This is a genomic window from Bacteroides xylanisolvens XB1A, assembly GCF_000210075.1.
Lineage (GTDB): Bacteria > Bacteroidota > Bacteroidia > Bacteroidales > Bacteroidaceae > Bacteroides > Bacteroides xylanisolvens.
Genome location: NC_021017.1, coordinates 3,058,806 through 3,106,866, shown reverse-complemented (window position 1 = coordinate 3,106,866; position 48,061 = coordinate 3,058,806). Strand labels below are relative to the sequence as shown.

Here is a 48,061-nt window from a genome sequence, read left to right as displayed (position 1 = left end):
TAGTTTATGCACTCGGGTAGTTGTCCAGTTGTAACGGGACAATAGTCACCTTATAGAAAAACAAATATCACCTTATAAAGTGATATTTATCACTGCATAAGATGACCACTTGTCTTTGCAAGGGTAAAAAACAGTAAAGATACAAAATTAATTAGCGGAAAGCAAGAGACGGTACAATAAAGCTCAATATATGATTGTAATATGATTGCAAAATAAAATTCATCTGCCAACTACCGGACATCGGTTTCTCTTTATTTATTCACATAGATTTGTTTATTTCTAAATTATTTCAGTACATTTGCCTGACCTACTTCTATTACAGAAAGGATGAAAATAGACGAAATACAGTGCATAAAAGAACTACGCAACGGCTCTTACCAGGCTTTTACCCAGATTTATGAAGCCTACGCCGACCGACTTTACAGCTTTGTTCTTAAACAACTAAAAAATCGTTCCCTGGCACAAGATATTGTTCAGGATACCTTTTTACGCCTATGGGACAACCGTAGCCAACTGAATAGCTTTGGCAACCTGCAAGCCTTTATTTTCACTATTGCCAAACATCAGGTAATCGATTATTTCCGCAAACAAGTCAACGAACTACAATTCGAAGACTTTATGGAGTATTGCGAGAACCAAGAGAGCGATGTATCTCCAGAAGACCTATTATTGTATGATGAATTCCTGCAACAACTGAAGAAATCAAAGAATATTCTGTCACAACGGGAACGAGAGATTTATGAACTAAGCAGAGAAAAACATATTCCAGTCAAACAGATTGCCGAGCAACTGGAGCTTTCCGAGCAAACAGTAAAGAACTATCTGACTTCCGCTCTGAAGATCCTTCGCAGCGAAATAATGAAATATAATATTCTCTTTATTTTCTTCTTATAATATCGTCACTGCAACACATCACAAGGGGAAGGCAATAATATCTTCTCCCACAAAAAAGATCTCTATCTGATTTTTATGTTATAAAACACAAAGAAATCATAGTACTCTCTTATTCCATTCACGTATAACCAATAGAAACACCTATAATATGGCTACACATTTTAAAGATTTATACCGCCGATATATGGAGAAGGGACTACCTTCTTCTGACTTGAGAGAGTTCAAAAAAGAACTTGACCACATACCGGATGAAGAACTTTGGAATACCATGATAAACATGGAAAAAGATTCTGCACCGGAAATCGGGATGCCCCCCATGATGAAAAAGCAGATACGTAAGGAACTTCATCAAATCATCTGGAGAAGACGCTGGTATCAATTTGCGAAATATGCCGCTGTCATCGCTCTACTCGTCACCTCTTCCTTCGGCATATATTCCTTATTCGATACTCCAAGTTCGCAACAAATGATAACTGCCAATGTAAAACCCGGCAGCAAATCAGAGATCATATTGCCGGACGGAACAAAAGTGCAACTGAATGGTGCCACTACCATCAGATATGACGTCAATGATACAGAACAACGACTCGTACATCTATCAGGAGAAGCTTTCTTCGATGTAGCCAAAAGCCCGGACTGTCCTTTCAGAGTCATGGTAAATGACTTCCAGATCGAAGTATTGGGAACTTCTTTCAATGTGAATACATATAAGAAAGATGTTATCGAAACCTCTCTGCTTACCGGAAAAATTAAAATATCCGGCGGCTCTCTCCCGCACGAATATACGCTTACTCCCGGTGAAAAAGCAACCTACTCCAGTGTAGACAAAGCCCTCAAAATTACAAAAGCTGATGTGCATGTAGAAACAGGCTGGTGTAATGATTATCTAATTTTCGACTCCGAGCCTTTAATTGATGTTATAGAGCAAATAGAACGGTGGTATGGAGTAGAAATAGAACTAAAATATCCACAGATTGCACAAGATTTACTGTCCGGTTCTTTCCGCCATGAAAATATACAGAATGTTATCCATTCATTGAGCCTTCAGTATAAATTCAAATATGAGATACATAAAGATAAAATCATTATTTATTAACCTCAAAAGAAAGGAGCCTATGAAAGATATAATATAAGCTATTTAAAGAAAAACAACCAAAGAATCGCCCAATCCTTTGGTTGTATGAAAGTCGATAAAATTAATCCATTAAAACATGAAAAAATAGTATCAACTATGAATTACACAAAGTTAATTTTTTCCTTTAAAAAGAGGAGACATAATCTCCTTATTTTTAGAAACTTTACCATTTTGCTCACTGGAATGATTTTACTATCCACAACAGGAGCATTGGCACAAAAAGGAAATGTGTCGGTAAACATCAATAATGGTACGGTGAAAACATTCATAAAGGAGATCGAGAAACAAACCCGGTATACATTCGTTTATCGGAACAATGTCCTCAACGACCAATCGAAAGTGACCGTCAACTGTAAAAATAAGCCTCTTGATCAAGTACTGTCACAAGTATTCACTCCATTAAATGTTTCTTATTCGCTTAATAACAATACCATAGTATTAGTGAAGCAAGAAGTGCAACAACAGAAAAAAAACGAAAAGAAAACCATCAAAGGTACTGTGACAGATGGAAAAGGCGAACCGATTATCGGAGCCAATGTAATACAGGAAGGTGGCATCGGGACAATTACAGATGTTGAAGGAAATTTCACCGTCACAGCAGACCTATCCAAGCCGTTGGAAATATCCTACATCGGATACAAAAAGAAATCTATCCGCATCGGTGCTTCACCAACAATCAACATAGCGCTGGAAGAAGATGCACACGTCATGGATGAAGTTATCGTCATCGGATATGGCTCCAAAACCAAGCGGGATGTTACCTCTTCCATTGGAACTTATAAACCGGGAGAAGTCAATGTCCGCCAGGTATTAGGTGTTGACGAACTGTTGCAGGGACGCGTATCCGGAGTGAATATAACGTCAGCATCCGGTGTACCGGGAAGTAAAAATCGGGTCAGTATCCGTGGAATCGGTTCAATTACCGCAGGTAACGAACCACTATATGTAATTGACGGAGTACCTATCAACAATACGTCAGGAGATACTGGTGCTTGGGGAGCACAATCAATGAACGGTCTGAATGATTTCAATCCCTCCGACGTAGAATCTATACAGATTTTGAAGGATGCAGCTTCCGCTGCTATTTATGGCTCACGTGCAACAAATGGTGTTATCCTGATAACAACTAAAAAAGGAAGCAAGGGACAGGCCAAAGTAAACATTGACACGAATGTTAGTTTCTCCAACCTGACCAGAACAGACAAACTGGATATGACCGACACTGATCTGTTTCTGGAAGTTCTGAACGAAGCTATCGACAACTATAATCTGCAAACCAACAGTACGCAGGCACGTATTGATAACCCTGCACCGGGAAAAGCACAGACAAACTGGCTCGATCTGGTACTTCGTACGGCTGTTACCTACACGACTACCGCGTCTGTGTCAGGCGGAACAGATAAAACGAATTATTACTTGTCCGCCAATTACAAACACAACGAAGGTGTAATTATCAACAATCAGCTCAAACGTTACAATTTGAAGGTTAATCTGGACACGGAAATCAAAAAGTGGCTCAAGGTAGGAACCGCCCTGAATTTAAGCTACTCGCGTAATAACCGCGTTCCCACCGGCTATAATATAGGAACCAGTGTCATTACCCGCGCCATCGAACAACGTCCATGGGATTCTCCTTATCGTCCCGACGGAGAATATGCTGTCGGAGGACAGGAGTTGGCCAACCATAACCCGATACAGGCTCTTAACGAAGAAGATGTATATATCGATAATTACCGTGCCCTCGGTTCACTCTATATGCTGTTTAACATAACGAAAGACTTGAACTTCAAAACCACACTCGGAGAGGATTTCAACTATACGGAAGAACACATTTATTACACAGCCGATCACCCCTATGGCAATAAAGTAGGAAAGCTTATTGACGGACGAAAATCTTATGCGAGTACTTTATGGGAAAACGTGCTCACTTATAAACACTCCTTTGAAGAAGATTTCTCTCTGGACGTCATGCTGGGGCATTCTATACAAAAGGATGTAACTTCCTCGGCCGCACAAACGGGTATCGGATTCCCCTCTCCATCTTTTGACGTCAACTCTGTTGCTGCCGAATACTCGGATATAAGTACAGGACTTTCTTCATTCCTGCTCCAATCATTCTTCGGCCGTTTAAGTCTGAACTACAAGAACCGCTATTTACTAACGGGAACCATGCGTGCTGACGGTTCTTCCAAATTCATATCCAGCAATCGCTACGGATATTTCCCGTCTGTCAGCGCCGGTTGGAATTTGGGAGAAGAATCTTGGTGGAAATATCCACAAACCGATGTAAAGTTCCGCGCAAGCTGGGGTTGCACCGGTAATCAGGGAGGTATCGGCTCTTATGCTTATCAAGCATTAGCCGGTGGAGGATACAACTATAACGGTGAGAACGGTTTAGGACTGACTACTGCAGGCAACCGCGATCTTAAATGGGAAAAAGCCCAACAAGCTGACATCGGAGTAGACCTTTCTTTTTTCAGAGGTGCGATCACATTCACAGCAGATGCATTTATCAAAGATACCAAGGATTTGCTTTACCAAAAGCCAACTCCTGCTACATCGGGTTATACCAGCCAGGTATGTAATATCGGATCAATGCGTAATAAAGGACTCGAATTTACCTTAGGAGCCAACCTTAGCAAAGGTTCATTCTCATGGCATTCAGATTTCAATATCTCCTTTATCAGAAATAAACTGACTGCGCTTCTCGACAATAATGAGATATTGACAACCAGCTCGATGCACGCCCTTAAAGTCGGCGAACCGATAGGGTCCTTCTATATGATTAAGTGGAAAGGTATTTACCAGTCGGATGATGAAATTCCTGCCAAGATTTACGATCAGGGCGTAAGAGCAGGAGACTGTATTTACGAAGATGTGGATGGCAACGATGTCATAGACGAAAACGACAAACAGTTTGTCGGCTCGGCTAATCCAAAGTTCACCGGTGGTTTCAATAACACATTCAAGTACAAAGGCGTTGACTTGAGCCTGTTCTTTACATTTTCGTCAGGCAACAAGCTCTATGAACTGTGGACCGGAGGTTTACGAATGGGTAACGGTACATGGCCGATACTGAAATCATCTGCAGAATCCCGTTGGACGGGACCGGGCAGTACTAACGAAAATCCGCGTGCCATTTATGGTTATACGTGGAACTCAACCAAGTTTGTCAATACCCGAATGTTACACGATGCATCTTATATCCGTTGCCGTACAGCTTCTATTGGATATACTCTCCCAAAAAGTTGGATTAACCGGATACATATCGATAATCTACGCATATATTTCCAGGCAGATAATCTCTTCATATTAACGAAGTGGCCGTATCTGGATCCGGAAGTAAATGTAAGCCTCTCTGCAACCAATATGGGATATGATTATCTCTACCCATCCCAACCGCGTACGTTTACAATAGGTGTCAATCTTAAATTCTAACAGATATGAAGAATTTTATTATATCATTATTAACAGTATTATTGGTGTTTGCCACTAGTTGCAACGAAATGGACCAATATCCGCATAATGCCGTATCCAGTGATAACCTCACCGAGGAGGATGCTCAATTACTGCTTACCGGACTCTACTTTTATATACAAAACAAACCAACAGTCAATGGTTATCTTACACAAGACATTGTCGGCGGAGATCTTGTCCGCGGCGGAGCGACAGGACTGAAAGATCCGGTATTATTGGTAAAAGACCTGGTTACCCCTGAAAGCGGTTTCGTCAGCGGACCGTGGGATGGATTTTATACTGCTCTCTACCAAGTAAATTCACTGATTGTCGCAGTTGACAAATTAGCAGCCAGCCAGTCACGAAACGAGATACTGGGAGTAGCCAGTTTCTTCCGTGGTCTGATTTATTATCACCTGGTTACCCGCTATGGAGAAGTTCCCATTCTCGAAGCTCCTTTCTCGGGAGACATCGCAGCATCTACCGAAACAGAAGGATGGAGTTTTGTAGAAAAGAATTTTCAGGTAGCAATAGATTATGCTCCTACTTTTTCCGACAAGTATTACGTCTCAAAACAAGCGGCAAAGGCTTTAATGGCAAGAACCAAACTTGCACAAGGCAAAATGACTGAAGCTGCCAAACTTGCTGAAGAAGTGATAGGTGATGCCAATTTCTCACTTGCCGACTTCGACCAGATCTTCCGTGGAAAAGCAAACCGAGAAGAAATATTCTCATTTGTCAATCTGCTCAATGAATCAAGCGTAAACTTGAGTGCTTCCCTCTATTCACGTGCTTCTGCCAATGGAGGTAGCTATACATATGCGCCGACGACAAAAGTGATGAATATGTTCGAACCGGATGATAAACGAACCGCCATATCAATTGATATGCAGGAAACAAATGAAGTCATTAATAAATATCCCGGTGGAGAGGTGACTACCGATCCGATCATTATTACCCGTTTGGGGGAAATGTACCTGATCAGTGCTGAAGCACAAGGACTTTCCAAAGGGCTTACCCGTTTGAATGAGCTTCGGAACTTTCGTGGTCTTCCTTCTGTACACCCTGCCACTGAAGAAGACTTCATAGATGCAATTCTCAATGAGAGACATACGGAACTACTGGCAGAAGGTTTCCGTTGGTTCGACCTTGTCCGCCTCAACCGCCTGGAAAGTGATCTCGGCTTTGAGCGCAAGTATAACAAATTACCTATTCCTGCCAAAGAAAGGTCTCTCAATAAACTTTTAAATCAAAATTCATATTGGGCTAACTAAAACAATGAAAATGATGAACTTATTAAAATACATGCAGATTCTGTCATTTGTATTACCAGTGGCTTTCTTAAGTTGCTCAAACGATACAATTGAAGACGTACATTATACCCCGCAAACAAAAATCGGTCAAAAACTATTAGCGGGTAGTGAAACAGTGGCACGTGTATATACCGATACCAGCTTTGTTGTTGCATTGGGAGTTACGGAAACAGATGTCCATTTTCAAAAGGCAGACAGCCGCTCTACTCATATATTTATAATCGACATTGATTTGAATGAACCAGGGGTTTCATTAGAAGTAGGTATGCCGTATGATGCGGATGTACGCAACAACTTCCAGCGGCAGACACTAACAGAAATGGCAGATTACGCCGACCGTCCGTGGCACCGGGTAGCTGCCATGATTAATGCTGATTTTTGGGATGTCAGTACAATGGATATCAGGGGGCCCATTCATCGCAATGGAGTGATCTTAAAAAACTCATTCATCTTTAAAGAAACACTTCCCCAACAAGCTTTGAGTTTTATCGCGCTGACGAAAGACAACAAAATGGTAATTGCCGACTCTGTGGAGTATCGTGGTATGCAGTACAACCTCAAAGAAGTGACCGGGAGCGGAGTTATCGTGCTACGGGATGGAGAAATATCCGGCGCGACTTATCCAGGTATCGATCCGCGTACTTGTCTTGGATATTCAGATGATGGTCATGTCTACTTCATGGTGGCTGACGGACGTGTAGAGTTCTACTCATACGGACTTACTTATCCGGAAATGGGTTCAATAATGAAAGCATTAGGATGCTCATGGGCTGTGAACCTGGATGGTGGCGGTTCTACCCAAATGCTTATACGACATCCGATAGCGGATATATTCCAAATACGGAACCGGCCTTCTGATGGACAGGAGCGACCTGTCGTAAATACGTGGATGGTAACAGTCAATGAACCTTAAAAAGCAGAAAGTATGAAGAACTCAATATTTATTTTATCTATCCTATTTTGTTGCAACTTGTTCTGTGGATGTTCGGAATCGGACGAATCCGATTCCCGACAATTTCCTCCGAAACTCATTTCCATTATTCCGAAAGCTGGATCGACAGGAGGTACCGCAATTATTTCAGGAGTTCATTTTTCTGAAACAGCAATTGATAATGAGGTATTTATTAACGGAGTACAAGCGGAAATTATCGATGCAACCCAGAATCGTTTAGTGATTGCTCTTCCCAATAATCCGGAAGGTACTTATTCAATCAAAGTTAGTGTGAAAGGGGAAGTTGTAGAAGGACTCAAATTTACTTATGCAACACCTCAAGCTCCACCTGAACTTGCTGTATTACAGGTTATGCCCTCCTCTGCCTATGCAGGAGATTTAGTGACACTGATCGGTCAGTGTTTCAGCACAGTGGTATCAGAAAATCAGGTGACAATCAACGGAGTGACTGCTGAAGTTAAAGAGGCGACTTCCAGCCAACTCAAAATTATCATTCCCGACACCGAGGAAGGCAGTTACCCTATCCGTGTGAGAATTGGTACTAAAGAAGCTGAAAGCCCCCTGTTTACTTACCTTCACACAGTGACATTAACGACCTCTTCTCTAACCCCCGCACGTGGAAAAGCCGGAGAGGAAGTGGTGATTTCAGGAGAAGGATTTGGAACAACGGTCGAAGAGAACATGGTTTCCATAAACGGAAAGCAGGCAACCGTAAAAGTTGTAACCGCAACAACGCTAACCATTATTGCTCCGGAGAATCCTTCCGGTACCTATCCAGTCAAAGTTACTGTCGCAGATAAAACGGTAGAGAATCTAAGTTTCACCTACGAAGATTTATCTTACACAGTTGCAACAGTAGCAGGTAACTCCGCAACTACCTCTACTGACGGTAAGGGAACGGCTGCCTCTTTCAAATTCCCGCAGGGACTAGCTCTCGCACCCAATGGTGACATATGGATTGCCGAAAGAGGAAATAACGTCATCAGAAAAATGGATCAGGAATATAATGTTTCAACTGTTGCCAAAAGTGGCACCGTTACATTTAATGCTCCCTGGCAAGGTGGTTTCGATCTCTCGGGCATATATTATGTAGCCAATAAAGCTTTAAATAATATTATTAAGATTACACAGGAAGGCACTTGCTCTGTGTTCTCCACCGAAACAACCTTTAAAAGTCCGATGAGCGTCACTTTTGATAGTAATGGTAATATGTATATCGCGGACCGCGATAATAAGGCAGTAAAGAAAATAACATCCGGCGGTACTGTAACTAACTACGATATGTCTTCACTCAAAGCCGGTCCCAATTGTATGGCGGTAGATAAGAAGGGAAGAATTTTTGTAGGTACCGGCGGTACTTATCAGCTGCATATGTTCGATACGGACGGTACACTAAAAACTGTATTCGGAACTGGCGTAGTACCCACTGCCGCGACTTATTCTAATGGTGAACAGAACGACCTGTCAAAAGCAACCATGGGGGCAACATTCGGCATTGCATTCGGCCCGGATGAGGTACTTTATATCACCGATTATACAATGCATACCATACGTACGCTAACACCGGATGCAGAAGGCGACTATACGAAAGGAACATTAAAAACAATAGCCGGTATTCCGGGAACGAAAGGTAAAATTGATGGTTCTGCCCTGACAGCTACATTCAATTGCCCTGCAAGCGTACTGGTTTCGGATAAAGTATATATCGCTGATGAGCAAAACCATTTGATTCGTACCATAACAGTAAATAAATAAAAGACTATGAGAAAGATATACATACTACTGCTCGCCTGCCCACTCTTATCATTGTTTGTAGCCTGCAATGATAATGACTACAAAGCGTCAGTGACAGAGCTTAGGCTGGTCCTCGTGAAACCCACCAATGTTTATTCCGGTGAAATAGCTACAATACTGGGACGTAATTTCAGCACGGTGCCGGAAGAAAATGCTGTTTTCATCAACGACCAACAAGCAACCGTTATAGAAGCATTCAAGGACGAACTGAAAATAATATTACCTGAAATGGCTCCGGGAAAATATTCCATCCGCGTCAAATCCCCCTCGGGTGAATTGACAGGCCTCGAGCTCAATTATCTGAAAACACCCGATCAGGAATATATCGTTCAAACAATCGTTGGACAGAAGGGAGTATTCGAAATGACAGACGGAGTCGGTACGGAAGCCACAACCAAGCTTCCCACTGGTATCGCTTTTGCTCCGGATGGCAGTTTATGGTTTACAGAACGAGGATACAACTATATACGACGTATCTCTCCGGACTTCCTGGTCACTTCACTCCTCGATGTGGCAGTAGACGGTAGCAGTGCTATCTGGCAAGGTGGATTCGATTCGAAAGGAAACTATTATTTCATCGACAAAGGAAAAGGAATGTTACGGAAAATAGAAACCGGCAGTATGTCTGTTTCAACCTTAGCATCCGAAATGAAGAGTCCAATGAATGTTACATTCGATGATGAAGATAACATATATGTATCGGCACGCGACAATAAGGCGATTTATAAATTCACACCTTCAGGTACAAAAACAACTTTCGCCACTCTTAACGTATCTCCCAACTATATTGTGTTCGACAAAAACAAGAATATGATTGTTGGTACTTCTAATGGGTATGTGTTGATTCAAATCAGTCCGGATGGCACGCAAAAGACAATTGCAGGAGACGGAGTAAAAGGACAAGAGTATTATGACGGAGAACCCGGTAATCCGCTTAGTGCAAAAGTGGGTGCTACTTTCGGGGTAGCTGCCGGTTCAGATGGATGCCTGTATCTTTCGGATAACACGTACAACTGCATCCGCAAACTAACTCCTGACGCAAATGGAGACTACTCGAAAGGAACGCTAGAAACCATCGCTGGTTCTGGGAAAGCAGGTTTCTCCGACGGAAAAGGACTGAAGGCTACCTTCAACCAACCGTATGAAATCATAATTACGGAGGACTGCAAAACAATGTATGTGGCAGGCGCCGTCAATTACCTGATTCGCCGCATTACTGTCAAATAATAGCGAGCACCCGGGGCGATGCCCCGGGTGACTTTTATCATCATTAATGAATTCTATTAAGTTATGACGAAAAAACTTTTTTTCTTACTACCTATTCTGCTAACCGCATTTTCCATCAGCGCACAAACAAGGACTGATAAACTTTTGAAAAATCTACATGATAATGAATCGAAGTATATCTTTGTTATCGCTCATAGAGGAGACTGGCGCAATGCGCCGGAAAACTCCCTGCAAAGTATCGAAAAAGCAATTGCAATGAAAGTTGATATGATAGAACTTGACATACAACCGACTAAAGATGGCAACTTTATTTGTATGCACGACGAAACTCTCGACCGTACTTCTACGGGAAAGGGACCGATAAAAGATTATACGACCGAGGAACTGAAAAAGTTCGTCCTACGCAGCGGCAACGGAATCAAAACCCGCCAACCAATCCCCACACTGAAAGAAGCATTAAATGTCTGTAAAGGCCGTATTCTTGTCAATATAGACAAAGGAGGTACTTACATAAAAGAAATTATGCCTATCATCCAGGAATGTGGAATGGAGAAACAGGTCATCATCAAAGGATACTATCCTGTAGAGAAAGTGAAAAAAGAGTATGGCTCCAATGAAAGCATGCTTTATATGCCTATCGTTAATTTATGGGATAAAGAAGCAGTTGCCACTATACAAACTTTTATCAAAAACTTTACCCCAATTGCTTACGAACTATGCTTCAAAGATGATGCAAATCCGAATCTAAAAATAATAGATGAAATCGCTAAATCAGGTAGTCGGGTATGGATGAATACTTTATGGGATAGTCTATGTGGCGGACATGATGATGAGAATGCTCTATTGGAAAGTAAAGATAAACATTGGGGTTGGATGTTAAAGCATAAAGCAACAATGATACAAACAGACCGTCCACAAGAACTTATTCATTATTTGGAGGAAAAAGGATTGAGAGATTTGGAATGATCTTCTCTATAAGTCATTCGAAACATCTTATTAAAGAAGTAGTGGGCTTCTTGTTTTCAGGAACAACTTAACACATTTGCAAAAGAAAAAAGGTCAGTTCACCCCCATGAATTGACCTTTATTTCTTCTTATTTCTTTCCGTTATTCGTCTCTAAACTTAATTTTCAGAATCTTGCTGATAGCAGGTTTATACTTCTTTAGCATCCGGTCGAATCCCAAATCGTTCGGATGAGTTCCGTCGATGGTTCCCTCGTGATCTGTTCCCAAGAAACGGTCTTCTTTAATGAAATACAGGTTCTTTACGCCTTTTTTACGCAGTACTTCTACTTGCTCGGCGATAGCCTCATTCTGTTGCTTTACATTCTCACGGGCTTTCTGATTAAAGTTTCCCGTTTCGCGTATCAATGTCTGTATGATAATAATAGGTGTATCCGGATGTTTCTCCCGCAAGGTCATTACAAAGCCTACAGCCCGTTCGGTAATCTCTTTTGGAGAAGGATTGGGAATACAATCCAAGATAAAAGCGTCTGCATCAATATTCGCTAACATCCCGGCAACTTCTTTCTCCATTTTTCCATTACCACTCAATCCCAAATTAATGAAATTATATCCACTGCTACGGGATAAGCGGGCCGGATAGGCCATGCCCGGACGGCTGGCAGAAGCTCCCTGCAAAATACTGGATCCGTAGACTACTATTTTCTCTTTGAACGGATTTTCTCCTTTATGTATGTGAGCATCAGAAGAAACGCCTATCTCCAGACTCTTCAACTCATCGTATAAGGGCAGATATAACAAACATTCTTTCTCTTCGGTTCCCATATTATCGACAATCACTCTTTCTGTAGTCACGCCACCCGGCATCCCTACTCCGGCAAATTGCCATTTCCCATCCCGTTTGATATACAAATCCAAGCCTTTCTGGGCTAGTCTGGTCAAGTTTGGCAATTGGTAATTGTCAGGAACAGTCCATTTAGCTTTTATCACCGGGCTGTTCGTTGTGAAGGAAATAGCCAAACCCGCAGAGTTGGTGAATAGCTTCTTTACTGCAGGAGGCATCGTACAATACTTTGCTGTATCTACCCGATGGAAATATTCACCTTCGGTAGTCGCTTTTCCTACCAATAAAAGCTCCTGGGCCGGCACATAGGTAAAATTGCTCTTCTGCTGTCCGAATGTTGTAAGGGGAAACATTATCAGCCCCAGGCAAATCCAAACATTTCGTGTTAAGTTTCTCATGGTTAGTTTAATATTAACAGTTTATTAATTGTCAGTATATCGTAGCAGTATCAAAAAGCTACTTATAAATCAGCGTTGATAAATACTCTTCTGCAAACATTTCATTGGCAACCTCCAGTAGTTGCTCTGCTGTTAACTCTTCAATACGCTTAAAAACAAGCTCGGATGATTCATATTTATGATAATGAAGGTATGTTTTCGCCATTCCCAGTGCATTATTCTCAAAGTTATCAGATGCCACTCCGATTTGTCCGATCAACTGCTTTTTCGCTGCTGCCAATTGGGAGGAAGTCATTTTTACATCACGCATCCGCTTCAGTTCCTTATAGGTCAGTTTCAAACAGGTGTCCATATCATCTACATCCGTCCCGAAATAAATACAGAAAGCCCCTGTATCCGTGTAAGAGGTCAGATTGGATTCGACGTTATAAACCAGCCCTCTACGCTCACGAAGGGACACATTGAGTTTGCTATTCATCCCGGGACCTCCGAGGACATTGTTCAATAAATAGAGAGCCGTACGTTTGTCGTCATACGCATTATAGCCACGGCTACCAATCATTACATGTGCCTGATGTGTGTCTCTGGGAACCGTCAAATGTTCCGGCACATAAAGAGGCGGAGGTGTACGACGATTCTCTACTCTTACATCAGGAATATCCAGGAGGTATTTCTCTACCAGGCGGATGATTCTTCTGAAATCATATTGTCCCTGAACAAAAAACACCATATTTCCCGGTTGGTAAAACCGGCGGGTAAACGATAGAACATCCTCCGTGCGAAAACTCCGCAGAAGTTCCGGTTTACCAAGAATGTTTCTTCCCAATGGATGATTGCGGAAGATCATATCTTCAAAATCATCGAAGATCAGTTCCGACGGAGTATCCTCATACGACTGGATTTCATCAATAATGACCTCCGTTTCTTTTTCTATCTCATGCTGCGGAAAGGTTGAATGAAATACAATATCCCCCAACAGTTCAAGCGCCCGTTCCAGATGTTCTTTCAGGAAAGCGGCATAGACCACCGTTTCTTCCTTATTAGTGTAAGCATTCAGGTCGCCCCCCACATTCTCCATCCGGTTGAGGATATGCCAGGCTTTACGCTTCTCCGTTCCTTTAAAAATCAGGTGTTCTACAAAATGGGCCATTCCCTGCTCATTCTCTGCCTCATCGCGCGTTCCGGCATCGATCGCAAAACCACAATAAGCTACTTTTGAGAGGGTCGGTTCATGGATAATACGTAAGCCATTTGGCAATGTATATTCGTTACCTTGCATTGTTTTATACTTCCTTATTGAATTAATGCCACAAAAATACAATAAAACTTATTGCTGTTTATAGAAAATTGCAGATATTTGTGGACTATAACAGCAACAACGTATATGGAAAAGATAGGAATATTCTGTTCCGCCTCCGAAAACATTGACAAAATGTACTTCGAAAGTGCCCGCCAAATAGGAGAATGGATGGGGCAGAAAGGCAAAACCTTGATATATGGAGGGGCCAGCCTCGGACTGATGGAATGTGTAGCCCGCGCCGTGAAAGAAAACGGAGGCAAGGTCATCGGAGTTGTTCCCGCCAAACTGGAGGAGAACGGCAAAGTAAGCATTCTGTTAGACGAAGAAATTCATACCCGCAATTTGAGTGACCGCAAAGACATCATAACGGAGAAGTCGGAGGTGTTAGTCGCACTACCCGGAGGCGTCGGTACACTCGATGAGATTTTCCATGTAATAGCTGCTGCCTCTATCGGTTATCACCGGAAAAAGGTCATCTTCTACAATGAATATGGTTTCTATGACGAACTATTGAAAGCACTCCACACCTTGGAGGATAAAGGTTTTGCACGGCAACCATTCTCAACCTACTACGAAGTAGCAAACACATTGAACGAATTAAAAGAAAAAATAAACTGATTATATGATAGACTCCATCAAACAACTTTTGCAACAGGAAGCACAAGCTGTGCTCAACATCCCTGTAACAGACGCTTATGAAAAAGCAGTGAAACTGATTGTAGAACAAATACATCAGAAAAAGGGAAAACTGGTAACTTCCGGTATGGGAAAAGCCGGACAGATTGCCATGAACATTGCTACAACTTTTTGTTCCACCGGTATTCCATCTGTCTTTCTGCACCCCAGCGAAGCACAACACGGGGATTTGGGTATTTTACAAAAGAATGATTTACTCCTGTTGATCTCCAACTCGGGCAAGACACGGGAGATTGTGGAATTAACCCGTCTGGCTCATAATCTGGATCCGGATTTGAAGTTTATTGTTATTACCGGCAACCCGGACAGTCCGTTGGCAAAAGAGTCGGATGTTTGTCTTAGTACCGGTAAGCCGGCTGAAGTCTGTGTGTTAGGCATGACTCCTACTACCTCTACCACTGCCATGACAGTGATCGGAGATATATTGGTGGTACAAACCATGAAAGAAACCGGATTTACGATCGCCGAATATTCAAAACGCCATCATGGTGGTTATCTGGGAGAAAAATCAAGATCACTATGCGAAAAGTAATCGGTATCGGAGAGACAATCCTCGATATCATCTTTCGAGGTGACCAGCCTTCCGCAGCTGTACCGGGAGGCTCTGTATTCAACGGCATCGTCTCATTGGGACGAATGGGAATAAACGTCGGCTTCATCAGTGAAACCGGGAATGACCGTGTAGGCAATATTATCCTACAGTTTATGCGTGAGAATAATATCCCCACGGATCATGTCAACGTATTCCCGGACGGTAAATCACCCGTATCACTCGCTTTTCTCAACGAGCAAAGCGATGCTGAATATATATTTTACAAGGATTATCCCAAACAACGCTTGGACGTCCCATTCCCTAAATTAGAGGAAGATGACATTGTGATGGTGAGTTCGTATTATGCATTGAATCCGGTACTGCGGGAAAAGGTTCTCGAATTACTCGATCAGGCACGGGAAAAGAAAGCCATCATCTATTACGACCCGAATTTCCGCTCTTCTCATAAGAATGAAGCCATGAAACTGGCTCCAACCATTATTGAAAATCTTGAATATGCAGATATTGTACGCGGTTCATTAGAGGATTTCCTCTATATGTACAACATGCAGGATATAGACAAGATATACAAGGATAAAATCAAGTTCTATTGCCCACAATTCATCTGTACTGCAGGCGGGCAAAAGGTAGCATTGCGCACCAATCTGGTCAACAAAGATTATCCGGTAGCACCGTTACAGGCAGTCAGCACCATCGGAGCCGGCGACAATTTTAATGCAGGACTCATTTATGGATTACTCAAATATGATGTTCGATACCGCGATCTAAATAACTTGAATGAAGAAATATGGGATAAAATAATCCAATGCGGAAAAGACTTCGCAGCGGAGGTTTGCGGAAGTTTTAGTAATTCGGTATCCGTGGAGTTTGCAAAGAAATACAGGTAAAACTACAGATTAAGATTTATAAGCCAGCAGCCTATCCTACAAAGACTTTATATTATATAATCCATATTAAGCTAATCAGTAAGCCTTAACTTAATATGGATTTTCTTATCTTTGCAAACACCACAATTAATACGCAATCTTACTTAATACACATGAAAAGATTTATTCTGCCTCTATTAATAATAATCCTTATTCTTACCAGTTTGCCAACAAAAGCAAATAATGAGATCGAATCATTATTAAAAACATTAGATAAATCTCTACAAAACAAATCTGTCTATACTAAACAAAAACAGAGGCAGATAGACAGTTTAAAAATAGCATTAAGGCAATCCGACAATATTCAAGAAAAAATAGGAATTGCCCAGTCCCTTTGTTTTGAATATTCATCTTTTCAGAAAGATTCGGCTTTAGTTTATGCCATCCATATGAATAACCTTGCTCAAAAAAGTAATGACAAAGAACTACTAATTGAGGCGAAATTAGATTATTCAAGAATACTATCTTCTATGGGCTTTTTCAAAGAAGCCTTAGCGATTGTCAACTCAACACAACAAGAGCAATTATCTCCGCGGCTGAAAGCTGAATATTTTCTCGGACAAGTCACAATTTATAATCATCAGAAAACTTTTGCCTCAAATGAGAATGATGCACAAGAGAACGATCTGATTGCACAAATTTATCGCGATTCACTTCTTCAATGCAAGGAAGTCCCCTCAAACGTACGAGCATTCATGTCAGCACCGACTCTTCTCTTCCATAAAAAATACGATAATGCTATTCACATATTAGACAGCGTTTACAAAAGTTATGCACCTTATTCACGAGATGCCGGAATAATTGCATATTCTTTAGCTTCTGCCTATCAAGGCAAAAATGACTCTGAAAATATGATTAAATATTTCGCGATATCCGCTATCTCCGACGTATTAAATGGAGCCAGAGAGAATTTCTCTCTAAAAATTCTCGCCAAATTGATCTTTGAAAGCGGAGACATAGACCGGGCATATAAATATATGAAAAATGCAATGGAGGATGCTATCTTATGTAATGCGAGAATCAATACTATTGAAGCTTCAGACATGTACCTTTTTATAGATAAGGCATTTCAGGAAAAGGAAAAAAATAAATTTATCACCATAACCATATTGCTTGTAGCATTGTGTTTTGTCTGTATCTTATTGTGTGCTTTGTTCATACAACTAAAAAAACAAAAAAGAAAAGTGGAGCAAGCCAATGAAAGTTTATCCTATCATCTTTACGAGATACAACAAATGAACTCAATATTAGCAGATAATAATAAAATCAAAGAAGAATATGTAGGACTATATATGGAACAACATACCAGTTATATTAACAAAATAGCCAATTTAAAAAAGAGGGCGCTTAAAATAGCCAAAAGCGAAGATATTAAAAAAGTGACGTCATTCCTTCACTCTTCACTCAACACAGAAGAAGATCTGGCTGAATTTTATAATAACTTTGATAAAGCAATTCTAAATCTTTTTCCTAATTTCGTTGAGGATTTTAATGCATTGCTCTTACCAGAAAATGTAATTATTCCAGGTCCGGGTAAACTTTTAACGCCTGAATTACGTATCTTCGCACTAATCCGCCTGGGAATTACAGATAGCGTAAAAATAGCCCACTTCCTGCAATATTCATTGTCGACTATCTATAATTACCGTTCAAAAATGCGAATCAAAGCAAATGGAGATCGGAATGAATTTGAAGAAAAAGTGGCTCGAATCGGGCAATAAATTCAAGAATAATAGTCTATCAGCCACCAATAGCATTTACATTTATGTAATATCCATCAATACGTATACACCTAATTATCAAACAAGTACATCCTACAAGCATTTACAATTCGCTTACTACTCATTTTATAAGTAGTCGGAATAAGGTATTTTTGTAGAGTCACAGTAGCAGTGATACCTGGGACTTGATCTCCAATGATTAATCCCCCAATAAATTGAAAAACAAAATTGGACTATTTTATAAATATCAATTAATGAAAGGAAACTATGAATAGCCTATTGCTCAATGTTATTTGTGCTTTCGCCATTGCGAACACAAGTCCTAACGCAGAAAGAGCCCAACAAACTTTGGACGCCCTTTACAAAAACTATGCAGCACCTAATACTTGTTTGCTGCGCGAAAATTATCCTTCTGACCAGAACAACAAAGCAACTTATCTGGCGTCAGAAGAACAAGCAAAAAGACATAATGAATATTCTTATCTTTGGCCGTACTCGGGTACATTCTCTGCAGTAAACGCACTGTTGGAGAGCACTGGAAACAAAAAATACAAGAAACTTCTGGAAAATAAAGTACTACCCGGATTGGAAGAATACTTCGACACACGAAGAGAACCATTCGCTTACTCATCCTATATCAGTAATCAACCTCTCTCTGATCGCTTTTATGATGACAACGTTTGGTTAGGCATTGATTTTACCGATTCTTATCGTATGACTAAAAAACAAGCCTATCTGGAAAAAGCCGAACTGATATGGGAGTTCATTCTTAGCGGTAAAGACGAAGTGCTCGGAGGAGGAATCTACTGGTGTGAGCAGAAAAAAGAGTCCAAAAACACTTGTTCAAATGCACCGGGAGCCGTTTTTGCTCTCAAGCTATTTCAGGCAACTCAAGACAGCACCTATTTGAAACAAGGGAAAGAGTTATACGAATGGACTAAAAAGAATTTAGAAGATCCAACAGATCATTTATACTTTGACAACATTGCACTCAATAAGAAAATCGGGCGTGCCAAATTTGCCTATAATAGCGGCCAAATGATGCAAGCAGCCGCCCTACTCTACCAAATAACAAAACAGAAAAACTATCTGGAAGATGCTCAAAATATAGCCGAAGCATGTCACAAGCACTTTTTCACTCATTTCACCTCGCCGAACGGACAAACATTTCAATTACTGAAAAAAGGAAATATCTGGTTCACAGCAGTCATGCTAAGAGGATTTATAGAGCTTTATCACACAGATCACAATAAGACCTATCTAGCCGACTTCCAAAAAAGCCTTGATTATGCATGGCAATATGCCAGGGATAAACGGGGACTCTTCCAAACAGATTGGAGCGGAACAGATAAAAATGAGAAAAAATGGCTTTTGACACAAGCAGCTTTTGTAGAAATGTACGGCAGATTAGCCGGAATCAACTTATAATAACCACTTTTAATAATCCTCTCAAAAACACTGTAAAGATGAAGAAAAGAAACATCGGAATATGCATTATTACAACCACCCTATTAATGGGAAGTCATGCGAATGCTACTGAACTTATTCTTGCTAAAGATCATACCAATGTAGTCAATCAGGCAGCTGAAGTGGCCGCTTATAAAAGTAACCGTCCACCTGTAAACAAGCGTCTTTTTACATCAAAAGCTGTGGAAGCAGAAATTATCAGAGTAAAAAAGTTGCTTACTAACCAAAAATTGGCGTGGATGTTCGAGAATTGTTTTCCCAATACCCTTGAAACAACGGTTCATTATCGCACAACAGACGGCAAGCCTGATACTTTTGTTTATACAGGCGATATTCATGCCATGTGGCTACGTGACTCGGGAGCACAGGTTTGGCCTTATGTACAACTGGCCAATAAAGACCCGGAATTAAAGAAAATGCTTGAAGGAGTGATCCGCAGACAATTTAAATGTATCAATATTGATCCATACGCTAATGCTTTTAATGACGGAGCTGTCGGAGGGGAATGGATGTCCGACCTGACCGACATGAAACCTGAATTACATGAAAGAAAATGGGAAATAGATTCTCTATGTTATCCACTACGTCTGGCCTACCAATATTGGAAGGAAACCGGTGATGCTAGTATTTTTGATAGTGAATGGATACAAGCCATCACCAATATCCTGACTACTTTTAAGGAGCAACAACGCAAAGAAGGAGTGGGACCTTATAAATTTCAACGCAAAACAGAACGTGCACTCGATACATTAAACAATAATGGCCTAGGTGCTCCGGTAAATCCTGTCGGACTTATTGTTTCAGCTTTCCGCCCATCTGACGATGCTACAACCCTGCAATTTCTCGTGCCGTCTAACTTCTTCGCTGTTTCTTCGCTAAAGAAAGCTGCCGAAATTCTAAATGCTGTAAATCAAAATGCAGAACTGGCAAAACAATGCACAGATCTGGCAAAAGAAGTAGAAGCTGCACTAAAAAAATATGCGACTTATAATCACCCTAAATATGGTACAATTTATGCCTTTGAGGTAGATGGCTTCGGAAATCATTTCTTAATGGATGATGCTAATGTACCAAGTCTGCTGGCAATGCCTTATCTTGGTGATGTAGAAATCAACGATCCTATCTATCAAAATACACGCCGTTTTGTATGGAGCAAGGATAACCCCTATTTCTTCAAAGGAAAGGCAGGAGAAGGTATTGGCGGGCCTCACATCGGTTATGATATGGTATGGCCGATGAGCATCATGATGAAAGCATTTACCAGTCAGGACGATCAGGAGATCAAAGATTGTGTAAAGATGCTGCTCAATACGGATGCAGGGACAGGCTTTATGCATGAATCTTTCCACAAAGATGACCCCAATAACTTCACCCGTGCTTGGTTTGCATGGCAAAATACCTTATTTGGCGAACTTATTCTAAAGTTAATCAATGAAGGAAAAACGGATTTATTAAACAGTATCCAATAAAGCTGATTCAAGCAACTTCTCATTCAGGGCGCTCTTCCACCGGAAGATGCGCCCTTTTTTAACACGTAAATTACTATTAACTTTGGCTAATTATCGCAAAGGAATTATCACATCTTCGGGTAATTCTTATCTTTGCAGTATACGATTCAAGACAAAGAAACTATGTATAAAAACCTGTTAAGCTGGCTTACTGTTTTATTAGTGCTCCCGTCGTGCTCCGGCACATCACCTGCTATATCTGTGGTGTGTGAGGAAAATAATATAGGAAACTGTATTATCAAATGGGAAACAACACCGATATTAAAAGGACAGGTAAAAGTATACACCTCTACTTCTCCGGAAATTATTCCGGAAGATTCTCCCATTGCAATGGCTAGCATCTCCAGTGGTAAAATGACAATCGTAACCAACGATCCGTCCCAACGTTATTACTACTTGATGGTGTTTAACAACAAATACCATATCAAAGTAGCTACCCGCAACATCAATATCCCCGGTATACAGAACTTCCGCGACTTAGGAGGATACGAATCTGCCAACACCGGAAAATCTCTTCGTTGGGGAATGATATACCGTTCCGCACAAATAGACAGTATCCCTCCTTGTTCCCGCCAAGAGCTTAAGAATATGGGAATACGAACAATCATAGACTTACGTCCTGAAAGTGAACGCCACAACTATCCGCAACTACATGATGACAAGTTTAAAATCGTACATATCCCCATCCTCACAGGGAACATGGAAAAAATTCTGCAAGGTATTCGGGAAGAAAAAATAAAAACTGATACCATCTACCGCCTCGTAGAACGAATGAACCGGGAACTGGTTACAAACTACCAAAAGGAATTCAAAGAGCTGTTCACCGTTCTTCTCGACCGTAGCAATTATCCGGTTGTTATTCATTGCACATCCGGAAAAGGACGTACAGGAGTTGTTTCCGCACTCCTACTCGCCGCTCTAGGCGTCAATGAAGATGTGATAATGGAAGATTATCGTTTGAGTAACGACTATTTCAATATCCCCAAAGCCTCTAAATACGCCTATAAATTGCCGATCAACTCTCAAGAAGCAATCACTACCATCTATTCGGCCAAAGAAGATTTCCTGAATGCCGCAAAGGAACAGATTGAAGCTGAATATGGGAGTGTACAAACCTATCTGAAAAAAGGAATCGGACTTTCTACGGAAGATTTAAAACAGTTGCGCAGCATTTTATTAACAGATAATTGATTGTTGATAAATGATAAATACGATGACGTCTACAATAATTATCCGTTATCAACCATTTATTATCAACTAAATTAACTATCTTTGCAGCCGAAATAAAAGATATACAGAGATTTAATGAAGACATTTGAAGAGCTTGGCGTTTCTCCGGAGATACGTAGAGCAATTGAAGAAATGGGATACGAGAATCCCATGCCGGTACAAGAGGAAGTGATTCCGTACCTTTTAGGAGAAAATAATGATGTAGTAGCTCTTGCACAGACAGGAACAGGTAAAACAGCCGCATTCGGTTTGCCCTTGCTCCAACAGATTGACGTAAAAAACAGAATTCCACAATCGCTTATCCTCTGCCCTACCCGCGAGCTTTGTCTCCAGATAGCAGGAGATCTAAACGACTATTCCAAATACATTGACGGACTGAAAGTGCTGCCTGTATATGGTGGTTCTTCCATTGATAGCCAAATACGCAGCCTGAAACGAGGTGTACATATCATCGTTGCCACACCGGGACGTCTGCTGGACTTGATGGAGCGCAAAACCGTATCTTTATCTACCATCCACAACGTTGTAATGGATGAAGCGGACGAAATGCTTAATATGGGATTCACAGAGAGTATCAATGCCATCCTGGCTGATGTGCCGCAGGAACGTAACACTCTACTGTTTTCTGCAACAATGAGCCCGGAAATCGCACGTATCTCCAAGAACTACTTACGTAACGCGAAAGAAATAACTATTGGCCGTAAGAATGAAAGTACCAACAACGTTAAACACGTTGTTTATACCGTACAGGCTAAAGATAAATATGAAGCTTTAAAACGTATCGTCGATTACTACCCACAAATATACGGTATCATTTTCTGCCGTACCCGTAAAGAGACTCAAGAAATTGCAGACAAATTGATGCAGGAAGGTTACAATGCCGATTCTTTACATGGCGAACTTTCCCAAGCACAACGGGATGCCGTTATGCAGAAATTCCGCATCCGTAATCTGCAACTGCTCGTTGCAACTGACGTGGCTGCCCGTGGACTTGACGTAGACGATCTGACACATGTCATCAATTACGGATTGCCTGACGACACAGAAAGCTATACACATCGTAGCGGACGTACAGGGCGTGCCGGAAAAACCGGAACTTCCATTGCCATCATCAACCTCCGCGAAAAGGGAAAGATGAGAGAAATCGAACGGATTATCAGCAAAAAATTTATTGTCGGAGAAATGCCGACAGCGGCAGGTATCTGTCAAAAACAGCTGATTAAGGTAATTGATGATCTCGAAAAAGTAAAAGTGAACGAAGAAGAGATTGCCGACTTTATGCCGGAAATCTATCGCAAACTGGAATGGCTAAGCAAAGAGGACTTGATTAAACGAATGGTTTCTCACGAATTCAACCGTTTTGCAGAATATTACCGCAACCGTCCTGAAATAGAGCAACCAACCGATATGCGTGCAGAACGCGCCGGACGTGGTGATCGTAAAGAAGGAGGTTTCGAGAAAAGAAGCCGAAAAGCTGCTCCAGGCTTCAACCGCTTATTTATCAATCTGGGTAAAACGGACAGCTTCTTTCCAAGTGATCTTATCGGACTGTTGAACAGCAATACAAGAGGGCGCATTGAATTGGGACGCATTGACCTGATGCAGAACTATTCTTTCTTTGAAGTACCCGAAAAGGAAGCGACCAATGTAATTAAAGCGCTGAACAAAGCTAAATGGAACGGACGTAAGGTCGTTATTGAAATAGCCGGTGAAGAAAGCGGAAAAGGACGCGAAAGCAGTTCTAATGAGCGTAAGGGAGGTAAACGATTCGGCGGCAAAAGTGACGAACGTGCACCACGCTATGAGAATAAGGATAGAAAATCGAAAGATGCTTCTGCAAAAGGTGCTAAATCAGCTAAAAAAGATAAACCTAGTCGTGCAGAACGAGGTTATTCTGATGCCCGTGGTCCAAAAAAGAAAGATGACTGGCAAGAATTTTTCAAAGACAAAGAGCCTGACTTCAGCGAGGAAGGATGGGCACGTAGAAAACCCAAAAAGTAAAAAGGAATTCATTTAAATAAAATAGAAAGGCAACTAACTACCACAGATTAGTTGCCTTTCTATTTAGTAAATATATATCTTTTATCGAAACATTTACTTCATCGAGCTATCTTCAACTCCTGAACAAGATTGCCCGCCTTACCATATTTCTCCATAATAAAGAGCATATACCGCACATCTACTCCGATGCAACGCTGCAAGTCAGGTTCAAATACGATGTCACTGCTCATTGCTTCCCAGTTGCCATCGAAAGCCAGCCCAAGCAATTCTCCTTTGGCATTGAACATGGCACTACCGGAATTACCTCCTGTAATATCATTATTAGAAATAAAGCAAACATTCATGTCTCCCTGTGCATTGGCATATCTTCCGAAATCACCGGAAGAAAGCAAACTCAACAACTCGGGCTGGACGGCAAAGTCAATATCACCTGCATGTTCCTTCACCTTCTCAAAGATGCCTTTCACAGTGGTATAATAATCGTAAGTGGCCCCATCAAAAGGAGTATACCCCCCAACCGTTCCGAAACTAAGCCGCATAGTGGAATTGGCATCCGGATAGAAATTACGATCGGCATACATACGGCGCATGGCAGCGTTGAACAAGCGTTCCCCCTGCTCTATCTGCTCGGAAGCTTCGGAAATACTCTGATTCATCTCATAATACTTCACGATCAGGTCCAGACTCAAGGAAACAGCCGGGTCCTCTATCAGATTATACGTAGTATCCCGCTCCAGAAAACGTTTTAGGCCCTTAGGAGACGTTATATTGGACGTTGCATACAAAGAGTCTACATAAGCCTGAATATTCCCGTTATAGAGTGTATCTATCTTTTCATACATAGCAGGCAGATACTTCTTATCCACTTTCAACTGATACTCTTTGAGCATGGCAGCAAAAACCTCCTTATCAATGGAAAGATCAAGATTATCATACTTCTCCAATAACTTCTTCATGCGGGTAATCACCAGCTTCTCCTCGGCCTCAAAGTCGAAATTGAGAATTTCAAGAGCAAGCTGCACCAATTCGGGACCATTGATAAACGATTCACCGAAATAAGCCAACGCACGATTTGTTTCCCGACGATTACTATAACTCAACTCCAGAGAAGAGAATAAACGAATCAGTTTCTCTCTTTCTTCCGGATGAGACTGAATCCAGTCGCGAAGTGCTGCTTCAGCCGCCCGTTTCTTTTCCAATACCTTCAGATGCTTGATGGCCTTGTTTGTTCCGATGCTATTCTTCCAATAATTGGAACTTTCATCGTATTTTGAAGCATACTTGATACGAATATCCGGACGACGATCCATCTCCCGTTTCCAAACCGTTTGTTTTACTCCCCGCACATCAATCATTGCCTGGTTGATTCCATTCATCATCTCTTCGATACCATACGAAGAAAGATAACGTTCCGTACTTCCCGGATAACCAAGCGTCATGCAGAAAGAACCTTCCTTGTATCCATCCAAAGAGATAGGCGCCACATATTCAGGGTGATAAGGGACGTTGTCAGGAGAATAATCAGCCGGACCATTCTTGGTGTTTGCATAGATACGAAATACGCTGAAATCGCCCGTATGTCGCGGCCACATCCAATTGTCCGTATCCCATCCGAACTTCCCGACAGAAGAAGGAGGTGCAAAGACTAAACGAACATCGTTATAATCACGATAAACGGAAAGCCAGAATTCATTACCTGCATAATAAGCATCGACAATACCGGTCAGCGTAGAATCTTTTTCGGAAACTTCCATACCGATTACATTCATGATCGAATCGACAGCTACACGGCGTTCTGTTTCCGTTTTAGCATAGCGGGCAGCAGATAATACCCGTTTGGTTACGTCTTCCGTACGAAGCAGAAAACGGACATACAACTCCGGATTCGGCAGCTCTTCGTCAAGGCTACGTGCAAAAAAGCCATCTTTCAGATAATCATGTTCTACAGAAGAGTGTTGCTGGATACTGCTGAAACCACAATGATGATTGGTAAACACCAGACCGTCTTCGGAAACCACCACTCCCGAACAGAAACCTCCAAAGCTGACAACAGCATCTGAAAGAGAGGGTTTCTTCGGATTATATATTTTATTCACAGGCATTTGCAAACCAAGTTCTTTCATTACCCGGTCTGTCTGTTTGTTTTTGCGTAGGTTTCCCAGCAGCCACATTCCCTCATCGGCAAATACATTTGACAGACAGAGGGAAAAGACTATCAAGACGGTTAGTCTGAATTTCATATTACTATTTTTAGATTCATTATTCGGTAATCAGCCTCAACTTCTTCGCTCCTACACGGGCTTTCAGCCATTCGCTGATTTTCTGTTTCTCGGCAGCAGACGGATGTCTGTCGAATTTCAAAACAGCCAATGTTACCGTATCGGTCTTCATCGAGTCAACCCGCACTTCGAGCGAATGAGCGATGGAGAGCGTAGTGATGGAAGGGTAAAGCACTTTCAGTTCGGGCACTAATGTACGACTCATTGCATCATACGTTCTGTATTGTTCCAATGTTGTCTCCAGTTGGGAAATCTTCACTGCCTGTTGCTGAAGTCGCTGCTCGCTGTTTTTGTAGAAGTCTTCCATGACCATGGCACGGATAGAAGTCACATCTACCGCTTCATTGTTCATCCCCTGCAATACAACCAGCTTCGTATCTTCCAACTTATATTCTTTCATCTTGCTACGGGCAATAGAAATCGAAGCATCAGGCACTTCAGGACCAATCAAAACAACCCGCACTTCTTTATGTTCATAACTGATCTTTTTATCGAGTACCTGTGTATTCTCAAAGCTTAACTGATCGCTAATAAAACGATTGGCTGCCGCCTCATAGAAAGTGCTTTTTATAATTCCAAATGTCAGATAAACCGCAGGGCACATGGTAAGCACCACAATCAGAACGATGTATTTACGTACGGTCTTCTCACGGGTTTTATCTACAAATTCCTTCCGCTGGAAATGCATCACACGAACTCCGAGGAAAGTGGCCAGACTGATAAAAACAGAGTTGATGAAGTAAAGATAAAAAGCACCCAGGAAATAAATAAGATTACCGGAGGCCAGTCCGTAACCTGCCGTACAAAGCGGTGGCATCAATGCAGTAGCAATGGCAACGCCCGGAATCACATTTCCCTTTTCCTTGGTAGAGAGGGCTACCACACCTGCCAAACCACCAAAAAGCGCGATGAATACATCATAAATAGTGGGCGATGTACGTGCCAGCAACTCCGACTGTGAACCGGCAATAGGGGCAAGAAGGAAGAAGATAGTGGCCGTCGTCACACTGAAAGCGGTCGTTATGAGAAAGCTCTTTAAAGAGCGTTTCATTAATTCGAAGTCGTTCAGTCCGACAGAGAGTCCCACTCCCATAATAGGTCCCATCAACGGAGAAATCAACATGGCACCGATAATTACAGCAGTAGAATTTACATTCAATCCGAGTGATGCCATAAAGATGGCAAAAATCAGGATCCACAAATTGGCACCTTTGAACTCTACACCCTTACGGATAGAATCCACGGTGGCCAGTTCGTTATCCTTGTCTTTTTTCAAGTCCAGATATTCTCCTAGAAAGGACTTGATAGCAAACTTATTACGTTCATCTGTCTTCATAGTTATTTCTTCTTTATAAAGCGATTAATAACAGGAATCTGACTCAATGGTAAATCCTTCTTGATAATATAAGCTATAAATAGCAATAAGAGTACGGTACGGAAAGCGAGACGGAGCACCAGATTAGGGATAGGCACCTGTTCTCCAATAACGTAAAGCACCGCTGCCAGCAGAACATAAAGTCCGAGGCTTTTCAAATCATAACGAATCGGGTATTCTTTCTGCCCTATCCAGTAGGATAACAGCAAGATTACCGCATAGCCTGCAACAGAAGCCCATGCCGAAGCAAGATAGCCGTAAACCGGCACAAATAATATGTTCAATACAACAATAATGACACAGCCGATCACCGAGAAGTAAGCTCCCCAATAGGTCTTATCCGTCAGTTTATACCAAAAGGAAAGATTGAAATAAATCCCTTTACAGATTTCTGCAAGCATCACAATAGCTACCACTCCAAGACCTTCCCAGTAACCTTTTGCTACAAGATAACGCAGCAAATCGAGGTAGAACATTACAGCAAGGAAAGCCAACAATGAGAAGATAAGAAAATATTTCATCGCAGCCGCATACATTTTCCGGTTATCTCCTTCGCGGTCTTTGCCAAATACAAACGGTTCGTAAGCGTAACGGAAAGCTTGCGTAAACATGGCCATCACCATCGCAATCTTGCTGGTTGCCGCATAAATACCCAGTTGTACTAACCCTTCCTGTCGATCTTCAAAGAGAAACGGATAGATCATCTTGTCAACAGTCTGATTCAGAATACCTACCAAACCTAAGATTAATACCGGAAAAGAGTATACTACCATTCGCTTCAGCAACACCCGGTCCAACTTATAAGCAAAACCTGTCAGCTCTGGAATAAAGAAGAACATCTGGACAACCGAGATAATCAGGTTGCTAATGAAAATATATCCCACCAGATAGTCCGGATCATAAAACCAAGAGATGGTTGCCGGACAATGTACATTCAGCCACGGACACACCAACAGGAAAAACAGATTCAAACCGATGCCGCCAATGATAGAGAGCAGTTTGATAGCTGCAAACTTGACAGGGCGTTTCTTGTATCGCAAATAGGCAAAAGGAATGCATTGAAAAGAATCTAAAGCTACCACAACAGCCATCATCGCTATAAATTCCGGATGATCGCCATAATCCAGCAAATTGGAAATAGGTTGCAGGAATAACAGGCAAAGGAGAACGAAAATCAAAGATACGCCTCCTACTGACAATAGGGAGTTGGCATATACTTTCATCGGGTCTTCTCCCGATTTATTGGCGAAACGGAAGAATCCCGTTTCCATACCGAACGTAAGCAGTACGAGCATCAGGGCTGTAAACGCATACACGTTCGATACGACTCCGTAACCTCCGGTGGAAGCCGGTAATACAGCTGTATACAGAGGTACCAGCATGTAGTTAAGGAATCGTCCGACAATACTACTTAACCCATAAATTGCAGTATCTTTAGCTAATGATTTTAGTCCAGCCATGTTTTATTAGTGATTATCATTCAGATTGGTTCAACGTTTCTTCTTTTGTTTGAACAACCAATCCATAAATCCGGGATAATTGAAAGCCGGATTCCAGCTTCCATGATTACAACCGGGAAATTCAATATATTCCACATCTGCACCGGCAGCTTTCAGTGCTTTATATGCTTCGCGAGAACCTTTCACCGGAACTACATCATCCGCATCTCCATGAAAGATACGGAACTTCACATCTTTGGCAGCCGACAACCGGCTTGGACTGACTATACCGCAGATAGGAATTGCAGCAGCAAATATCTCCGGGTAGCGTATTACTAAATCATACGTTCCCATCGCTCCCATTGAAAGGCCGATAATATAAACCCGTTGCGTGTCCACTTCGGGCATCACCAGATAGGAATCAAGCAACTGTTTGAGTGTCTGCAATATAGGACTGATCTCCTGTCCTACCGGCATTTCAGCAGGTATAAAAGACTTCGGACGTTCCGTATAAGCCCAGTAACCGTCTGTCGGACACTGCGGAATCAGCACAAAAGCAGGATACTTTTCTTGATTGACCGGATTAAGAAACATCTGTCCGCCATGAGTCAATTGCTTCTCATTATCATTTCCCCGTTCGCCGGCTCCATGCAAAAACAGCACGATGGGGTACTTCTCACCCGGTTTCACCGATTCGGGGTGAATCATCCGGTAAGGTAAGGAATCTCCTTTAGAAGAAACAAAAATATCTCTTCCATATCCCTGTTGAGCCGATAGAGAAAGGCTCAAAAAGAGAAAAACAAATAAAGTAGTCCATTGCTTCATCATCCAACTATGCTTTATAAAGTTCTTTTATACCGTTAATACCACTTATCACATGACGCTTTATGTCAGTCATTAAACAGTGTTTTCTGACTGTTATAAAGACTTCTTCCCAAATGCTTATAGGCAAGTTCGGTTACCTCGCGTCCGCGGGGAGTACGTTTCATGAATCCTTCTTTTATCAGGAAAGGTTCGTAAACTTCCTCGATGGTTCCCGCATCTTCTCCCAAAGCCGTAGCAATGGTCGTTATACCGACAGGGCCGCCTTTAAACTTGTCTATAATGGTACAAAGTATCTTGTTGTCTATCTCATCCAGTCCGTACTTGTCGATATTCAATGCCTCCAGCGCAAACTGGGCAATCTCCGTATCGATAGAGCCGGTGCCTTTCACCTGTGCGAAGTCACGTACCCGGCGAAGCAAAGCATTGGCAATACGGGGTGTCCCACGACTGCGGGAAGCAATCTCCGAGGCTGCACGTACCGAGCAAGGCACATCCAGTATGGACGCAGAACGACGGATGATATTGCTCAAAATATCATCGTCATAATACTCCAAATGAAGGTTAATACCGAAACGTGCACGAAGCGGAGCCGTCAGCAGACCGCTACGCGTGGTTGCACCAACCAACGTGAAAGGATTCAAATCGATCTGGATACTGCGTGCCGAAGGTCCCTTATCAATCATAATATCGATGCGGTAATCTTCCATGGCCGAATAAAGATATTCTTCCACTACGGGCGACAGACGATGAATTTCATCAATAAAAAGCACGTCGTTCGGTTCGAGGCTGGTCAATACACCTGCCAGGTCACCCGGTTTATCTAGCACCGGACCGGAAGTTACTTTAAAGCCGACTCCCAATTCGTTGGCGATAATATTTGAAAGAGTTGTTTTTCCTAATCCGGGAGGACCATGCAATAGCACATGGTCAAGTGCTTCGCCGCGCAGACGTGCCGCCTTCACAAAAATGCGAAGGTTTTCCACCACCTTGTCCTGGCCGCTAAAGTCTTCAAAACTTAACGGACGGAGTGCATTCTCGAAATCCCGTTCTTTTGAAGTAAGCTGATGTTCGCGTATGTTAAAATCTTCCTGTTCCATTTATTTCTTGAAAAGTAGGAGACAAAGATAGAGATTTACATTCATTTTCAGTATAAGAAAGACGAAGATTTAGTTTATTTGAAACGTAATAACTACTTTTGCACTATCTATATACACGCTATCAACTATGGTTCTAAATTACATTTGGATAGGATTCTTTGTCGTCGCCTTTATCATCGCCCTTGTAAAAGTGATTTTTCTGGGAGATACGGAGATATTTACAGCTATCATGAACGCTACATTCGATTCTTCAAAGACAGCTTTCGAGATATCTCTGGGACTTACAGGCGTACTGGCTCTTTGGTTGGGTATCATGAAAATCGGAGAAAACAGTGGATTGATTAACGCACTGGCTCGCTTTCTTAGTCCGGTGCTTTGCCGACTATTTCCGGATATTCCTAAAGAACATCCGGTGTTAGGGTCCATCTTCATGAATATGTCTGCCAATATGCTTGGTCTCGACAATGCAGCCACCCCATTGGGGCTGAAAGCGATGAAAGAGCTGCAGGAACTGAATCCGAAAAAAGACACTGCTTCCAATCCGATGATTATGTTTTTGGTGATTAATACCTCCGGCCTTATCATCATTCCGATCAGTATCATGGTATATCGTGCACAAATGGGGGCTGCACAGCCTACAGATGTATTTATCCCTATCCTGCTAAGTACTTTCATTTCAACTCTAGTAGGAGTCATAGCAGTCAGCATCGCTCAAAAGATAAACTTAATCAATAAGCCTATTCTCATTTTAATGGGCGTTATCTGCCTTTTCTTTTCCGGCTTGATTTATCTGTTTCTAAGTGTCTCGCGGGAAGATATGGGTACTTATTCTACATTGATAGCGAATATTCTGCTGTTCAGTGTCATCATTCTGTTTATTTTGACGGGAGTCAGAAAGAAAATCAATGTATACGATTCGTTTGTGGAGGGAGCTAAAGAAGGGTTTACGACGGCTGTACGCATCATTCCTTATCTGGTTGCTTTCCTTGTAGGAATTGCAGTGTTCCGCACTTCGGGAGCAATGGATTTTCTGGTGGGAGGCATCGGCTATATAGTAGGCTTATGCGGAGTGGACACGAGCTTTGTAGGAGCGCTGCCTACCGCATTGATGAAATCGCTTAGCGGTAGCGGTGCAAACGGATTGATGATCGATACGATGAAAGAACTGGGACCTGATTCGTTTGTAGGACGTATGAGTTGTGTAGTTCGCGGAGCTTCGGACACCACATTCTACATTCTGGCCGTTTATTTCGGCAGTGTGGGGATCACCAAGACTCGTAATGCGGTGACTTGCGGTCTGATAGCAGACTTCTCGGGTATCATAGCCGCTATCTTAATCAGTTATTTATTTTTCTTTTAAATCATAACATTCAATTATGGCTGTAACTTATCAAACAGAAGGCGTAAAAATGCCTGATATCAAGAAACGTGAGACTACGGAATGGATAAAGGCCGTAGCTGCTTCTTACGGGAAAAGACTCGGTGAAATCGCTTATATCTTCTGCTCGGACGAAAAAATTCTGGAAGTAAACCGTCAGTATCTGCAACATGATTACTACACGGATATTATTACTTTCGATTATTGTGAAGGCGATCGTTTATCAGGTGACTTATTCATCAGTCTAGATACAATACATACGAATGCGGAGCAGTTTGGCACCTCATACGAAGACGAACTACATCGTGTGATTATCCACGGAATTCTTCACTTGTGCGGCATCAACGATAAAGGTCCCGGGGAGCGGGAGATTATGGAAGGTGCTGAAAACAAAGCATTATCTATACGAAAAGTGTAAACAAGCCTCAACAGCAAACGATTTCAATAAACAAACGATTTATTCAAACATACTATACTGTATAAATACTGTAAAACGAAGACGCCTCATCGTAATCACTACGACGAGGCGTTTTCATTAGCAACGTAATGCTAATTTAAACACTAAATTATTTAAGAGAGAGATTTATTACTTCTTATCAGGGGTTACTTCTGGAGTAACCAATTTCTTGATTGATTTCATATTCAGATACAGAAAGGCCAACCGCGGCTGTGCTTCCTGAACAACCAATTCCAATGAATCTGATGTTACATAACCAATACGTTCACGTGTTTTATACACTTCTACTTTTCCGTTATCTTCTTTACTAAATCCTTCTATAATCAAATAGCCGTTGTCGATCTTCCATGTTCTAAGATCTAAAGACGGTACATTGATAGCAGAACATTTACCGCCTTTTTTTTGAAAAAAATAGCGTAGTTTTCTTTAACCTTTTGATTGTCAAAAGGTAATCGGAGCTTAGAAAATAGGCAGGTAACGATTAGGTGACGAAAATCCATCGCTCGCTTGCGTTTTTCTGCATAACCTCAAATAACTCTTCAGCTACAAAAGTAGTTAATTTACTTGACCTTAGCAAGTTTTTATGCGGGATTTTCAAGGGAGATCAGGTCCTATTTCGGACTTGGTCTCCTTTTTTATTGCCATCCGTAAGATATCCTCTTTTTACTGTATTACCTCTCCTCCGAATAGTTTATTCCCGGTAATAGGGTTTTACCCTCTCAAAAAACTTCAAAAAATACATCATTGATACATAATGGTTTACTGGCAAAATATGGGGCTGGCGGTATCCGTCAGCCCTATGTTCACCCTCCGATTTTCCCAAACTTTGCAAGCGAAGAAAGACAAAAACAGTATCGAACTAAAAACAACCGACAAATGGAAGAAGGCAAGAATGAAATCATGGAGCTCAGGCAGATGATCGAAGGATGCTTCGAGCGTCAGAACAAGCTCATCGCCCGTCTGGAAATGGAGTTGGAAGCACTTAGTAATTTCAACGGCAAGCAGATGCTGGACAGCCGCGACATGCGTCTCCAGCTGAAAGTCTGCGACCGGACGCTGATACGCTGGCGCATGTCGGGAAAGCTGCCGTCCTTTAAGATCAGCGGCAAGGTGTACTTCTGGGCATTCGACGTGTACAAGTTCCTCCGGGAGGAATATGGCACGGCCGTCCTGCCGGAAGCCCTCGAAGAACAGGAACCAATAACAATTAATAATAAGAAGAATGGAAAATCAAAGTAAGTACATCATGATCGAGCGGAACAAGTTTGCCGCCCTTGTCAAGGCACACCGTAAATGCCTGCAGATACTGAGTATCCTGACCTATGCGCATACCGTCAAGGAAGTGCAACTGACCTTCACGCTGGAGGAGATCTGCGAGCTTCTCCAGATGACCCGTGAGGAAGTGGAGACACAACGTCAGAAGGGGTATATCCGTTTCAGCGTGCAGAATGGTATAACCGTCTACGAGATTACGGACATCCTGCGGTTAAAGAACATGCTGGAGATGGGAAAGATATACCGCAAGATCGACGGAATGGCGATAACCGTTCCGGTGAAAAAAGAGACAGGAAATGTAACGGATTCATTAACCGATTAATAGGATTCAATATGAGACAGTTGGTACATGCCTCGCTGTTCAGCGGGTTTGGTGCGGCGGATCTTGCCGCCGAATGAATGGGATGGCGTAACGCCTTCCATTGTGAGATAGATGAGTTTTGTAACCGAATTTTAAATTACTGGTTCAGCCATGCAGAAAGTTATACGGATATTACAACTACGGATTTTCGGGGATGAAGGGGACGGATCGACATCCTCACAGGAGGTTTCCCATGCCAGCCCTTTTCCGTTGCCGGCCGGCGAAAGGGCGCGGAGGACAGCCGTTACCTCTGGCCTCACATGCTCCGTGCCATTCACGAGATCCGGCCCGGTTGGATTGTTGGTGAGAACGTTGGTGGCATCCTCACGATGGTACAGCCCGGCAAGGCGGCTCACGTGGGATGTCAGCCCTCTCTGTTCGGAGAGGATCAGCCTGTATACCGCAAGCGGGAGGAATACGTCGTCGAGACCATCTGCCGTGATCTTGAGCGTGAAGGATATACCGTCCAGCCGCTGCTTATTCCGGCTTGTGCCGTCGGTGCCCCGCACAGAAGGGACCGCATATGGTTTGTTGCCCACGCCGATGGCGAGGGATTACAGCCCGAGGGGACCGAACTGTCTCCAGAAGGGTCTTCCGGAAATCATCCGCGAGATGTTGCTGCCCACCCCGACAGCGACGGAGATACACCACCGGCAGCGGGTGGAACGCTGGAAACGTCAGGGGCGCGTGTCGATGCACGAGACGGAGGACGGGGAGAAGAACCCCAACGGCCTGACGGACTTCCTGGACTTCCACGGGCTGCTCCCGACACCGACTGCAAGGGACTGGAAGGGCGCGCCGACCTTGGAAAATTTCCAAAGGAAGGGGAAGAACCCGCATCAGGGCAGCCTTCCCGATTTCTTTGCCCGGTCTGGGAGGAGTTTCCAACTCAATCCCCTGTTTGTGGCCGAGATGATGGGGTTCCCCGTCAATTGGACGGTATTACCTTTTCTTCCTGGCGGCAGCAGTCCGTCAAGGGATATGGAAACGCCATCGTCCCCCAGGTAATCCATGAGATATTCAAAGCGATAGAATCAACTTATAAATAATAGACAGCATGCATACATTTGTTATAGCGGAACATCCTGAGTTCGGTAAAATCCGGACAGTCGAGAAGGACGGCAAAATATGGTTTTGCGCAAAGGATGTCGCCGCATCATTGGGATACGCCAATACAAGGGATGCCATAGACCGGCACTGTAAACAGAAGGGAGTCTGCGTTCACGACATCCCTACTAGGGGCGGACGTCAGAAAATCAAGTTCATAGATGAAGGGAACATGTACAGGCTTATAGCCGGAAGCCGTCTGCCCTCGGCTGAAAGGTTTGAAAGCTGGATCTTTGACGACCTCGTCCCACGAACATTAAAAGAAGGCGGATACCTGCTTGACATAAAGGGAGAAACCGACTCCGAACTGCTTTCACGGGCTTTGTTACCTGCGGAAAACAGGATAAAGGAACGCGACAGGCATATATCCGTACTGGAAGAGAAAAACGCGCAGAACGCCATCAAATTAAGCCGGCAGGCTCCTAAGGTAAGGTATTTTGAAGAGGTCCTGCATTCGGCAAGTACATATACAACCACGCAGATAGCCAAAGAACTTGGAATGAGCGGAAGGGAGCTGAATTACAGGTTGAAATTGCTTGGAGTCCAGTTCCGCCAGTCAGGAACATGGATGCTTACCGCCCGATACCACAAGGAAGGATATACCCGGACACATACGCATGTATGGCAAAACCGGAACGGAGAAACCGGAACGGCCATGCATACCGTATGGACGGAACGCGGCAGGCTTTTTATCCATCAGCTGCTGAATTTCAATATCGGGTATTAGGCATGACATACTCCCACATTATAAACAACCGGATTTATAATGCGGGAAGTATTGAAAATCCTATATGAATGAAGGGAGGGCACTACGAAACGTCGTATGCTCTCCCTCGTTCTTTTTATTTCTCATAAAGCAGTAAAAATTCCATTTTTCTGCGTCTTTCTATTGATTTGACCTTCCGTCCCCGGTAGTGGCAATAGGAAATGTATTCCCTGTATATATCACGGTCTCCAGCTTCCAGCTTTCGGAGCAGGCGGCTTTTGGGGCGTTTCCCATAACCGAGCAATGCGGATGTCCCAACATTGTAGCTCAAGACCGTTAAAAGAAGTGCATCCTTGCCGTAACTGCGGAACAATGCGTAGCGTTTCATGAGATCCCTACGGAGCAGTGCCTCCGCTTCTGCCTCCGTCATGTCGTAGGACAGATTCTCGCCGGGCAATAGCCGGTGTCCAAATCCGTAGAAAGGAAATTTGTCTTTTCCATGAAGTCCTTCTCATTGTTTTACAAGACTGACCGCAAGTTCAAACTTTACCGGATCCGGTCCCTGTTGCATTTTTATCGGCTGTGCCGATAGACAGGCTGTTGACAGTATCATCGCAAGCAGGCATAGTATTGCCTTTCCTCTCCAAACTGATATTTTCTTTACCTTTTTCATTGTTTTTACTATAATCTTAATCCTTTTTTCTGCACCTTATCCCGGTTGACTTTTGAAGCGCGTTCTTCTTCCTGTCTCTGTCGTGGGGTTGCGGTAAGGAAACGGATAAACAGGTCATATTCACGGATAAGCTGCTGCGAACACTCGAGCCGGAGTGTATGGGGCAGATTGCTCATCGGGCTTGTACTTCCGGCAGAGATGTCCTGTTCCAGCAGTTTATCCAAACAGACATTCCTTCTTCGCTGTATGTATTCCTGAATCTGCTGCGGTGTCTCAAGTTTTCTTATATTGGAACGCAGGTCATTTAAGCATTTATACATATAATACAGCCTGTATAACTCCTCAGACTTGTCTTCAAAGAAAGAAAGGTAGTTTGCATTGGACCTTGCCATGCCTTCCTGGATCTTCCCGTCCAACACTTCCATTGTAGCGTCCAGACGTTCCATCAATCTTGTAACGTTGGGATTCTGTCGTACCATTTTATTATCTTTTTAATCCGTTCGACTTTTTCTTCACAGGCTGCCCGTTTGCCTCTTTCATTTCCCTTTTCGGTTCCTTGAGGGAAAGAGTATGCAAGAATCCCTGACAGTCCTGAATCAGCCTTTGCATACATTCCAATGACAGGGTATGCGCCATGTTCGCCATCGGGCTGGTGCTGTTCCTTGCGGGCGGATTGGCAAGCAGCCTTTCCTGCTGGTATCTTACGATATCCTTAAAGTACCTTTGCAGTTCCTCCACATCATCCGTCCCGTTCACCTTGTTGCGGAACACGCCGTAGTAATCACGCAGGCGGCCTGCCTTGTACACATCGTCCGCCTGCCATTCAAAGAAACGGGAATAGTCCTTTTTCGCCTCTTCCAGCCCCTTGCGTATCCGTTCTTCCGTACCGGCAATTTTCCTGTCCAGCGACTGCCAGAGCTGTTCAATATTCCAATTGTCCTGTCTCATGCTTTACATTTTTAATCCGTTCGACTTCTTTTTCATCGTTTCCAGTTCCGTTTTTGCTTTCACTTCCTCGCGGGGAGCCTTCATCGAGAGAAGCCGTTCGAAGCCCGTATAATCCTTGACCAGTCTCTGCATGCATTCCAGCCGGTAGGTATGTGCCAGGTTGGAAATATCGTCCGTGCTACGCCTGCGGATACTCCCGCTGACCAGCTCCTTCAGGCATTCCTCCCGTTTATGCCGTATATATCCATGCACCTCCCCGGGAACTCCCACCTGCCGGATTACCTGGCGGAGTTCCCCGTATTGCTTTACCATGAAATGGGACTTGAACAATTCCTCCCCGGTCCACGCAAAATGATAAAGGTAATCCCGGTCCAGTTTATTCCGGATCTCCTTTATTGTTTTTTCCTCGTACCGTATTCGCATGTCCAGATATTCGGCAAGCTGCTCCATGCCGTATTTATCCTGTTCCGTCATAGCTTCCGTCTCCCGTTAGTCGATTGTATCCGTATTTGCCCTGTCCTCGATGGAGAACGGGATGTCCAGCGTCCGTTCCACTCTGAAGTTGTCTACCGCCACGAAGCGGATCCCGGGATTGTCCTCTCCCGTGTTCCGGAAAAAAAGGGTGAACACCTGGCGGCGGATGTCCGTCGTGTCCAGCCCCGCGATGCCGGAGAGTTCCGTCAGCTCGCGGTTCACCAGCCTGATTCCGTCCGCGGTGAACACCTCGCCGTCACCCTCCAGCTGTATGTATCCGATGCGGTAACGGGCCTCCCGGTAATCCCCCTCGCGGTCAAGTGTCAGGCGGATCTCCACCGTCTCGTCGGGCGCGATGCCTTCCTGCAGGTACCAGGAAGAGAGCGAGAAGTCGTATGCCTGCCGCACTTCCAGACGGTCGTCGCAGCCGGCAAAGGTGCACGCCAGCAGAGCCAGCGCGCATCCCATGATGAATGTTCCTGTTTTCATTGTTTCCAGTTCTTAAAAGATTAATCGATGATGTATTTCAGTCCGACGGCCACTACCGTATGGAAATGCCCTACGGACGAGCTGAAGAAGACACGCTGCCGTACATTGAAAAGAAAAGCCCAGCGGTCCGTAAGGAACGCCTCCATCTCGAATGCCGGGGCGAAGCCGTAGATGAAGGCCCCTTTGTGCAGCAGGGTCGCCCCGTCATAAAGGAGCCTGCCGTTCCGGTTTACCCTCTCATAGCCGGCCAGCGCGGACAGTCCGGCAGAGAGGAACACGTTCCTGCCCCTGTCCGAGAGGAACGGGAAGAGACAGCCCGCCTCCGCGGTGAACTGCTCCTTGGGAACGGCCACCTCCTTGTAGGCATAGTGTTTCTTCACATAGTCCGCACCGACCACCCAGCGCGAGCGGTTACGGTTGTAGCGGCTCAGGGCTATCCCGACCTGGAAATTCCCTCTCAGGTGCCTTACGTTCTTTCCGAAGTCATCCACGCCGCCCAGCCTCAGTTCAAGCCCCGTCTGCCCGAGCAGGTAGCGTTGGGCGGAAACCTTGCCCGCCCAAAGGGACAGGAAGGCGCACATTGTTATAAACAGATACTTTCTCATGGCATTACTCCTTTACCAGTTCGTCCACCAGTCCGGCATCCACCAGGTCGCTGTTCTCGATATGGAACCGCTGGTGGCGTCCGCCGCCTTTTTCGTAAATCTCCACCTCGATGAGCTTGTCATCGGGGATGACCACCTTGTGGAAAGCATAGACGATGCGTCCTTCCCCTTTGCCCCCTATACGCCTCAGTTCGTTGAGCGCACGCACCGGCTCGATGTAGGTTTCCTGCTGCGCCGTACGTTTGGTCACTTTCTTGTCCACCACCTTGAAACGCACGAAGTCGATGTCGAAGGGCACATGTGAGGAATTGGTCAGCGAGATATGGAGGAACAGCAGGTCCTTATGCACATAGATCCCCTTGAGCAGGGCCTGCATCCCGAACTGGCGGCAGCCGATATGCTTCACGTCCCTGCGGTCCAGGCGGTGGACGGTGTACATCAGGCTGGCGATGACCGAAGGGTCCTCCTCGCCGAGCTCGGTCACACGGACGGCACTCCCACCTGTGGAGGGTCCCGTCGGAAACCGGCTGTCCATGTTGATGTTCAACGCTTCCGGCTCCTCCTCGTAGGAGACGAGGAATGAATAGAACGAGCCGTCGCCCGTGATGACCGAGAAGTTCGTCTCGCCCGGGAAATTACGGACGGCCGCCTTTACGCGCACCACGTTCTCCACGCCGTCCGCCTTGCCCGCGATGATGTCCGTGCTGCCCAGGTCGACATAGCGGACTTCCGCAGGGAAAAGGACATGGACCGTCTTGCTGAACGGCACGCCGATCCTGTAGGGCGTGATATGCTGGCCGGCGGTCAGGGTTCTGACCCCGCCCTCCGGCTTGCACTCCTGTGCCCGGCAGGTCATTCCCGCCAGCGCAGCCATGATTAAAAGAATGAATGTTCTCATCTTGAATGATTGTTTAAAAATTACAGTTAAACCTTGTTATTGTTTTTTTGTGACCAGCAACACCCTGTATCCGGCCTTCAGCTTTACCTTGACCGCCTTGACCCGCTGCGAGATGAACCGTGTCCCGCCCTGCAGGACACCCCGCGTGAGGTCCATCGCCACCTGCTGCCCGGCGGAACCGGCGAAGGAGATGCTGCCTCCCATGCTCTGGCTCACGTCCCCCAATACCTCCTTGGCGGCCGTCCGGCTTTCCGATCCCGGCACGAAGATGCCCCGCTGCCCGTCAATGTCATATGTGGCCAGTTCCACCGGGATGATATTGCCGGCATATTCGATGCTGCTTACCAGGATGTCCAGGCGTTCCCCCCGGATGTCGGCCGTGCCGGTCACCGGGCTGTTGGCCGGTATGGTGACACTTCCAGCCTGCAGGGGCTCGAGCAGGCGCAGCTTCACCCGTCCTCCCTGCTCGAGGGTCTGGCTCTCGGAAATGCAGGCCGGGATGGTGTTCATCCCCATCCGGTAGCTGCTGCCCACCGCCGTGTTGAAACCGTAGTTCCTCTCCACGACAAGTGAGGCGACAAACGCGGAATCCGCCAGCGGCTGCTTCAGGGCGGAGGTCGTTCCGCTCTCCGCCCGGCTGACGGGGACAGGCTCCGGCTTTTCTTCCTCCTCCGCCTCGCCGGGCGTGGCTTCCGGTTTAGGGTTCAGATACCTGGCGGCCATCCGGTAGGACTGTTCCATCATCCGCTCGCGGGATTCCGCGCGCCGGTTTTCCGCTTCCGCCTCTTCCAACCGGCGGTTCAGCTCGTCCACCTTCTGTTCCAGGCCGCCGGCCGTTTCCTGCGGTGTCTCATAGAAGGTCTCCAACTGCTCGGTGATCCTTTCGTAGGTGTCCGCCGACTGCCGTATGCTTCCGTCCGGACCGGATACGCCGTCCGTCTGTCCTTTACCTTCCAACAACCTTCCGGCAAGGTCGGAAAGCGACTGCATCCGTCTGTCTTTCTCGCGCCGGTCCTGCTGCCTTTCATAAACGTCCGTTTTATTCCCTTCCAGTTGGACCGTCGTAGGTTCCGGCACGTTCACGTTGAATCCCGAACTGCCCGCCACCGTTTTCCCGCTGTCACCGGAAGGGGCGAATATTCAGTAGAGGACCGCAAGGAATACCAGTACGAAGACCGGTATGACGATGTATTTCCTGTGGCGCAGGATTTCCTCCCCGCTAAGCCGTTTTTCCGTTTTTGTCCCTTCGGAGGGGACGGAACCGGCTTCTGCCGGCCGTGTGCCTTCCGGGGCTTCCCCGACGGGCACGTGTTCTTCTTCCATGTTACTTTTCCTGTTTTCCATTCTGCTGGGGTTGTTTAATGGTCCGGTAAATGTTTGTTTCCTGTCCCCTCAGGGGATCAGGCAGCCTGCGCAGGGTATCCGAGAGGCTGCCTTCCCCGAAGGGAAGCTCCATGCGCTCCCTTGCCGGTGTCAGCCGTCCTGCTGCGCGCAGCAGGACGATGCCCGATGCGATGCAGGTGAAGACCAGCATGGCTATGAGGATGCCCCGTTTTTGTTTCTCTGAAAGACTTTCCAGATAAGCCTTCGCCTTTTCTTTGACTGTTGACTTTGTTCCCATTGTGAAAATGCTATCAAATGATTGACTACCATAGGGAGCGTTACCTTTCCACGGTACGCAGGTCCCTGTTTTCCAGAATCTCGAAATGCTCCGCAAGGAACCCTTGCGGGTTGTTGTCCGAGCGGACCGTGCTCTGCAGGCGGCAGCGTGTCACCAGGGAGCGTTCGGTGATGTTGCTTCCCCGGATGATCATCTGCCGGGCATAGGTGGTGACGCGGTAGGGATAGCTGTCGAAATCGCAGCCCATGCTGTCCACCACTATCGTCTGGTTGACGTTCCCGCTGATGAGCCGGTTGTAAAACCCTTTCTCGTTCCAGTCCCGGTAATACCCGTACAGGCTCTTGTCGGCCAGGTACATTGCCCGGTTTATGTTCGACTCGATGGCCGCCTTGTCGGGGGCCAGCGTGAAGAACAGCTCGTGCAGGCGGCGCACGTGCTCCCTCGCTTCCACCGGGCGGTTGCGTGCGGCATCCTGCGAGAGGGCCATGATGAGCGACTTCCCCTCGTCCAGCACGTAGATCTTCTCCCGCTGCGCCTCGGCGAACCGGTAGGACTTCCAGACGGAAAAACCGGTCAGGAGGGTGCAGGAGGCGAGGAAGACGATACTGAACAGGCGGATCTGCCTGAACGAGGACTCGATGTTTTTTAAGCTCTTGAATTCCATGTCTTGAAATGAATGAATGTTATTACCCGGTTCATCTTTATTTCTTCAGCAATACTCCGGCCACGTTGCCCGTGGATGCCCCTGCCACGGCCCCGCCCACGTTGGCGGCCTTGCCCGCCGTATTGTTCATGTTGCGGTTGTACGCACCCATACCGCCGGCCTGTACCACCCAGTTCGCCACGGTGGGGACACAGAAGTACCCGACCAGCCCTATGAGCATGAACACCAGATAGATGGCCGTCGATCCGTCCGGGGAGAAGACGCTCAGGGGATCCCGGATCATTTCCATCTCGCTTTGCAGCACCAGCGTCTGTATCCTGGCGAGCATCACCCCGAGCAGGTCGGAGATGGGCAGCCAGAGATATACGCTGATATAACGGGCCAGCCACTGGATGAGCGTGTTCTGGAAACCGTCGAAGACCGATACCGCGAAAGCGAAGGGACCCAGCACGGAGAGGACGATGAGAAAGAAGGTGCGGATCGTGTCCACCACCAGCGAGGCGGCACGGAAAAAGAACTCCATCACTTTGCGCATGATGGTCTGCACGATGCCTTGCAGGGAGAACGAATAGCAGGTGTGGGACATCCGCTGCATCACCGCGTAGTCCTCCTCATTCCAGCCCATGTCGACGATCTCCTTCTCCAGCTCCTCGTCCGTGGGGTTGAACTCCCCGGTCACGGCCACCTTCAGGGGCATCTCGGAGAGCAGCCTGTCCTTTTCCTCCTGGAACTTCCTCACGTCGAAGGTCTGGTCGTGGAGCATGGCACCTGTTCCCTGCACGACGGGGCTCAGGATACCGTTCAGGCTTCCCAGCACGATCACGTCGAAGAACAGGATGCAGATGCCCAGGCAGAAGGGACGCAGCATGCCGAACACGTCCACCGGCTCGGCACGCGAGAGGGACTGCCACACGCGGTAGGCTATGTAGAAGAGCGCGCCCAGGGCGGCGATGGCCGTGGCCAGCGTCATCATCGGCTGGCAGAGCTCGGTCATCTCGTCATACAGCCGGCGCAGGATACCGTGCAGGCTGTCGAAAGATAGGGATAGCAATACCATATAGTCTGTATCTTTTTAAAGGTTTACCAATAGCGTTCGTCCTCCCCGTAAAGCTTCAGGACCTGCTCGGTCTCGCCCTTCTCCCTGGCCCGCAGGTAGGAGACGCGCAGGTTCTTGCGGGTGTAGTAGTTCACCAGCGTCCTGTAATGCCTCATCTCGCGGTACACCCTTTCTATGAGGTCCAGCCGCTCCTTGTCGGTCATGGACATGCCGGTGGGGTTGATGATGTCCTTCAGCCCGGCCACGGACGCGCTGCTTTTCTTCATGATGTTGTTGTAGCCGAAGGCGATGGCATCCAGTTCCCGCTGCGTGTAGTTCCCGTCGGTGAGCATCTTCCCGTAGTTCGTCACGTAGCTCTCCGAGATTTCCGAGAGCATCAGCACCGACTCCTTGACCTTCAGGCTCCCGCTCACCAGCGAGTTCACGCTCTTGAGCATGTCGTAGTATTTCCGGCTTTGCTCATAGATTTTCGAGGCCTCCTTGAAGGTGGACATGGCGTTCTGCGCCGTCTCGGAAGTCTCCACCATCTCGTTGACGCTGTTCACGATGCCCTGCGCCAGGTTGCCCGGGTCGGTCACCACCCATTGCGCGTGCATGGCCGGTACGGTAAGTAAAAAGGCGCACAATGCGCTGAAAATTTTTCGTTTCATTGAATCGTTCCTTTAATTGTTTTACAAAGATTATCTCCTGCCGCTGTTCTTTTCGGCGGCCAACACCCGTATGGCCTGTTCCATGCTGCCGGTCTTTGCCGCCATCCGTTCCACTTCCAGCTTCTCGCCCTCCTCCGTCGTGTAGGTAAGGTACTCGGCCGTGGAGGTCTCCGTGGCATAGACGGCCGACTGCACGCCTCCCAGTCCGATCCATACCTCCCTGTACCTGCGTGAGGGATCGTTGGCACGGTTGATGGAGAGGATCTGCGAGCATTCCTTGCCGGTCAGTCCTAAAAGAGTCTGTATCCGTTCGAACTTGTTGAGGTATTTCCTCTGGTCCAGCAGGATCTTGCAGTCCGAATTGTTGATGATGGCCTCCTTCACAATCGGGGACGAGATGATGTCGTCCACCTCCTGCGTCACCACCACGGCCTCCCCGAAATACTTTCTGACCGTCTTGAAAAGGTACAAGACATAGGTGGCCATATTGGGGGACATCAGTGATTTCCAGGCCTCTTCCAGTAATATCATCTTACGGACGCCTTTCAAACGGCGCATCTTGGAGATGAACGTCTCCATGATGATGAGCGTCACCACCGGAAGCAGCACCTTGTTCGATGATATGTTGTCCAGCTCGAAGACGATGAACCGTTTGTGGGTCAGGTCGATCTCCTTGTCCGAGTTCAGAAGGAAGTCATAGTCCCCTCCCTTGTAGAACGGTTCCAGCACGTTCAGGAACCCGTCGATGTCGAAGTCCTTCTCACGCACCCTCTTTTTCTCCATCATCCGGCGGTAGTCGTCACGGACGAACTCGTAGAACCCGTTGAAGTCCGGCCGGAGTTCCGGGTTGTCCGTAATCCTGCGGATATAGGCGTTCACCGCGCCGGAAAGGGCGACCTCCTCGGAGCGTTTCGGCACCTCATCCTCCCGTTTCCACAAGGTCAGGATCAGCGTCTTGATGCTCTCCCTCTTTTCCACGTCGAACTGCCGGTCCTCGCTGTAGAAGGGGTTGAAGGTGATCGGGCGGTCCTCCTCATACGTTATGTAGATCCCGTCCTCCCTGCGGGTGCGCTCATGGATGAGCCGGCACAGCCCCTTGTAGCTGTTTCCCGTATCCACCAGCAGGATGTGTGCGCCCTGCTCGTAATAGTTGCGCACGAGATGGTTGGTGAAGAAGGACTTGCCGCTGCCCGAAGGCCCCAGGATGAATTTGTTGCGGTTGGTCGTGATGCCCCGCTTCATCGGCTCGTCCGAGATGTCCAGATGGATGGGCCTGCCGCTGAGCCGGTCCGCCATCTTGATGCCGAAGGGCGAGAGGGAGGAGGCATGGTTCGTCTCCCCGATGAAGAGGCAGGCCGCCTGTTCGATGAACGTGTGGAAGGACTCCTCGGCGGGAAAATCACCCTCCCCGCCGGGGATGCCCGCCCAGTAAAGGGTCGGCGCGTCCACGGTATTGTGCCGGGGCTTGCAGCCCATCTGTGCCAGGGCCGATCCGGTGTCGTTCCGGATGTTCCTCAACCTCTCCCTGTCCTCCGACCAGACCATGACGTTGCAGTGGCAGCGCACGGGAACCAGCCCGAAGGAATGCGCCTCGTTCAGGTATTCCTCCGTCCACTGCCGGTTGATCTCGTTGGCACGGCTGTAACGTGAAAGGGAGCGCATATTCCTGGCCGCTTTCTCGAAATGCCGGAGGGTTTCCGACGGATCATCTATGAACACGTACTGATTGCAGATATGGTTATAGGGCAGCATCAGCCCGACGGGGGCGGCAAAGGAAAGGCGGCAGTCGCTGCGGTCCGTGGAGTATTTCTCATAACGCCCGTCCGTCCGTACCGCGGAGGGCAGGTCGTCCGCGTCGGAAAGCGTATGCACCGAGAGCCGTTTGTCGCCGATGCGCATTTCCGCGCCCCCGAGCCGGATATCCTCCAGCGTGGTGGTGTCCTCCTGCGAGAGGGAGAAGTATTTCTCCACCAGGCCGGCCTCCTTTCCCTTTCCGGTGATCTCCTCCGTCGTGAGCCGTTCCAGACGGACCAGCCCGGAATCGCAGATGATACGCCCGAACTGCTCCACGGCTTCCAGGAAGCGGAGGATGCCGTCCTTGTCCCGGACCTCCCTGGGGAGGATATGCCCCCTGCAAAGGACGGAGAAGTTGCTCTGCTGCCGCATGCGTTCCTTCGTGGTACGGGTGATGAACAGGTACGAAAAATGGTTCAGGAAGGGCCGCTCGTTGAAATGAAGCTCGAAGCTGCGGTCCAGGAATCCCGGCTCCTCCCTGTCGGTGCGTGCCCTGTAGCTCTCCTCCAGGAACCAGTCCTGACGGTGGACGATGGTATGGCAGGGCAATACCCTGATGGCCTTCGCTCATGCGCCGTGCATGGCCTCGTAATCATCGGAGGTGAGGGTGAAGACCTCCGGCAGGCGGACCTTGAAGCCGACGGTCACGTCTGCGTCCTTGGAGAGGATGCACCCGTCCTCGACGGCAAGAAGGGGGAACTTACTTTCCAGGGTGGACGCTTTGAGTATGTTTCGCATATTTTCTTCGTTTAAAAAGTGAGGTGATACGTTTTCTGTTGATGATGTAATAGGGACGGTAACCTGCCGCCGCCAGCTTCATCAGCCCGTGGGGGCCGTATTTCCTGTTCAGGCGGAACACGCCCAGGGTGATTCCCGAGGCCGATATGACACAGAGGGCGATGCAGAACAGACGGTTCACGCCCGCCATGTAGAGGATGACGAACACGAGGAAGACGGCGAGCAGACCGCCGGCAAAGAGATAGAGGTACTGCGCCTTCAGGCCGCAGAACTCCACGTCCTGCCCGACGCCCTTGTTCAGCTTGTATTCCATATGGCATGGGGGTTACAGGAAGAACGACCTCAGTACCGTAGCCGCCACGATCAGGAACACGCAGGCCCCGAACCAGCTGCCGGCGGTCTTGCCCGTGTCCGGATCGCCCGACGAGAACTTGGAATACACGCGGATGGCCCCGATAAGGCCGCAGAGCGCGCCGGCCGCATAAATCAGTTTTACGGCGGGGTCAAAATAGCTGTTCACCATCTGCGTGGCCTGTACCAGCCCGGCAGACCCGTCACCGGCAGCGGATGCGGGGGCTGCTCATGTGGCCAGTCATGCCAGCAGGAAGGCTGTTCCGGCAGGTATGCGCCCGATAAGGGATGCCAATACGTCTGTCACTTTGCCCATAGGGGAGAATCGTAAAAATGAATGGGTTCTTGAATGTCTCATTGTTTTTATACCAATTATTATAATAAATGTTTGTCAGACTTTCTTTTTTGACAGGCTGCAGGCC

Annotated in this window: 44 protein-coding genes and 4 pseudogenes; 23 read left to right on the top strand and 25 right to left on the bottom strand. The window is 45.8% G+C overall.

All coding sequences use genetic code 11. From position 1 onward, the window contains the following. The first annotated feature begins 327 nt into the window (after window positions 1–327). From BXY_RS12290 to BXY_RS12255, 8 genes are all read left to right on the top strand, one after another. Window positions 328–894, top strand: coding sequence for an RNA polymerase sigma factor (locus tag BXY_RS12290; protein ID WP_008023858.1), 567 nt, complete (start codon window positions 328–330; stop codon window positions 892–894). Between the two features lie 148 nt (window positions 895–1,042). Beyond that, window positions 1,043–1,990, top strand: a complete 948-nt coding sequence (locus BXY_RS12285; protein WP_008023857.1) for a FecR family protein — start codon at window positions 1,043–1,045, stop codon at window positions 1,988–1,990. Between the two features lie 222 nt (window positions 1,991–2,212). Next, window positions 2,213–5,467 (top strand): TonB-dependent receptor, encoded by a 3,255-nt coding sequence (locus BXY_RS12280; protein ID WP_015532061.1) that lies wholly within the window; start codon window positions 2,213–2,215, stop codon window positions 5,465–5,467. 5 nt (window positions 5,468–5,472) lie between these two features. Next, window positions 5,473–6,759 (top strand): RagB/SusD family nutrient uptake outer membrane protein, encoded by a 1,287-nt coding sequence (locus BXY_RS12275; RefSeq protein ID WP_004313820.1) that lies wholly within the window; start codon window positions 5,473–5,475, stop codon window positions 6,757–6,759. A 10-nt stretch (window positions 6,760–6,769) separates the two neighbouring features. Further along, complete coding sequence (locus BXY_RS12270; protein ID WP_225473428.1) at window positions 6,770–7,711, top strand: phosphodiester glycosidase family protein; 942 nt, start codon at window positions 6,770–6,772, stop codon at window positions 7,709–7,711. Between the two features lie 12 nt (window positions 7,712–7,723). Then, window positions 7,724–9,505: an IPT/TIG domain-containing protein gene (locus BXY_RS12265; protein WP_208946813.1), complete on the top strand. Its 1,782-nt coding sequence runs from the start codon at window positions 7,724–7,726 to the stop codon at window positions 9,503–9,505. A 6-nt stretch (window positions 9,506–9,511) separates the two neighbouring features. Next, the gene (locus tag BXY_RS12260; RefSeq protein WP_008641678.1) at window positions 9,512–10,771 is read left to right on the top strand and encodes an IPT/TIG domain-containing protein; all 1,260 of its coding nucleotides are present in this window, start codon (window positions 9,512–9,514) and stop codon (window positions 10,769–10,771) included. 63 nt (window positions 10,772–10,834) lie between these two features. Then, on the top strand, window positions 10,835–11,737 hold the full coding sequence (locus BXY_RS12255; RefSeq protein ID WP_008641676.1) for a glycerophosphodiester phosphodiesterase family protein: 903 nt from the start codon (window positions 10,835–10,837) through the stop codon (window positions 11,735–11,737). 141 nt (window positions 11,738–11,878) lie between these two features. Here BXY_RS12255 and BXY_RS12250 read toward each other — a convergent pair whose 3' ends face one another. Together BXY_RS12250 and BXY_RS12245 are read right to left on the bottom strand one after the other, a co-directional pair. Next, on the bottom strand, window positions 11,879–12,976 hold the full coding sequence (locus BXY_RS12250) for an SGNH/GDSL hydrolase family protein (protein WP_008641673.1): 1,098 nt from the start codon (window positions 12,974–12,976) through the stop codon (window positions 11,879–11,881). A gap of 58 nt (window positions 12,977–13,034) precedes the next feature. Continuing rightward, entirely contained in the window at window positions 13,035–14,255 is a 1,221-nt protein-coding gene (locus tag BXY_RS12245) for a M16 family metallopeptidase (protein WP_008641672.1), read from the bottom strand. A 105-nt stretch (window positions 14,256–14,360) separates the two neighbouring features. Here BXY_RS12245 and BXY_RS12240 point away from each other — a divergent pair, with 105 nt between their 5' ends. From BXY_RS12240 to BXY_RS12205, 8 genes are all read left to right on the top strand, one after another. After that, a complete protein-coding gene (locus BXY_RS12240; protein ID WP_008023845.1) occupies window positions 14,361–14,894 on the top strand; it encodes an LOG family protein in 534 nt (177 codons plus the stop codon). 4 nt (window positions 14,895–14,898) lie between these two features. After that, window positions 14,899–15,504, top strand: a complete 606-nt coding sequence (locus tag BXY_RS12235) for an SIS domain-containing protein (protein ID WP_004298060.1) — start codon at window positions 14,899–14,901, stop codon at window positions 15,502–15,504. Further along, window positions 15,492–16,412 (top strand): carbohydrate kinase family protein, encoded by a 921-nt coding sequence (locus BXY_RS12230; RefSeq protein ID WP_015532059.1) that lies wholly within the window; start codon window positions 15,492–15,494, stop codon window positions 16,410–16,412. The genes BXY_RS12235 and BXY_RS12230 overlap by 13 nt, the downstream gene beginning before the upstream one ends. 152 nt (window positions 16,413–16,564) lie before the next feature. Next, window positions 16,565–18,172, top strand: coding sequence for a DUF6377 domain-containing protein (locus tag BXY_RS12225; protein ID WP_151926738.1), 1,608 nt, complete (start codon window positions 16,565–16,567; stop codon window positions 18,170–18,172). Window positions 18,173–18,439: 267 nt separating this feature from the next. Next, window positions 18,440–19,600, top strand: a complete 1,161-nt coding sequence (locus BXY_RS12220; protein ID WP_015532057.1) for a glycoside hydrolase family 76 protein — start codon at window positions 18,440–18,442, stop codon at window positions 19,598–19,600. 38 nt (window positions 19,601–19,638) lie between these two features. Continuing rightward, complete coding sequence (locus BXY_RS12215; RefSeq protein WP_055235639.1) at window positions 19,639–21,108, top strand: glycoside hydrolase family 125 protein; 1,470 nt, start codon at window positions 19,639–19,641, stop codon at window positions 21,106–21,108. A gap of 162 nt (window positions 21,109–21,270) precedes the next feature. Further along, entirely contained in the window at window positions 21,271–22,338 is a 1,068-nt protein-coding gene (locus BXY_RS12210; RefSeq protein ID WP_015532055.1) for a tyrosine-protein phosphatase, read from the top strand. Window positions 22,339–22,452: 114 nt separating this feature from the next. Continuing rightward, window positions 22,453–24,378, top strand: a complete 1,926-nt coding sequence (locus tag BXY_RS12205) for a DEAD/DEAH box helicase (protein WP_008023826.1) — start codon at window positions 22,453–22,455, stop codon at window positions 24,376–24,378. A 98-nt stretch (window positions 24,379–24,476) separates the two neighbouring features. On the opposite strand, the gene BXY_RS12200 is transcribed toward BXY_RS12205, so the two are convergent. The 5 genes from BXY_RS12200 to ruvB form a co-directional block, all read right to left on the bottom strand. Continuing rightward, window positions 24,477–26,618 (bottom strand): S46 family peptidase, encoded by a 2,142-nt coding sequence (locus tag BXY_RS12200; protein WP_055235637.1) that lies wholly within the window; start codon window positions 26,616–26,618, stop codon window positions 24,477–24,479. A gap of 19 nt (window positions 26,619–26,637) precedes the next feature. Continuing rightward, window positions 26,638–27,993, bottom strand: coding sequence for a TIGR00341 family protein (locus BXY_RS12195; RefSeq protein WP_004313751.1), 1,356 nt, complete (start codon window positions 27,991–27,993; stop codon window positions 26,638–26,640). Window positions 27,994–27,995: 2 nt separating this feature from the next. After that, entirely contained in the window at window positions 27,996–29,492 is a 1,497-nt protein-coding gene (locus tag BXY_RS12190; protein ID WP_004313750.1) for an oligosaccharide flippase family protein, read from the bottom strand. Between the two features lie 30 nt (window positions 29,493–29,522). Further along, entirely contained in the window at window positions 29,523–30,299 is a 777-nt protein-coding gene (locus BXY_RS12185) for a carboxylesterase family protein (protein ID WP_015532052.1), read from the bottom strand. A gap of 62 nt (window positions 30,300–30,361) precedes the next feature. Next, window positions 30,362–31,393: a Holliday junction branch migration DNA helicase RuvB gene (ruvB, locus tag BXY_RS12180; protein ID WP_004313748.1), complete on the bottom strand. Its 1,032-nt coding sequence runs from the start codon at window positions 31,391–31,393 to the stop codon at window positions 30,362–30,364. 127 nt (window positions 31,394–31,520) lie between these two features. Between ruvB and BXY_RS12175 the strand changes: the two genes are divergently transcribed. Further along, window positions 31,521–32,753 carry a nucleoside recognition domain-containing protein gene (locus BXY_RS12175; protein ID WP_015532051.1) on the top strand — a complete coding sequence of 411 codons (1,233 nt, stop codon included), beginning with the start codon at window positions 31,521–31,523 and terminating at the stop codon, window positions 32,751–32,753. Window positions 32,754–32,769: 16 nt separating this feature from the next. Further along, window positions 32,770–33,189 (top strand): rRNA maturation RNase YbeY, encoded by a 420-nt coding sequence (gene ybeY / locus BXY_RS12170; RefSeq protein WP_008770468.1) that lies wholly within the window; start codon window positions 32,770–32,772, stop codon window positions 33,187–33,189. Window positions 33,190–33,357: 168 nt separating this feature from the next. Here ybeY and BXY_RS12165 read toward each other — a convergent pair. Continuing rightward, window positions 33,358–33,639 (bottom strand): annotated as a pseudogene (locus BXY_RS12165) (lipocalin family protein); the annotation flags it as partial. A 465-nt stretch (window positions 33,640–34,104) separates the two neighbouring features. On the opposite strand from BXY_RS12165, the gene BXY_RS12160 reads away from it, so the two are divergent. From BXY_RS12160 to BXY_RS12145, 5 genes and pseudogenes are all read left to right on the top strand, one after another. Next, the gene (locus BXY_RS12160; protein ID WP_005797967.1) at window positions 34,105–34,467 is read left to right on the top strand and encodes a helix-turn-helix domain-containing protein; all 363 of its coding nucleotides are present in this window, start codon (window positions 34,105–34,107) and stop codon (window positions 34,465–34,467) included. Beyond that, the gene (locus BXY_RS12155) at window positions 34,451–34,825 is read left to right on the top strand and encodes a hypothetical protein (RefSeq protein ID WP_005681798.1); all 375 of its coding nucleotides are present in this window, start codon (window positions 34,451–34,453) and stop codon (window positions 34,823–34,825) included. The genes BXY_RS12160 and BXY_RS12155 overlap by 17 nt, the downstream gene beginning before the upstream one ends. Window positions 34,826–35,031: 206 nt before the next feature. Next, a pseudogene (locus tag BXY_RS23810) lies at window positions 35,032–35,364 on the top strand (DNA cytosine methyltransferase); the annotation flags it as partial. A gap of 43 nt (window positions 35,365–35,407) precedes the next feature. Beyond that, window positions 35,408–35,872 (top strand): hypothetical protein, encoded by a 465-nt coding sequence (locus BXY_RS23805; RefSeq protein WP_316927951.1) that lies wholly within the window; start codon window positions 35,408–35,410, stop codon window positions 35,870–35,872. Window positions 35,873–35,921: 49 nt separating this feature from the next. After that, window positions 35,922–36,698: a phage antirepressor gene (locus BXY_RS12145; RefSeq protein ID WP_015532050.1), complete on the top strand. Its 777-nt coding sequence runs from the start codon at window positions 35,922–35,924 to the stop codon at window positions 36,696–36,698. Window positions 36,699–36,813: 115 nt separating this feature from the next. Here BXY_RS12145 and BXY_RS12140 read toward each other — a convergent pair. The 17 genes and pseudogenes from BXY_RS12140 to BXY_RS12055 form a co-directional block, all read right to left on the bottom strand. Continuing rightward, window positions 36,814–37,248: pseudogene (locus tag BXY_RS12140) on the bottom strand (glycoside hydrolase family protein). A gap of 110 nt (window positions 37,249–37,358) precedes the next feature. Further along, window positions 37,359–37,829 carry a hypothetical protein gene (locus BXY_RS12135; RefSeq protein WP_208946812.1) on the bottom strand — a complete coding sequence of 157 codons (471 nt, stop codon included), beginning with the start codon at window positions 37,827–37,829 and terminating at the stop codon, window positions 37,359–37,361. Window positions 37,830–37,833: 4 nt separating this feature from the next. Continuing rightward, entirely contained in the window at window positions 37,834–38,298 is a 465-nt protein-coding gene (locus tag BXY_RS12130; RefSeq protein ID WP_005797974.1) for a hypothetical protein, read from the bottom strand. A 3-nt stretch (window positions 38,299–38,301) separates the two neighbouring features. Then, entirely contained in the window at window positions 38,302–38,772 is a 471-nt protein-coding gene (locus BXY_RS12125; RefSeq protein WP_005681806.1) for a hypothetical protein, read from the bottom strand. Window positions 38,773–38,787: 15 nt separating this feature from the next. After that, window positions 38,788–39,261: a TraQ conjugal transfer family protein gene (locus tag BXY_RS12120; protein ID WP_005797977.1), complete on the bottom strand. Its 474-nt coding sequence runs from the start codon at window positions 39,259–39,261 to the stop codon at window positions 38,788–38,790. 20 nt (window positions 39,262–39,281) lie between these two features. Then, window positions 39,282–39,866, bottom strand: a complete 585-nt coding sequence (locus BXY_RS12115; protein ID WP_208946811.1) for a conjugal transfer protein TraO — start codon at window positions 39,864–39,866, stop codon at window positions 39,282–39,284. A 4-nt stretch (window positions 39,867–39,870) separates the two neighbouring features. Further along, window positions 39,871–40,764: a conjugative transposon protein TraN gene (gene traN, locus BXY_RS12110; RefSeq protein WP_005797981.1), complete on the bottom strand. Its 894-nt coding sequence runs from the start codon at window positions 40,762–40,764 to the stop codon at window positions 39,871–39,873. A gap of 36 nt (window positions 40,765–40,800) precedes the next feature. After that, window positions 40,801–41,904 carry a conjugative transposon protein TraM gene (gene traM / locus BXY_RS12105; RefSeq protein WP_074783624.1) on the bottom strand — a complete coding sequence of 368 codons (1,104 nt, stop codon included), beginning with the start codon at window positions 41,902–41,904 and terminating at the stop codon, window positions 40,801–40,803. Continuing rightward, window positions 41,905–42,108 carry a hypothetical protein gene (locus BXY_RS12100; RefSeq protein WP_005797985.1) on the bottom strand — a complete coding sequence of 68 codons (204 nt, stop codon included), beginning with the start codon at window positions 42,106–42,108 and terminating at the stop codon, window positions 41,905–41,907. After that, complete coding sequence (locus BXY_RS12095; RefSeq protein WP_005797988.1) at window positions 42,089–42,385, bottom strand: hypothetical protein; 297 nt, start codon at window positions 42,383–42,385, stop codon at window positions 42,089–42,091. The genes BXY_RS12100 and BXY_RS12095 overlap by 20 nt, the downstream gene beginning before the upstream one ends. 40 nt (window positions 42,386–42,425) lie before the next feature. After that, the gene (gene traK, locus BXY_RS12090; RefSeq protein ID WP_005797989.1) at window positions 42,426–43,049 is read right to left on the bottom strand and encodes a conjugative transposon protein TraK; all 624 of its coding nucleotides are present in this window, start codon (window positions 43,047–43,049) and stop codon (window positions 42,426–42,428) included. Between the two features lie 37 nt (window positions 43,050–43,086). After that, window positions 43,087–44,106 carry a conjugative transposon protein TraJ gene (traJ, locus tag BXY_RS12085; protein WP_015532044.1) on the bottom strand — a complete coding sequence of 340 codons (1,020 nt, stop codon included), beginning with the start codon at window positions 44,104–44,106 and terminating at the stop codon, window positions 43,087–43,089. Window positions 44,107–44,129: 23 nt separating this feature from the next. Next, on the bottom strand, window positions 44,130–44,756 hold the full coding sequence (locus BXY_RS12080; RefSeq protein WP_005681816.1) for a DUF4141 domain-containing protein: 627 nt from the start codon (window positions 44,754–44,756) through the stop codon (window positions 44,130–44,132). Window positions 44,757–44,786: 30 nt separating this feature from the next. Further along, window positions 44,787–47,288, bottom strand: a pseudogene (locus BXY_RS12075) (TraG family conjugative transposon ATPase). Further along, on the bottom strand, window positions 47,251–47,601 hold the full coding sequence (locus BXY_RS12065; RefSeq protein WP_005681819.1) for a DUF4133 domain-containing protein: 351 nt from the start codon (window positions 47,599–47,601) through the stop codon (window positions 47,251–47,253). The pseudogene BXY_RS12075 and the gene BXY_RS12065 overlap by 38 nt, the downstream one beginning before the upstream one ends. A gap of 12 nt (window positions 47,602–47,613) precedes the next feature. Beyond that, window positions 47,614–47,829: a DUF4134 domain-containing protein gene (locus tag BXY_RS12060; protein ID WP_080592670.1), complete on the bottom strand. Its 216-nt coding sequence runs from the start codon at window positions 47,827–47,829 to the stop codon at window positions 47,614–47,616. Between the two features lie 13 nt (window positions 47,830–47,842). Beyond that, window positions 47,843–48,061, bottom strand: a 219-nt coding sequence (locus BXY_RS12055; RefSeq protein WP_208946810.1) for a hypothetical protein, incomplete at its 5' end; no start/stop codon positions are given.

What these genes read in the sequence shown, in the direction of transcription:
- BXY_RS12285 (WP_008023857.1), top strand. Translation starts at nt 1,043, where the DNA reads ATGGCTACACATTTTAAAGATTTATACCGCCGATATATGGAGAAGGGA.
- BXY_RS12080 (WP_005681816.1), bottom strand. Translation starts at nt 44,756, where the DNA reads ATGAAACGAAAAATTTTCAGCGCATTGTGCGCCTTTTTACTTACCGTA.
- BXY_RS12240 (WP_008023845.1), top strand. Translation starts at nt 14,361, where the DNA reads ATGGAAAAGATAGGAATATTCTGTTCCGCCTCCGAAAACATTGACAAA.
- BXY_RS12095 (WP_005797988.1), bottom strand. Translation starts at nt 42,385, where the DNA reads ATGGGAACAAAGTCAACAGTCAAAGAAAAGGCGAAGGCTTATCTGGAA.
- BXY_RS12125 (WP_005681806.1), bottom strand. Translation starts at nt 38,772, where the DNA reads ATGACGGAACAGGATAAATACGGCATGGAGCAGCTTGCCGAATATCTG.
- BXY_RS12230 (WP_015532059.1), top strand. Translation starts at nt 15,492, where the DNA reads ATGCGAAAAGTAATCGGTATCGGAGAGACAATCCTCGATATCATCTTT.
- BXY_RS12185 (WP_015532052.1), bottom strand. Translation starts at nt 30,299, where the DNA reads ATGATGAAGCAATGGACTACTTTATTTGTTTTTCTCTTTTTGAGCCTT.
- BXY_RS12255 (WP_008641676.1), top strand. Translation starts at nt 10,835, where the DNA reads ATGACGAAAAAACTTTTTTTCTTACTACCTATTCTGCTAACCGCATTT.
- BXY_RS12210 (WP_015532055.1), top strand. Translation starts at nt 21,271, where the DNA reads ATGTATAAAAACCTGTTAAGCTGGCTTACTGTTTTATTAGTGCTCCCG.
- BXY_RS12065 (WP_005681819.1), bottom strand. Translation starts at nt 47,601, where the DNA reads ATGGAATACAAGCTGAACAAGGGCGTCGGGCAGGACGTGGAGTTCTGC.
- BXY_RS12235 (WP_004298060.1), top strand. Translation starts at nt 14,899, where the DNA reads ATGATAGACTCCATCAAACAACTTTTGCAACAGGAAGCACAAGCTGTG.
- BXY_RS12155 (WP_005681798.1), top strand. Translation starts at nt 34,451, where the DNA reads ATGGAAAATCAAAGTAAGTACATCATGATCGAGCGGAACAAGTTTGCC.
- traK (WP_005797989.1), bottom strand. Translation starts at nt 43,049, where the DNA reads ATGGAATTCAAGAGCTTAAAAAACATCGAGTCCTCGTTCAGGCAGATC.
- BXY_RS23805 (WP_316927951.1), top strand. Translation starts at nt 35,408, where the DNA reads ATGGCGAGGGATTACAGCCCGAGGGGACCGAACTGTCTCCAGAAGGGT.
- BXY_RS12115 (WP_208946811.1), bottom strand. Translation starts at nt 39,866, where the DNA reads ATGAGAAAGTATCTGTTTATAACAATGTGCGCCTTCCTGTCCCTTTGG.
- BXY_RS12120 (WP_005797977.1), bottom strand. Translation starts at nt 39,261, where the DNA reads ATGAAAACAGGAACATTCATCATGGGATGCGCGCTGGCTCTGCTGGCG.
- BXY_RS12135 (WP_208946812.1), bottom strand. Translation starts at nt 37,829, where the DNA reads ATGGTACGACAGAATCCCAACGTTACAAGATTGATGGAACGTCTGGAC.
- BXY_RS12220 (WP_015532057.1), top strand. Translation starts at nt 18,440, where the DNA reads ATGAATAGCCTATTGCTCAATGTTATTTGTGCTTTCGCCATTGCGAAC.
- BXY_RS12175 (WP_015532051.1), top strand. Translation starts at nt 31,521, where the DNA reads ATGGTTCTAAATTACATTTGGATAGGATTCTTTGTCGTCGCCTTTATC.
- BXY_RS12195 (WP_004313751.1), bottom strand. Translation starts at nt 27,993, where the DNA reads ATGAAGACAGATGAACGTAATAAGTTTGCTATCAAGTCCTTTCTAGGA.
- BXY_RS12260 (WP_008641678.1), top strand. Translation starts at nt 9,512, where the DNA reads ATGAGAAAGATATACATACTACTGCTCGCCTGCCCACTCTTATCATTG.
- BXY_RS12160 (WP_005797967.1), top strand. Translation starts at nt 34,105, where the DNA reads ATGGAAGAAGGCAAGAATGAAATCATGGAGCTCAGGCAGATGATCGAA.
- BXY_RS12275 (WP_004313820.1), top strand. Translation starts at nt 5,473, where the DNA reads ATGAAGAATTTTATTATATCATTATTAACAGTATTATTGGTGTTTGCC.
- BXY_RS12250 (WP_008641673.1), bottom strand. Translation starts at nt 12,976, where the DNA reads ATGAGAAACTTAACACGAAATGTTTGGATTTGCCTGGGGCTGATAATG.
- BXY_RS12265 (WP_208946813.1), top strand. Translation starts at nt 7,724, where the DNA reads ATGAAGAACTCAATATTTATTTTATCTATCCTATTTTGTTGCAACTTG.
- BXY_RS12100 (WP_005797985.1), bottom strand. Translation starts at nt 42,108, where the DNA reads ATGGAAAACAGGAAAAGTAACATGGAAGAAGAACACGTGCCCGTCGGG.
- ruvB (WP_004313748.1), bottom strand. Translation starts at nt 31,393, where the DNA reads ATGGAACAGGAAGATTTTAACATACGCGAACATCAGCTTACTTCAAAA.
- BXY_RS12205 (WP_008023826.1), top strand. Translation starts at nt 22,453, where the DNA reads ATGAAGACATTTGAAGAGCTTGGCGTTTCTCCGGAGATACGTAGAGCA.
- BXY_RS12245 (WP_008641672.1), bottom strand. Translation starts at nt 14,255, where the DNA reads ATGCAAGGTAACGAATATACATTGCCAAATGGCTTACGTATTATCCAT.
- BXY_RS12215 (WP_055235639.1), top strand. Translation starts at nt 19,639, where the DNA reads ATGAAGAAAAGAAACATCGGAATATGCATTATTACAACCACCCTATTA.
- BXY_RS12130 (WP_005797974.1), bottom strand. Translation starts at nt 38,298, where the DNA reads ATGAGACAGGACAATTGGAATATTGAACAGCTCTGGCAGTCGCTGGAC.
- BXY_RS12190 (WP_004313750.1), bottom strand. Translation starts at nt 29,492, where the DNA reads ATGGCTGGACTAAAATCATTAGCTAAAGATACTGCAATTTATGGGTTA.
- BXY_RS12290 (WP_008023858.1), top strand. Translation starts at nt 328, where the DNA reads ATGAAAATAGACGAAATACAGTGCATAAAAGAACTACGCAACGGCTCT.
- traN (WP_005797981.1), bottom strand. Translation starts at nt 40,764, where the DNA reads ATGAGAACATTCATTCTTTTAATCATGGCTGCGCTGGCGGGAATGACC.
- BXY_RS12225 (WP_151926738.1), top strand. Translation starts at nt 16,565, where the DNA reads ATGAAAAGATTTATTCTGCCTCTATTAATAATAATCCTTATTCTTACC.
- traJ (WP_015532044.1), bottom strand. Translation starts at nt 44,106, where the DNA reads ATGGTATTGCTATCCCTATCTTTCGACAGCCTGCACGGTATCCTGCGC.
- BXY_RS12145 (WP_015532050.1), top strand. Translation starts at nt 35,922, where the DNA reads ATGCATACATTTGTTATAGCGGAACATCCTGAGTTCGGTAAAATCCGG.
- BXY_RS12200 (WP_055235637.1), bottom strand. Translation starts at nt 26,618, where the DNA reads ATGAAATTCAGACTAACCGTCTTGATAGTCTTTTCCCTCTGTCTGTCA.
- BXY_RS12270 (WP_225473428.1), top strand. Translation starts at nt 6,770, where the DNA reads ATGATGAACTTATTAAAATACATGCAGATTCTGTCATTTGTATTACCA.
- ybeY (WP_008770468.1), top strand. Translation starts at nt 32,770, where the DNA reads ATGGCTGTAACTTATCAAACAGAAGGCGTAAAAATGCCTGATATCAAG.
- BXY_RS12280 (WP_015532061.1), top strand. Translation starts at nt 2,213, where the DNA reads ATGATTTTACTATCCACAACAGGAGCATTGGCACAAAAAGGAAATGTG.